General features: G+C 65.9%; 52 protein-coding genes (1 of these 52 cut by a window edge). 34 read left to right on the top strand and 18 right to left on the bottom strand.

The annotated features are described in order from the left end of the window. Positions 1-241 precede the first annotated feature (241 nt). A complete protein-coding gene (locus BLS75_RS02515) occupies positions 242-1,273 on the bottom strand; it encodes a lysozyme inhibitor LprI family protein (RefSeq protein WP_072450177.1) in 1,032 nt (343 codons plus the stop codon). A gap of 185 nt (positions 1,274-1,458) precedes the next feature. On the opposite strand from BLS75_RS02515, the gene BLS75_RS02510 reads away from it, so the two are divergent. The 4 genes from BLS75_RS02510 to BLS75_RS02495 all read left to right on the top strand — a co-directional run bounded on the left by BLS75_RS02510 (position 1,459) and on the right by BLS75_RS02495 (position 4,019). Then, positions 1,459-2,196 (top strand): substrate-binding periplasmic protein, encoded by a 738-nt coding sequence (locus BLS75_RS02510; RefSeq protein ID WP_072450176.1) that lies wholly within the window; start codon positions 1,459-1,461, stop codon positions 2,194-2,196. A 7-nt stretch (positions 2,197-2,203) separates the two neighbouring features. Continuing rightward, entirely contained in the window at positions 2,204-2,797 is a 594-nt protein-coding gene (locus BLS75_RS32540; protein ID WP_072450175.1) for a hypothetical protein, read from the top strand. 23 nt (positions 2,798-2,820) lie between these two features. Then, the gene (locus BLS75_RS02500) at positions 2,821-3,090 is read left to right on the top strand and encodes a hypothetical protein (protein ID WP_011061621.1); all 270 of its coding nucleotides are present in this window, start codon (positions 2,821-2,823) and stop codon (positions 3,088-3,090) included. 116 nt (positions 3,091-3,206) lie between these two features. Beyond that, positions 3,207-4,019 carry a DeoR/GlpR family DNA-binding transcription regulator gene (locus BLS75_RS02495; protein ID WP_015635853.1) on the top strand — a complete coding sequence of 271 codons (813 nt, stop codon included), beginning with the start codon at positions 3,207-3,209 and terminating at the stop codon, positions 4,017-4,019. Between the two features lie 76 nt (positions 4,020-4,095). On the opposite strand, the gene BLS75_RS02490 is transcribed toward BLS75_RS02495, so the two are convergent. The 6 genes from BLS75_RS02490 to ltnD all read right to left on the bottom strand — a co-directional run bounded on the left by BLS75_RS02490 (position 4,096) and on the right by ltnD (position 10,690). Then, entirely contained in the window at positions 4,096-5,163 is a 1,068-nt protein-coding gene (locus BLS75_RS02490) for an alpha/beta fold hydrolase (RefSeq protein ID WP_072450174.1), read from the bottom strand. A 229-nt stretch (positions 5,164-5,392) separates the two neighbouring features. Next, entirely contained in the window at positions 5,393-6,175 is a 783-nt protein-coding gene (gene otnI, locus BLS75_RS02485) for a 2-oxo-tetronate isomerase (protein WP_072450173.1), read from the bottom strand. Between the two features lie 21 nt (positions 6,176-6,196). Next, positions 6,197-7,660: a GntP family transporter gene (locus BLS75_RS02480; protein ID WP_011061625.1), complete on the bottom strand. Its 1,464-nt coding sequence runs from the start codon at positions 7,658-7,660 to the stop codon at positions 6,197-6,199. 186 nt (positions 7,661-7,846) lie between these two features. After that, positions 7,847-8,485, bottom strand: a complete 639-nt coding sequence (locus tag BLS75_RS02475; protein WP_011061626.1) for a 3-oxo-tetronate 4-phosphate decarboxylase — start codon at positions 8,483-8,485, stop codon at positions 7,847-7,849. After that, positions 8,482-9,774 carry a 3-oxo-tetronate kinase gene (gene otnK / locus BLS75_RS02470; protein ID WP_011061627.1) on the bottom strand — a complete coding sequence of 431 codons (1,293 nt, stop codon included), beginning with the start codon at positions 9,772-9,774 and terminating at the stop codon, positions 8,482-8,484. The genes BLS75_RS02475 and otnK overlap by 4 nt, the downstream gene beginning before the upstream one ends. Positions 9,775-9,784: 10 nt before the next feature. Continuing rightward, positions 9,785-10,690, bottom strand: coding sequence for an L-threonate dehydrogenase (ltnD, locus tag BLS75_RS02465; protein ID WP_072450172.1), 906 nt, complete (start codon positions 10,688-10,690; stop codon positions 9,785-9,787). A gap of 546 nt (positions 10,691-11,236) precedes the next feature. Between ltnD and BLS75_RS02460 the strand changes: the two genes are divergently transcribed. The 7 genes from BLS75_RS02460 to BLS75_RS02430 all read left to right on the top strand — a co-directional run bounded on the left by BLS75_RS02460 (position 11,237) and on the right by BLS75_RS02430 (position 18,540). Next, on the top strand, positions 11,237-11,587 hold the full coding sequence (locus BLS75_RS02460) for a hypothetical protein (RefSeq protein ID WP_011061629.1): 351 nt from the start codon (positions 11,237-11,239) through the stop codon (positions 11,585-11,587). A 410-nt stretch (positions 11,588-11,997) separates the two neighbouring features. Beyond that, entirely contained in the window at positions 11,998-12,288 is a 291-nt protein-coding gene (locus tag BLS75_RS02455; RefSeq protein WP_072450171.1) for a hypothetical protein, read from the top strand. Positions 12,289-12,571: 283 nt separating this feature from the next. Further along, positions 12,572-15,283, top strand: coding sequence for a magnesium-translocating P-type ATPase (gene mgtA, locus BLS75_RS02450; RefSeq protein ID WP_047287087.1), 2,712 nt, complete (start codon positions 12,572-12,574; stop codon positions 15,281-15,283). Positions 15,284-15,407: 124 nt separating this feature from the next. Next, positions 15,408-15,608, top strand: a complete 201-nt coding sequence (locus tag BLS75_RS02445) for a hypothetical protein (RefSeq protein ID WP_019095481.1) — start codon at positions 15,408-15,410, stop codon at positions 15,606-15,608. Positions 15,609-15,636: 28 nt separating this feature from the next. Continuing rightward, complete coding sequence (locus BLS75_RS02440) at positions 15,637-17,340, top strand: Na/Pi cotransporter family protein (RefSeq protein WP_011061633.1); 1,704 nt, start codon at positions 15,637-15,639, stop codon at positions 17,338-17,340. Next, positions 17,328-17,678, top strand: a complete 351-nt coding sequence (locus BLS75_RS02435; RefSeq protein ID WP_041752297.1) for a DUF2493 domain-containing protein — start codon at positions 17,328-17,330, stop codon at positions 17,676-17,678. Before BLS75_RS02440 ends, BLS75_RS02435 begins: the two co-directional genes overlap by 13 nt. Before the next feature lie 76 nt (positions 17,679-17,754). Beyond that, positions 17,755-18,540, top strand: a complete 786-nt coding sequence (locus tag BLS75_RS02430; protein WP_072450170.1) for a hypothetical protein — start codon at positions 17,755-17,757, stop codon at positions 18,538-18,540. 100 nt (positions 18,541-18,640) lie between these two features. On the opposite strand, the gene BLS75_RS02425 is transcribed toward BLS75_RS02430, so the two are convergent. Next, positions 18,641-19,819 (bottom strand): pyridoxal phosphate-dependent aminotransferase, encoded by a 1,179-nt coding sequence (locus BLS75_RS02425; protein ID WP_072450169.1) that lies wholly within the window; start codon positions 19,817-19,819, stop codon positions 18,641-18,643. An 84-nt stretch (positions 19,820-19,903) separates the two neighbouring features. Continuing rightward, positions 19,904-21,529: a methyl-accepting chemotaxis protein gene (locus BLS75_RS02420; RefSeq protein WP_072450168.1), complete on the bottom strand. Its 1,626-nt coding sequence runs from the start codon at positions 21,527-21,529 to the stop codon at positions 19,904-19,906. A gap of 380 nt (positions 21,530-21,909) precedes the next feature. Here BLS75_RS02420 and hpaB point away from each other — a divergent pair, with 380 nt between their 5' ends. From hpaB to BLS75_RS02390, 6 genes are all read left to right on the top strand, one after another. Next, positions 21,910-23,472 (top strand): 4-hydroxyphenylacetate 3-monooxygenase, oxygenase component, encoded by a 1,563-nt coding sequence (hpaB, locus tag BLS75_RS02415; protein ID WP_015635861.1) that lies wholly within the window; start codon positions 21,910-21,912, stop codon positions 23,470-23,472. A 141-nt stretch (positions 23,473-23,613) separates the two neighbouring features. After that, entirely contained in the window at positions 23,614-24,126 is a 513-nt protein-coding gene (gene hpaC, locus BLS75_RS02410; RefSeq protein WP_011061639.1) for a 4-hydroxyphenylacetate 3-monooxygenase, reductase component, read from the top strand. Between the two features lie 203 nt (positions 24,127-24,329). Continuing rightward, on the top strand, positions 24,330-25,307 hold the full coding sequence (locus BLS75_RS02405; RefSeq protein ID WP_011061640.1) for a helix-turn-helix transcriptional regulator: 978 nt from the start codon (positions 24,330-24,332) through the stop codon (positions 25,305-25,307). Positions 25,308-25,442: 135 nt separating this feature from the next. Beyond that, positions 25,443-26,315: a transporter gene (locus tag BLS75_RS02400; RefSeq protein WP_072450167.1), complete on the top strand. Its 873-nt coding sequence runs from the start codon at positions 25,443-25,445 to the stop codon at positions 26,313-26,315. A 24-nt stretch (positions 26,316-26,339) separates the two neighbouring features. Continuing rightward, complete coding sequence (locus BLS75_RS02395; protein ID WP_072450166.1) at positions 26,340-27,503, top strand: MFS transporter; 1,164 nt, start codon at positions 26,340-26,342, stop codon at positions 27,501-27,503. Positions 27,504-27,592: 89 nt separating this feature from the next. Then, positions 27,593-28,714, top strand: coding sequence for a class II histone deacetylase (locus tag BLS75_RS02390; RefSeq protein ID WP_026020252.1), 1,122 nt, complete (start codon positions 27,593-27,595; stop codon positions 28,712-28,714). Positions 28,715-28,882: 168 nt separating this feature from the next. On the opposite strand, the gene BLS75_RS02385 is transcribed toward BLS75_RS02390, so the two are convergent. After that, positions 28,883-29,929, bottom strand: coding sequence for a helix-turn-helix domain-containing protein (locus tag BLS75_RS02385; RefSeq protein WP_072450165.1), 1,047 nt, complete (start codon positions 29,927-29,929; stop codon positions 28,883-28,885). Between the two features lie 326 nt (positions 29,930-30,255). On the opposite strand from BLS75_RS02385, the gene BLS75_RS02380 reads away from it, so the two are divergent. Genes BLS75_RS02380 through BLS75_RS02360 form a run of 5 tightly spaced genes read left to right on the top strand, consistent with a single transcriptional unit; the run spans position 30,256 to position 36,223 of the window. Next, positions 30,256-30,789: a 2,4'-dihydroxyacetophenone dioxygenase family protein gene (locus BLS75_RS02380; RefSeq protein WP_011061645.1), complete on the top strand. Its 534-nt coding sequence runs from the start codon at positions 30,256-30,258 to the stop codon at positions 30,787-30,789. A gap of 34 nt (positions 30,790-30,823) precedes the next feature. Then, complete coding sequence (locus tag BLS75_RS02375) at positions 30,824-32,104, top strand: MFS transporter (RefSeq protein ID WP_015635866.1); 1,281 nt, start codon at positions 30,824-30,826, stop codon at positions 32,102-32,104. Next, positions 32,104-33,168 (top strand): 2,3-butanediol dehydrogenase, encoded by a 1,065-nt coding sequence (locus tag BLS75_RS02370; RefSeq protein ID WP_026020251.1) that lies wholly within the window; start codon positions 32,104-32,106, stop codon positions 33,166-33,168. Before BLS75_RS02375 ends, BLS75_RS02370 begins: the two co-directional genes overlap by 1 nt. Before the next feature lie 56 nt (positions 33,169-33,224). After that, complete coding sequence (locus BLS75_RS02365) at positions 33,225-34,526, top strand: carbohydrate porin (RefSeq protein WP_019095474.1); 1,302 nt, start codon at positions 33,225-33,227, stop codon at positions 34,524-34,526. A gap of 35 nt (positions 34,527-34,561) precedes the next feature. Next, positions 34,562-36,223, top strand: a complete 1,662-nt coding sequence (locus BLS75_RS02360; protein WP_072450164.1) for a GMC family oxidoreductase — start codon at positions 34,562-34,564, stop codon at positions 36,221-36,223. 9 nt (positions 36,224-36,232) lie between these two features. Here BLS75_RS02360 and BLS75_RS02355 read toward each other — a convergent pair whose 3' ends face one another. After that, a complete protein-coding gene (locus tag BLS75_RS02355) occupies positions 36,233-37,324 on the bottom strand; it encodes a DUF1176 domain-containing protein (protein WP_072450163.1) in 1,092 nt (363 codons plus the stop codon). A 114-nt stretch (positions 37,325-37,438) separates the two neighbouring features. Beyond that, positions 37,439-38,368: a 4-hydroxyphenylacetate catabolism regulatory protein HpaA gene (gene hpaA / locus BLS75_RS02350; RefSeq protein ID WP_072450162.1), complete on the bottom strand. Its 930-nt coding sequence runs from the start codon at positions 38,366-38,368 to the stop codon at positions 37,439-37,441. A 198-nt stretch (positions 38,369-38,566) separates the two neighbouring features. Here hpaA and BLS75_RS02345 point away from each other — a divergent pair, with 198 nt between their 5' ends. The 8 genes from BLS75_RS02345 to hpaI all read left to right on the top strand — a co-directional run bounded on the left by BLS75_RS02345 (position 38,567) and on the right by hpaI (position 45,924). Continuing rightward, positions 38,567-39,226, top strand: a complete 660-nt coding sequence (locus BLS75_RS02345) for a fumarylacetoacetate hydrolase family protein (RefSeq protein WP_072450161.1) — start codon at positions 38,567-38,569, stop codon at positions 39,224-39,226. Between the two features lie 9 nt (positions 39,227-39,235). Continuing rightward, positions 39,236-40,036 carry a fumarylacetoacetate hydrolase family protein gene (locus BLS75_RS02340; protein ID WP_019095470.1) on the top strand — a complete coding sequence of 267 codons (801 nt, stop codon included), beginning with the start codon at positions 39,236-39,238 and terminating at the stop codon, positions 40,034-40,036. After that, complete coding sequence (gene hpaE / locus BLS75_RS02335) at positions 40,037-41,497, top strand: 5-carboxymethyl-2-hydroxymuconate semialdehyde dehydrogenase (protein WP_015635872.1); 1,461 nt, start codon at positions 40,037-40,039, stop codon at positions 41,495-41,497. 54 nt (positions 41,498-41,551) lie between these two features. Continuing rightward, on the top strand, positions 41,552-42,409 hold the full coding sequence (hpaD, locus tag BLS75_RS02330; protein ID WP_072450160.1) for a 3,4-dihydroxyphenylacetate 2,3-dioxygenase: 858 nt from the start codon (positions 41,552-41,554) through the stop codon (positions 42,407-42,409). 65 nt (positions 42,410-42,474) lie between these two features. Then, entirely contained in the window at positions 42,475-42,864 is a 390-nt protein-coding gene (locus BLS75_RS02325; protein ID WP_072450159.1) for a 5-carboxymethyl-2-hydroxymuconate Delta-isomerase, read from the top strand. 135 nt (positions 42,865-42,999) lie between these two features. Then, complete coding sequence (locus BLS75_RS02320; RefSeq protein ID WP_011061657.1) at positions 43,000-44,307, top strand: MFS transporter; 1,308 nt, start codon at positions 43,000-43,002, stop codon at positions 44,305-44,307. A gap of 2 nt (positions 44,308-44,309) precedes the next feature. After that, positions 44,310-45,113 carry a 2-oxo-hept-4-ene-1,7-dioate hydratase gene (hpaH, locus tag BLS75_RS02315; protein ID WP_072450158.1) on the top strand — a complete coding sequence of 268 codons (804 nt, stop codon included), beginning with the start codon at positions 44,310-44,312 and terminating at the stop codon, positions 45,111-45,113. 10 nt (positions 45,114-45,123) lie between these two features. Beyond that, complete coding sequence (gene hpaI, locus BLS75_RS02310; protein ID WP_011061659.1) at positions 45,124-45,924, top strand: 4-hydroxy-2-oxoheptanedioate aldolase; 801 nt, start codon at positions 45,124-45,126, stop codon at positions 45,922-45,924. Positions 45,925-46,023: 99 nt separating this feature from the next. On the opposite strand, the gene BLS75_RS02305 is transcribed toward hpaI, so the two are convergent. Together BLS75_RS02305 and BLS75_RS02300 are read right to left on the bottom strand one after the other, a co-directional pair. Then, positions 46,024-47,163 carry a glycerate kinase gene (locus tag BLS75_RS02305; protein ID WP_041118529.1) on the bottom strand — a complete coding sequence of 380 codons (1,140 nt, stop codon included), beginning with the start codon at positions 47,161-47,163 and terminating at the stop codon, positions 46,024-46,026. 415 nt (positions 47,164-47,578) lie between these two features. Continuing rightward, complete coding sequence (locus BLS75_RS02300; protein ID WP_011061661.1) at positions 47,579-48,700, bottom strand: sugar diacid recognition domain-containing protein; 1,122 nt, start codon at positions 48,698-48,700, stop codon at positions 47,579-47,581. Positions 48,701-48,891: 191 nt separating this feature from the next. Here BLS75_RS02300 and BLS75_RS02295 point away from each other — a divergent pair, with 191 nt between their 5' ends. After that, on the top strand, positions 48,892-50,202 hold the full coding sequence (locus tag BLS75_RS02295; RefSeq protein WP_011061662.1) for an MFS transporter: 1,311 nt from the start codon (positions 48,892-48,894) through the stop codon (positions 50,200-50,202). A gap of 78 nt (positions 50,203-50,280) precedes the next feature. Here the strand turns inward: BLS75_RS02295 and BLS75_RS02290 are convergent, their stop codons facing one another. Both BLS75_RS02290 and BLS75_RS02285 read right to left on the bottom strand, forming a co-directional pair. Beyond that, a complete protein-coding gene (locus BLS75_RS02290; protein ID WP_072450157.1) occupies positions 50,281-50,691 on the bottom strand; it encodes a VOC family protein in 411 nt (136 codons plus the stop codon). Then, positions 50,688-51,419 carry an SDR family oxidoreductase gene (locus tag BLS75_RS02285; protein WP_072450156.1) on the bottom strand — a complete coding sequence of 244 codons (732 nt, stop codon included), beginning with the start codon at positions 51,417-51,419 and terminating at the stop codon, positions 50,688-50,690. The genes BLS75_RS02290 and BLS75_RS02285 overlap by 4 nt, the downstream gene beginning before the upstream one ends. Before the next feature lie 100 nt (positions 51,420-51,519). Here BLS75_RS02285 and BLS75_RS02280 point away from each other — a divergent pair, with 100 nt between their 5' ends. From BLS75_RS02280 to rarD, 3 genes are all read left to right on the top strand, one after another. Beyond that, positions 51,520-52,419: a LysR family transcriptional regulator gene (locus tag BLS75_RS02280; RefSeq protein ID WP_072450155.1), complete on the top strand. Its 900-nt coding sequence runs from the start codon at positions 51,520-51,522 to the stop codon at positions 52,417-52,419. 227 nt (positions 52,420-52,646) lie between these two features. Beyond that, positions 52,647-53,660 carry an aldo/keto reductase gene (locus tag BLS75_RS02275; RefSeq protein ID WP_072450154.1) on the top strand — a complete coding sequence of 338 codons (1,014 nt, stop codon included), beginning with the start codon at positions 52,647-52,649 and terminating at the stop codon, positions 53,658-53,660. 204 nt (positions 53,661-53,864) lie between these two features. After that, complete coding sequence (gene rarD / locus BLS75_RS02270; protein WP_015635880.1) at positions 53,865-54,746, top strand: EamA family transporter RarD; 882 nt, start codon at positions 53,865-53,867, stop codon at positions 54,744-54,746. Between the two features lie 48 nt (positions 54,747-54,794). Here rarD and hpaR read toward each other — a convergent pair whose 3' ends face one another. Together hpaR and hppD are read right to left on the bottom strand one after the other, a co-directional pair. Then, the gene (gene hpaR / locus BLS75_RS02265; RefSeq protein WP_011061668.1) at positions 54,795-55,217 is read right to left on the bottom strand and encodes a homoprotocatechuate degradation operon regulator HpaR; all 423 of its coding nucleotides are present in this window, start codon (positions 55,215-55,217) and stop codon (positions 54,795-54,797) included. 128 nt (positions 55,218-55,345) lie between these two features. Next, positions 55,346-55,896, bottom strand: the 3' portion of a protein-coding gene (gene hppD, locus BLS75_RS02260) for a 4-hydroxyphenylpyruvate dioxygenase (protein WP_011061669.1). Its footprint extends 526 nt past the window's final position; the window shows 551 of its 1,077 coding nt (coding positions 527-1,077); its start codon lies off the right edge, out of view — the gene reads right to left on this strand; its stop codon occupies positions 55,346-55,348.

The following is a 55,896-nucleotide window of genomic DNA, read 5'->3' as shown; positions in this document are numbered from 1 at the left end:
TGACGGCGGCGGCAGTGTCACTTGCACTAGTCGTAGACGCTCATATTCGCTTCGCGTCACCAACCTGAGGAATTTGCCCGTCAGGCCCCGGTTCCAGGGGGCACGGCGGTGGTGTTGCGCGCCCGCCAAGCGCGATAGCGCACAGCCCGGGGCGAGACTCTAGCAGGTGCGCCGATGCTGTCGCCTGTCCGTCCGGCGAAATCTCTTGCGCGCCCTGCCCCTGGCCGCTCGCCGCGCCAGCTCAGGGCATCATGTCCAGCGGCAGCTGCTTGTCCTTGCTGCGCGCTTCATACCAGCTCTGCACCACATCCGGCAGGCTGTGCTTCCACTCAGGCTCGGTGGTGTAGTAACGCACCCGTACTTCATCCTTGGGCCCTGCCACCACCAGCAGCGCGACCCACAACTGGCCCTGGGTACCGCGCACGAAAATCGCCGCATTGGTGGTGGCCAGGCCCGGCAGCCACATATCGGTGACCTCGGCGCCCTTGAGTTCGGCCGAAGTATCCGCGGAGAACGACGAGCCACTGTCGAGCAGGGTCTGATAGTCCTTCTTCAGCAGTTTCCGGGCGCGCCGGTCTTCTTCCTCGGTGCGCACCAGCGCCGTGGACAGCAGGTCGTAATGGCTCTCCAGGGCTTGCTTGGAGGCCACATAGAGCCCGTCGTAATACACCCCTGAACCGGCGCCGCAGGCAAAGGAGTCGCCCTCCTGGCTCACCTGCAACAGGCCGTTGCGCTGCGTGAAGCGCAGGTTGCAGCCCTCGACGCTGTAGCGGGCCTCACCGCCCTTGATCTGCGCCTTACCCGCGAGCGAGCCGGAGTTGGCGCCGCCCATGGCCGACAGATCGAAGCTCAAGCGATCCTCGCCAGTGCGCCGGATCACCAGATCACCGGCGTAGAACGGGCTGACCGAGACCCGCTGCCAGGTGCCCTGCCACTCGAACGGCACATTCACATAACGCAACGCGACCAGGCGGCTCAGGTACTTGCTGCGCAGGCAGCCCAGGTCGGCTGCGCACTGATCCCGCTCCTTGAGCCATTCACGCTGGTCCAGGCGCAGCGCCTTGGGGTCCTTGGCCTTGGCCAGGGTCGCCTTCCAGGCCTTGCCCAGCTGGCTGTCCAGCGAGGCGGTATAGGGGTCGGCACACAGGGCCTTTTCACTGCTGCTGGCGGCCTTGGCGCAGTCGAAACTGCTGGCCTGCACGCCCTGGGAACAGGCCAGGACCGCGAACAGCAAGCCAGTGGCTCGCAAGGGACGAACAAGGGGAGCGAACATGGGTCGATTCCATTCTGAAAAGGCGGCGCAAGAATAACTGCAGTGGAGTGTTTTCAGCGACATCCCGACGAAAAAAGCCCCCGGGCATCCCCCTTTGAAGCCTGGCACGGAGCCGGCAGCTTTTATCGCGACAGGCGGCAACCAGTCGTACTAAGCTCTGCGTTTTCAAACTCCAAGGGCACTGCATGAAATGGATGCTGCAGGCACTGTTGCCGCTATTGAGCCTTGCGGCCCACGCTGGCGAGTTGCGCATGCTGACCGACAACCACCCGCCGCTGCACTTCCAGCAGGGCGAGCGGATGGTGGGGTTTGGTGTCGATGTGGTGCAGGCCCTGGCGCAGCGCAGCGGCGACACGGTGAACGTGCAGCTGCGGCCGATGCTGCGGGCCCTGCGCGATGCCGGAAGCGATGACGACACGGCGGTGTTCACCATACTGCGCACCACCGAGCGCGAGTCGCGCTACCAGTGGGTAGGCCCATTGATGCGCACCGAAACCGCCCTCTATACCCGCAATGGCGACAGCACGCCGGTCACCGACCTGCACCAGACCCGGGGCCAGATTGCCGTGCCGCGCAAATGGCTGGTCTACAGCTACCTCAAACAGCAGGGGCTGGACAACCTGTGGGGCGTCGACAGTCCGGAAATCATGATGCGCCTGCTGCAGGTCGGCCGCGTGCAATACGTGGTGGCCGACACCATGAGCGTCGGCACCTTCGCCGCCGAAGAGGGCCTGGCCCTCGACCAGTTGCGCTACCAGATGCCACTGATGCACCAGGACGCCTACATCGCCTTTTCGCCCAAGGTCGATGCGGCCCAGGTGGCCCGCTGGCAGCAGGCCCTGGACGGCATGAAGCGCGATGGCAGCCTGCAGCAGCTCAAGCGACGCTGGCATATCGACCAGGCCACGCCACAGGTAGATTGATTCACCCATGACCAGCCTTGCCCCCTGGAGCCCCATGCCCCATCAGTTGGCGCTCAGTTGCCCGCAGTGCGCAGGCCAGGCCTGCTTCGACTTCGTCGTGGCCAGGCCCATCGAACGCAAGGCCGATGTGCCGTTCTTCCAGGCCCACCCGCTGCTGGAGTACTGGAAAGAGCAGGACAACTGCGGCCACTATCACCACTACGCCCTGTACTTTCCCGGCCTGCATGGCGACCCGATGCAGAGCCTGGGTCCGTTGCCCGATGGCTACAGCCCCAGCCACTGGCAGCGTTCAGCCTACTGGTACCGCGATCACGGCCTGGACCTGGGTTCGGTACGCTGCGAGCACTGCCACTACGCGGCGCGCCACCACCTGAACTGGCCAGGCGAAGCCTATTTTTCCGTATTCTACAAAGGCCAGATGCTCTGGGCCTTCAACCGCGAATCGGCCCTGGCCCTGCATGATTACCTGGGTTCCGCGGAGCGCAATCCCGGTGGCTACCCCTGGCGCAGTTTCCTGCTGCACATCCCGGGGCCGTTCAAGAGCCGCAAGGCACGCCAGCCGCTGACCCGCTCGCTCAAGCGCCTGTTGACCCCGGGCTGAGGCCCCTGACCTGGAGTTCCCCTATGCCGACCTTTACCCCTGCCCGCCCTTTGTATCGCCTCAATTGCACCGGCTGCGGCTGGGACCTGGCAATACTCGGCCAGAACGATGCAACCGTGCGCAAATGCCCCTGGTGCGGCTGCAATGAATTCAGCGAGCAACAGCCGAACCGCAGCGGCGCCGGGCAGATCCTGGAATGCAGGCACCATGGCCCGGTGGTGGTACAGGTGCTGGACGCCAACATCGACAGCCAGGACTTTCTCGACAATCTGTATTGCCCCTTCTGCCCCTGACCGATGGCCATGTTTTCCTGACTTGCACACGGCACTAAATCTCGTCCGCGGCGGCTACTTTCGCTACTATGGCCTGCCGATTCCTGCCTTTGCCGACCCGCCAGACCGGAGCTTCAATGCCTACCCCCAAGGACCTTGCCAGTGACAGCGGCGCACCGATGATTCCCGAGCAGCGCCGCGAGCAGATCCTGCGCCAGTTGCGCAAGCACCAGGTGCTCAGCGTGCATCAGTTGATGGAGATGTTCGACTGCTCGCACATGACCGTGCGCCGGGATATCGCCCTGCTGGAGCAGGAAGGCCGCGCCCACTCGGTAACCGGCGGGGTGCGCATCGCCAGCCAGTTGCACAGCGAGCCCAGCCATCAGTCCAAGGCCGTGGTGGAGCTGCCGCAGAAGCAGGCCATGGCCAAGCTGGCGGCGAGCCTGCTGCACGCGGACATGACCGTCTACCTGGACGCCGGCACCAGCACCCTGGAAATCGTGCCCTACATCAAGGCGCTGTCGGGGATGACCGTGGTGACCAACGATTTCGGCGTGGCCCAGGCCCTGATGGACGCGCCCCAGGTGACGGTGATCCATACCGGCGGGCAATTGGACCACTCCAACCATTCCTGTGTCGGCGGGCTGGCGGTGGCCACCCTGCGCCAGGTGGTGACCGACGTGGCCTTTATCTCCACCAGTTCCTGGGACCTGCGCCGGGGCATCACCACGCCATCGGCGCTGAAGGTCGAGGTCAAGCAGGTGGCGATGCAGTCGGCGACCCAGGTGGTGCTGGTGGCCAGCAGCTCCAAGTACGGCACCTTCAGCATGTACAAGATCGCCGGGCTGGAACAGTTCGACATCATCATCAGCGACGCCGCACTGGCCCCTGCGGCGGCGGACGGGATCCGCAAGCACGGTGTGGAACTGCTGCTGCCGGCACAATCCTGAGCCAGCGATAGCCCCGGCCCACAGCAGCCCGTGGCGCAGGACTTGCTCCCGGGCGACGAAGAGACCGCAGTAGCCACTAGCGGTTTTTTTCAGTCTCGGCCATGAACTGCCCCAGTTCGCGCGCGTAGAACCGGGCCATGCCGGTGGTGCCGTGGCCACGGGTTTCGGCGCTGGCGGGAATCAGCAGCAGGCGGGCATTTTTCACCTGTTTGAGCGCCGCTTGCAGGGTGCCGGTTTCCGGCGGGTTGCGCTCGTCGTCCGCGGCGTTGATCACCAGCACCGGCGCCTGGATCCTGCCCAGACCCGGCATGGCGTTGTAGTCCGCCGAGGACTGCCACTGGTAGATGAAATCATTGGCATCGGCACCCTGGCTGGCCTTGAGGCGCTCCTGCACCAGCTGGTCAGCCTGGGCCCGGGTCGGCGCCAGAGCCTGATAGGCCAGGGTGCCGCCGCTGGTGCCGGTGGCGAACAGCGCGTTGGCCAGGCGCAGCGACGGCGGCTGTTGCCGGTAGTTGCCCTGCTCCCAGGCCGGGTCCTGCTTGATCGACTCCACCAGCAGGCGGCGCATCATCCAGTTGCGCGAAGACATTTCCCCCGGCTGGGAGGCCATGGGCACCAGGGCGTCCATCATCTGCGGCCACTTCTGGCCCCAGATCCAGGCCTGCATGCCGCCCATGGAATTGCCGATGATCAGCCGCAGGTGCTTGACCCCCAGCCCTTCGGTCAGCAGCCGGTACTGGGCCTGGACCATGTCCTCGTAGTTGTACTGGGGGAACCGCGCCCGCAGGCCGTCCGAAGGCTTGCTCGACTGGCCGACGCCGATGCCGTCGGTGGCGATGATGTAGTACTTGCTGGCATCCAGGGGTTGCCCGGGGCCGAACAGTTCACCGCCAAAATCCTTGCTCAACAGGTCGCTGGCCGGCCGATAGGTGCCATGCAGATAGAGGATCGCCGGGTGTTTGGGGTCCCCCAGGGTGATGTAGTGCAGCTTCAGGTTGGCCAGCTGCTCACCGTTGTGGAAGGTGAATTGCGGGGCCACCCAATCCCCCTCGGTGGCCGGCGGCAAGCTCGCGGCCACGGCCAGGGACATACCGCCCAGGGACAAAATCAGGCCGAGCGCGGCCCGGCAGGCAAAACGCTGCATGGGAAAACTCCTGTGTTTATCGCTACGTATCATCTGTAGCCGCTGCCGCAGGCTGCGCAAGGCACCGCAGGGGCCTCGACGGCCGGGGAGTCGCTGCGAGCCTGCGGCTCGTTCGCAGCCTGCGGCAGCGGCTACATAAAGCGATGCGCGAAGGCCCCCAGGGCCTTGCACGACGCTCCCCAGATACCTTTTGCTTCGCAACCTGCAGTGGCGGCTACACCGCCGAGCCTTAGCGCGCCTGCCAGTCCCGCAGCCACTGCAGGCCGGCGGAGGTGTTGCCGCGCGGGCGGTATTCACAACCGACCCAGCCGTCGTAGCCAAGGTCGTCCATCAGCTGGAACAGGTAGGGATAGTTCAGTTCCCCCAGGTCCGGCTCGTGACGATCCGGCACCCCGGCGATCTGGATGTGGCCGATCCCGGCCAGGTCGCGGCGCAGTTTCACCGCCAGGTCGCCTTCGACGATCTGGCAGTGATAGCAGTCGAACTGCACCTTGAGGTTGGCCGCGCCGACTTCCTTGCAGATGGCCTGGGCCTGGTCCTGGCGGTTGAGGAAGAACCCCGGCATGTCCCGGGTGTTGATCGGCTCCAGCAGCACCGTGACCCCGACCTTGGCCGCCTGGGCCGTGGCGTGGGCCAGGTTCTCCAGGTAGACGCCGTGGTGCCGCGGGCGATCGTTCTCGGACGCCAGCAAGCCGGCCATCACGTGGACCCGCGAGTTGCCCAGCACCGCGGCGTATTCCAGGGCCTTGTCGAAACCCTGGCGGAACTCCTGCTCGCGCCCGGGCAGGGAAACGATGCCCCGCTCCCCCGCCGCCCAGTCGCCAGGCGGAGCGTTGAACAAGGCCTGTTGCAGGCCGTGGTCGTCCAGGCGCTGCTTCAGCTCCTGGGGGCTGTAGTCGTAGGGAAACAGATACTCCACGGCCGTGAAGCCGTCGGCCGCAGCGGCGGCGAAACGTTCGAGAAAGTCATGTTCCGGGTAGAGCATGCTGAGGTTGGCAGCAAAACGAGGCATGGGAACTCCTGGGACAAAGGGTCAGACAAATGGCCAGATCAGCAGGGTAATACAGAACCCCAAGGTGCCGAGCAAGGTGGTGATCACGGTCCAGGTACGCAGGCCGTCCGCGACGTTGAGGCCGGCCAGCTTGGTGAATATCCAGTACCCGGCGTCATTGATATGGGACATGGCCAGCCCGCCACCGCCCATGGCCAGGCACAGCAGGGCCATGTGGTTGGGGCTCAGGTTGAGGGTGGCGATCAGCGGCGCGATGATGCCCGCCGTAGTCACCAGGGCCACGGTGGTGGAGCCCTGCACGGCGCGCAGCAGCATGGTCAGCAGAAAACCCAGGGCCAGCACCGGCAGGCCGGTGGTGCGCAGCAGGTCGGAGACCACCGCGCCGATCCCGGTATCCACCAGCACCTTGCCGAACACCCCGCCGGCCCCGGCGATCAGGATCACCATGGCCACCCCGGGCAGCGCCGAGCCGATCACGTCGGACACCTGGCTGCGGCTCCAGCCGCGGCGCGAGCCCAGCAGCCAGGCACACAGCAAGGTGTCCAGCAGCAGCGCCACCAGCGGCGCGCCAAGTACGGTCAGCACCCCGCGCAGGGTGGATTCCAGGGGCAGCAAGGAGGTAGCCAGGGTGCCCAGCAGGATCAGCACGATGGGCAGCAGGATCAGGCTGACGATCAGGCCGAACCCCGGTGGCGGCGCCGGTGGCAGTTTCGCCGCCAGGCTGCCGGTGGATTCTTCCAGGCCCATGTGCGCCACAGCGGCCACCGCCTGGGGGCTGGCAGGCTGCTCGGAGCCGTTGTTCCAGGCGGCGAGGTCTTCATTGGTGACGTGCGGGCCGTAGACTTCGGCGCGGATGTCATCGGTCATCGGGTAGTTGCGCCGGGTCATGCGCCCCGCCACGCGGTAGCCCACGTAGCACAGCAGCGCGGTCAACGGCAGGCCGAACATCAGCACCCGGCCCAGGTCCGCGCCCAGCTGGCTGGCCGCGGCCACCGCTCCAGGGTGCGGCGGCAGGAAGGCGTGCACGGTGAGGAGCGCGGCGCACATCGGCAAGGCGAACACCAGCAGCGGCTTGCGCGCACTGCGGGCCACGCCATAGGCCAGGGGCATGAGGATGATCACCCCGACCTCGAAGAACACCGGCACGCCGATGATGAATCCGGCCATGGTCAGCGCCAGGGGCGTGCGCCGGTTGCCAAAGCGCTCGATCAGGGTCTTGGCCAGCGCCTCGGCGCCGCCGGAAAGCTCGATGATGCGGCCGATCATCGCGCCCAGGGCGATGATGATGGCGATGTGGCCGAGGGTCTTGCCCATGCCGCCCTCGATGGTGGCCACCAGCTCCGCCGGTTTCACCCCGGCCACCAGCGCCACCAGGATGCTTACCAGCATCAGCGCGACAAAGGGCTGGAACTTGTACTTGAGCACCAGGAACAGCAGCAGGGCGATACCGGCCCCGGCGGTGATCATCAGAATCAGCGGGCTCATTGCACAAGCCCTCCACCCAGTGGCTGGCAGGGGGTGCTGGTGGTGCGGGAACCCGTAAAGCAAATGCAGTCATTCATCTCGGGAAATCCTGTTGTTATTGTTTTTCAACGGCAAGCCGCTCCCCGCGAAAGCCTCATGAAGGCTTCCGTGGACTGGCGTGCATGAAACGCTGGCAGTGTCGCGGGCTTACCAGGTGGCGCCGAAAGCGTCCCGCAGCTCATCCAGGGCGGCCTGATCCAGAGGTGCCGGGCGCGGCTGGCTCATCAGCCACAGGCGCGCGGTTTCCTCCAGCTCTTCCAGGGCGTAGCTGGCCTTGGACACACTGCTTTCCCAGACCACCGGGCCCAGGCGTTCGAGCATCACCCCACGCACCTGGTTGGCCAGTTGCGCCACCTGCTCGGCGACCTTGGGCGAACCCGGGCGCTGGTAGCCGATCAGCGGGATATGCCCGACCTTCATCACCTGGTACGGGGTCAGCGGCGGCAGGATGTCGTCCTCGCGCCAGACCCCGGCCAGGGTCAAGGCCACCAGGTGGGTGGAATGGGTATGCACCACCCCGCCCACCCCGGGATTGCGGTCATACACCTGGCGATGCAGGGCCAGGGTCTTGGACGGTTTGTCGCCACTCACCCACTCCCCCGCCAGGTTGACCTTGGCGATGGCTGCAGGGTCGAGCCGGCCCAGGCAGATATCGGTGGGGGTGATCAGCCAGCCATCATCGAGCCGCGCACTGATGTTGCCGGCGCTGCCCACGGTGTAGCCGCGCTGATAGAGGCTGCGGCCGACATCACAGATTTCTTCGCGCAGAGCGTTTTCCCGGCTCATGCCTGACCTCCCGCCAGTTGACCCAGGGCCTTGCTGAAAAAGTCGCGACCACCGAAGTTGCCGGACTTCAGCGCCAGGGCCAGGGGCTCGCCGCCACTGCTGACGGTGGCCGGGACCCCGGGATCGATTTGCGCGCCGATCTGCAGCAGGCGCACGTCCAGGGCCTTGACCACGGCGCCGGAGGTTTCCCCGCCAGCCACCACAAAGCGCCGTACGCCGCTGTCGCGCAGGCCCCGGGCGATCTCGCCCAGGGCATTCTCCACCAGCGCTCCGGCACGTTCGGCACCGAGCTGACGCTGCACCGCCTTGACCTCTTCCGGCGTGCTGGTGGCGTAGATCAGCACCGTGCCCTGCTGCTCCCGGGCAAAGGCCAGGGCCTGTTCCACCACCGCCTCGCCGGCCGCCAGGGCCAGCGGGTCGATGCGCCAGGCCGGGCGCTCGGCTTCCAGCCAGGCATCGACCTGGGCATTGGTGGCCAGGGAGGCACTGCCGGCCAGCACCACTTCGCCACCGGCTACCTTGGGCAGGCTTGCAGCATCGAGGTCACGCAGCTTGCCGGCGCGACGGAAATTTTCCGGCAGGCCCAGGGCCAGCCCGGAACCGCCAGTGAGCAGCGGCAGGTCGGCGCAGGCGGCGCCGAGGGTATAGAGGTCGGCATCGGACAGCGCGTCGGCAATCGCCAGGGCAACACCCTGCCCGCGCAGTTCGGCGATCCTGCTGCGCACCGCCTCCACGCCCTGGGCGATGCTGTCGTAGCGCAGCAGGCCTACCGGCAGCCGGGTCTGGGATTGCAGGACCCGCACCAGGTTGGCATCGGTCATCGGCGTCAGCGGGTGATGCTGCATGCCCGATTCGCTGAGCAACTGGTCCTGGACGAACAGGTGGCCACGGAAAATGGTCCGGCCGTTCTCCGGGAACGCCGGGCAGGCCAGGGTGAAATCGCTGCCCAGGGCCTCGAGCAAGGCCTCGCTGACCTGACCGATGTTGCCCGCCGCGGTGGAATCGAAGGTCGAGCAGTATTTGAAGAAGATCTGCTCGCAGCCCTGGTCCCGCAGCCATTGCAGGGCGGCCAGGGATTCGGCCACCGCTTCGCTGGCCGCAGTGGTACGCGACTTCAGCGCGATCACCACGGCGTCGGCGTCCAGCCCGGCAGCCACTTCAGCGCTGGGAATGCCGATGCTCTGCACAGTGCGCATGCCACCGCGAACCAGCATGTTGGCCAGGTCCGTGGCCCCGGTGAAATCGTCGGCGATGCAGCCCAGCAACGGGCGTGGATTGGAAATCGTCATCACGGGTTCCTCACTCGGCATCGGGCTTGGCCACGGGCAGGTCGATGCCCGGGAAGATCTTGATCACCGCCGAGTCGTCCTCGCGGCCAAAACCGGCGCTGGAGGCCTGCATGAACATCTGGTGCGCGGTGGCCGACAGCGGCAGCGGGAATTTGCTGGCCCGGGCGGTATCCAGCACCAGCCCCAGGTCCTTGACGAAGATGTCCACCGCGGACAGCGGTGTGTAGTCGGCCTTGAGGATATGCGGAACGCGGTTCTCGAACATCCAGGAGTTGCCCGCGCTGTGGGTGATCACCTCATACAGGGCATCGGCGTCCACCCCTTCGCGCAGCCCCAGGGCCATGGCTTCGGCAGAGGCGGCAATGTGCACCCCGGCCAGCAACTGGTTGATGATCTTGACCTTGGAACCCAGGCCATGGGCATCCCCCAGGCGATAGACCTTGCCGGCCATGCCCCCAAGAATCGCCTCGGCCCTGGCGTAAGCGGTGGCCGGGCCGGAGGTCATCATGGTCATCTCGCCGGCGGCGGCCTTGGCCGCGCCCCCGGAAATCGGCGCGTCCAGGTACAAAAGGCCCAGGGCTTCCAGGCGCTGGCCCAGCTCCACGGCATAGGTCGGAGCCACGGTGGCGCAGCCGATCACCAGGCTGCCGGGACGCAGTGCCGCTGCCGCCCCGCCCTCACCGAACAGCACGCTTTCGGTCTGCTCGGCGTTGACCACCACGGTGACAATCACATCGCATTCGCCGGCCAGTTGCGCCGCCGAGGCGCAAGCCACGCCGCCTTCGCTGGCGAACTGCTCGGTGACCGCAGCACGGACGTCACAGGCATGCACCTTGAAACCGCTGCGCAGCAACGACCGGGCGATGCCCAGGCCCATGGCGCCAAGACCGATGACACCGACATTGTTGTTATTCATGGGGGACTCCAGAAATAGACCAGGACTGTGCCGCGCCAGACAGGCGCCGGGCAAGAATCGGGCAGGACAGGGAAATCCGGATTGCAGGTCCGGCAAATGCAACACAGGCAGCAACAGGCGCAGCGCCAGACGGCAAGCCCGGAAGGTGCATGGCACCGTGGGCAGGTGCCGAGAGAGGCAGGAGCGAATCGATCATCATGGCCATCCTGTTGCTGTTGTTATCAGGTTGAGCGTTGGCTGTGAACGATCATCCACCAATGAACAGATTATGTGAAGAGATTTTTCAATCTAACATTTTTTAACATCACCTTGAGCGCCCGGCCCCGGCCAGCCACTGGTCGGAAGCCGACGGCCGGTGCCCCGTGGGCTGCTACAACCCTTCACAGCCCTGATCTGGATCAGCATGGCCCGGGGTGACCTGGCCGAGGCTGAATGAACGAGGGCTGCTGACTGGCGGTAGCACCCTTCATCGCAACCCCGTTGACGCTCCCCCTGGCGGAGAGCTCAATGGCCTGTCTGGTTATGCTTGGATAAGGATGATTCAACATGGCAAAGATTGAGGTTTTATCAGGTGATTTCCTGCAAGGCGCCGGCGAGTACCGGCACGGCACCTTCAGGCTCAAGACGGTATTCAACAGCAACGGCGTCGAGGTCAAGGCATCGGCCTTCAAGACACTGGAGATCGCCAGCGAAAGCCCCATCACCAACAAGGACGCCCTGGGCTACGGCATTGCCGGCGCCATGCTGTTGGGCCCGGTGGGCGCCCTGGCCGGGTACCTGATGGCGGGTACGGAAAACGAAGTGACCTTCATCGGCACCCTCAAGGATGGCCGGCAGTTGATGGCGGCCACCGATAGCGCGACCTACAAGGATATCTCCCAGCACTTGCTGCACTGATAATCCTCGTCGCTATATTCAGTGCTCATGACATCCCTATCTGTCGTGGGCACTTTCTTTATATGAAACTTATATATATCCGCCTCTCGCATCAGCTAATTCCCACCCTTAGCTGAACCTCACCTGAAACTTCGTAACTGACCAATGATTCAGGGCAATTTAACCTTGACTCCAGCACCCCTCCTGAGTAAATTGCGCGGGCCGGTAATTACGGCCCTTTGTTTAACTCACTAAAGAAGCCAATGGACACAGTATCTAGACGCTGTCTGGTCACTGCCGCTGCGCAGAGCCAGGCACTTAACCCTGAAAATGACGGGACTCGACTCCGCGGTCGGGTAAGCTGCGCTAGGGCTTGACGCTCCAACGTAACTTGCCTCCCCCGGAACCAGTCCGGTCGCGAGGCAAATGTTATGCACTTCACTTCCTCTGTAATGCCAGGCGTTCGCGCCTTCGCCGCCACCATGCGAGTCAAGCTGTGCCGTGAGCCCAAGGTTCTGGCGCGCTCGCCGTTTTCTCGTGCCGCCCCCGCCCCCTCGACCGCCCTGCGAGCCAATTGGCGCGTCTGCCCGATGACCGGGCAGTTGCAGCAACGCTGGAGCTTCGACGATAGCCAGGACCCGCAGAGTCGGGGCGCTGCCCTGCTCCTGCAGCAGGCCGGACTGATCTTCGGCCTGTACCTCGGGGCACGCAGCTCAGCCTGAACCAGCGGTAACTTTCCGTTGTTTGCAAACGAACTTTAAAAGTTTAAGTTCGGCGGCGTGCTAGTGCCTGTCAGTTAATAAAGTTACTGGAGAAAGTTATGGAAGAGGCCAGTAGTAGGTTCGCTGCCCATACAACTTCATTGTTTGAGCAGCGAACGTTAAAACCTGAAAAACGCCAAGATCAAAATCGATCGCTAACCTGCGGCTCGACATGTTTTCGCTCGCCTTTAATTAGTTGAGTGTTGCTGTGTCGTGCCGCAAGCAGGCGGCAGGAGCACAGACCATGACTGTAAAAACCCCAACTTCCCGCAACACCAGCGCCACCAGTGACAGCAACAAGCTGTCGATGCGTGCCGCCCGCGAAGCCCAGAACGGCCTGGCCGTCACCCTGGCCAACGTCAACTCCACCACCGCCGGCCTCACTGAACTGGATGCCGAGGGCCGCCTGCAACGGGACGGCCACAACGAGGTCGCCCACGACCGTCCGCCACACGCTCTGGTGCAGCTGCTCCAGGCTTTCAACAACCCCTTCATCTATGTGCTGATGACCCTGACCGGTATCAGTTTCTTCACCGACTTCTGGCTGCCGCTGCAGGCCGGCGAAGAAACCGATCTCACCGGGGTCATCATCGTCCTGGTGATGGTGCTGGCCAGCGGCCTGATGCGTTTCTGGCAGGAACACCGCTCGGCCAAGGCCGCCGAAGCGCTCAAGGCCATGGTACGGACCACCGCCGCCGTACTGCGCCGCGAGCAGATGGGCATGCAGGCCCGGGTGCGTGAAGTGCCGATGCGCGACCTGGTGGTGGGCGACATCATCCAGCTGTCCGCCGGTGACATGATCCCTGCCGACATCCGCCTGATCGAATCCCGCGACCTGTTCATCAGCCAGGCGGTGCTCACCGGCGAAGCCTTGCCGGTTGAAAAGTACGACACCCTGGGCGCCGTCCAGGAAAAGTCCGCCACCGCCCAGGCCGCCGATCAGCAAGACCTGCTGGACCTGCCGAACATCTGCTTCATGGGCACCAACGTGGTCAGCGGCACGGCCACCGCGGTGGTCGTGGCCACCGGCTCGCGCACCTACTTCGGTTCCCTGGCCCGCTCCATCGTCGGCTCCCGCACCCAGACCGCCTTCGACCGCGGGGTCAACAGCGTCAGCTGGCTGCTGATCCGCTTCATGCTGGTGATGGTGCCCATCGTCCTGCTGATCAACGGATTCGCCAAGGGCGACTGGGCCGAAGCCTTCATGTTCGCCCTGGCAGTGGCCGTCGGCCTGACCCCGGAAATGCTGCCGATGATCGTCAGCGCCAACCTGGCCAAGGGCGCCTCGGCCATGGCCAAGCGCAAGGTGGTGGTCAAGCGCCTCAACGCGATCCAGAACTTCGGCGCCATGGACGTGCTCTGCACCGACAAGACCGGCACCCTGACCCAGGACCGGATCATCCTCGAACATCACGTCGACATCAGCGGCAGCCGCTGCGATGAAGTGCTGCAACTGGCCTGGCTCAACAGCTACCACCAGAGCGGCATGAAGAACCTGATGGACCGCGCAGTGGTCAGCTTCGCCGAGGAGAACCCGCACTTCACCCCTCCTGCCGCCTGGCGCAAGGTGGATGAGCTGCCGTTCGACTTCGTCCGGCGGCGCCTGTCGGTCATCCTCGCCGATGCCCGCGGCCACCACCTGCTGGTGTGCAAGGGCGCGGTGGAGGAAATGCTGGAAACCGCTACTCGGGTCCGCAAGAACGGTGTCACCCAGACCATCGACGCTGCCCTGCGTGCCGAGTTGCTACAACTGGCCGAAGACTACAACCGCGACGGTTTCCGCGTGCTGCTGGTGGGCACCCGTGACATTGCCCGGGACCAGATCAAGAACCAGTACAGCGCCAGCGACGAACGTGAGCTGGTGATCGAAGGCTTCCTGACCTTCCTCGATCCGCCGAAGGAAACCGCCGGCCCGGCGATTGCCGCCCTGCGCGACAACGGCGTCACCGTGAAGGTACTGACCGGTGACAACGCCATCGTCACCGCGAAGATCTGCCGCGAGGTCGGCCTGGAAGTCGGCGAGCCGCTGCTGGGTCGTGACATCGAGCGCATGGACGACGAAGTGCTGGGGCGCCTGGTGGAAGAGCGCACGGTATTTGCCAAGCTCACCCCGCTGCAGAAGTCCCGGGTGCTCAAGGCATTGCAGGCCAACGGCCACACCGTGGGCTTTCTCGGCGACGGCATCAACGACGCTCCGGCGCTGCGCGATGCCGACGTCGGCATCTCGGTGGACAGCGGCACCGACATCGCCAAGGAATCGGCGGACATCATCCTCCTGGAAAAGAGCCTGATGGTGCTGGAGGAAGGGGTGATCAAGGGTCGCGAGACCTTCGGCAACATCATGAAGTACCTGAACATGACCGCCAGTTCCAACTTCGGCAACGTGTTCTCGGTGCTGGTGGCCAGTGCCTTCATTCCGTTCCTGCCGATGCTGGCGATCCACCTGCTGCTGCAGAACCTGATGTACGACTTCTCCCAGCTGGCCCTGCCGTGGGACAAGATGGACAAGGAATACCTGAGCAAGCCACGCAAGTGGGACGCCAAGAACATTGGGCGCTTCATGCTGTGGATCGGGCCGACCTCGTCAATCTTCGACATCACCACCTTTGCCCTGATGTGGTACGTGTTCGCCGCCAACAGCGTGGAAATGGCCGCCCTGTTCCAGTCCGGCTGGTTCATCGAAGGCCTGCTCTCCCAGACCCTGGTGGTGCACATGCTGCGCACCCGCAAGATCCCGTTCATCCAGAGCACCGCGGCACTGCCGGTCATGCTCGCCACGGGCCTGGTGATGGCACTGGGTATCTATGTGCCCTTCTCGCCTCTGGGCAGCATGGTCGGCCTGGTGCCGCTGCCGTGGGAATACTTCCCTTGGCTGGTGGGTACCCTGCTCAGCTACTGCGTGGTCGCCCAGACCATGAAGACCCTGTACATCCGCCGCTTCAAGCAGTGGTTCTAAGGGCCTGAGCCCGGTGCGGCCGCCCCACGGCGGTCGCACCAGATACAGCAAACCAACGATGCCACCGTCGGCGCGGCCAGCGCCCTGTCGACGGCGACGCTGTTCGCCCGAAAGGAGCATCGCCATGTTTTTCAAACCTTTTTCGCTGTTGCAACGCGGCCTGAAGGCCTTGCTGGTCTGCGGCCTGTGCGCCTGCGCCAGGCTGCTCGCCCGCCTGAGCATCCGCCTCTATGTGCGGGGCCTGCTGAGCGCCGTTGAAATGCGTTTCCTGCTGGGGTTCAGCGCCGCCATCACCCGCGCCTCGCTGCGCCTGGCGATTGCCTGAAACCTGTCACAGTCCCGGGAGAATACTCATGTCGGGCACTACTCTTCTGATCAACCTGGCCGGCGCCATCGCGCTGTTGCTGTGGGGCTCGCAGATGATCTGCGGCTCACTCCTGCGGGGCTTCGGCAGCCCGCTGCGGCACTGGCTCGGGCAACACCTGAACAACCGCTGGCTGGCGCTGCTGTGCGGCGTCGGCATCACCGGCGTGGTGCAAAGCAGCACTGCGGTGAGCCTGATGGCCAGCTCCTTCACCGCCGCCGGTACCCTGGGCCTGGCCCCGGCGCTGGCGGTGATGCTGGGGGCCAATATCGGCTCGACCCTGGTGGTCCAGCTGCTCAGCCTCGACCTCTCGCTGGCGGCACCTGTGGCATTGCTGGCGGGCTTCCTGTGCTTTCGCCTGCGGGACGATTCGCGCTTTGAAAGCATCGGCTGCGCACTGATCGGCCTAGGCCTGATGCTGCTGGCCCTGGGCATGCTCGGCGCGACCCTGGGGGCGGTGGAAGGCACCCCGGTGTTCCAACTGGTGATGACCAGCCTCGACGGCGACCTGCTGCTGGCCCTGCTGGTGGCGCTGCTGCTGACCTGGATGTGCCACTCCAGCGTTGCCGTGGTGCTGCTGATCGCCTCGCTGGCCGGCACTGGGCTGCTGTCGCCGGCCACCAGCATGGCCCTGGTGCTGGGGGTCAACCTCGGCAGCACCCTGCCCTCGCTGCTCAGCGCCAGCGGCAACGTGGCCCGGCGCCTGCCCCTGGGCAACCTGCTGGTGCGCCTGTCGGGAGCGGCGCTGCTGATGCCCTGGATCGCCACCCTGGGCCAGTGGCACGTCATCGAGCAACTGCCTCCGGCACTGCTGGTGGTGGCCCTGCACACCGCCTTCAGCCTGGTGCTGGCGCTGCTGTTCATCGGTTTCACCGGGCCAATGGCCAAGCTGCTGACCCGGCTGCTGCCGGCCCCGGCCGCGGTGACCGACCCGGGCATGCCGCTGTACCTGGACGAAGCCGGCCTGGAAGTGGCCAATATCGGCCTGTCCAACGCCGCCCGCGAAGCCTTGCGCATGGCCGACATGCTCTCGGGCATGCTCGACCGGGTGCTGCAGCTGTTTCGCACCGCCAACCAGGCCAATGCCGATCAGGTGCGCCATATCGATCAGTCCCTGGACCTGCTCAGCGCGGCGATCCGCGCCTACCTGGCGGATATCGGCAAGGAAGGCATCAGCGACCAGGATGCCGACCGCTCCCAGGAAATCCTGCTGCTGGTGATCAACCTGGAACATGCCGGGGACATTCTTGCCACCAGCCTGGCGCACCTGGCCGCGCGGCGCTTGCGCCGTGGCGAGCCGTTTTCCGAGTTCGAGCTGAGCACCCTGTACCCGCTGCACCAGGAACTGCTGGACAGCCTGAGCCTGGCCATCACCGTGTTCCTGCGCGAAGACCTGCCCACCGCCCACCAACTGGTGGCGCGCAAGGAAAACGTGCGGCGCCTGGAAGCCGCCGCCAGCCGCGAGCACTTTCGCAAGTTGCGCGAAGACCGTGGCGCCTGGGCCGAATCCGGGGACATTTTCCAGCGCTTGCTGCGCGACTACCGGCGGGTTCACCACCACATCGCCGCCCTGGCCTACCCAGCCCTGGAGCGCGCCGGTGAACGGGACATCGAGCACGCTTACCTCAACGAACCGCTGCCCGGCGAGACCAGCATCAGCCCGGTAAAGGAGAACAGCCCATGCGCGTCCTGATCTGCGCCGGCCGCTACTACGCCGACGACCGCCGGTGCCGCCAGGTCCTCGACGCCTTTCAGCGCCTGCATGAAACCCGCGTGGTGATTCATGGCGGCAGCCAGTTCCTCGGCGCCCATATCGAGGACTGGGCCCGGGACATCGGCGCCGACATCGTCCGCTACCCGCCCAACTGGCAACGCCATGGCAAGCACGCCGAACGCCTGCGCAACGCCTTCATGCTGGCCGACAGCCGCCCCGACATCGTCCTCGCCCTGCCCGGTGGGGAAGACACCGAAGAACTGCTGGCCCAGGCCCGGGCCCGGCAGATCCAGGTTCTGTCGATGGCCGACCAGTAAGCCTCCCAAGCCGCCACCCTCTGCACCGGCCCGCACGCCAGATGCACCGGTGCCCCAACCCAGAACGAGATCCGCCATGTCCAAGCACACCCCACATCGCCCCTCGCGTTCCAGCGCCTTTGGCCACCCTCTGCCTGCCGCGAAAAGCCGCATGCTCAAGCGCAACCTGCTGTTCCTCGCCCTCACCGCCAGCGCGACCGCCACCCTGGCCCTGTGCTCCAAGGCCCAGGCCGCCGGCGGCGCCTACGTGGTGGATGACGGCGCCATCAACGCTCCCGGGGAATGCAATGTCGATGTCTGGTACCAGAGCACCCGCCACCAGGGCTCCAGCCACACCAGCGTGGTGGCCCCGGCCTGCACCTTCAGCCAACTGCCCTGGGTGCAACTGGGGGCCGCGGTGCAGCGCCAGCAGGCCGACGGCCAGGGCGAGACCCAGCTCAGCCCCCAGGTCAAGCTGGCCCTGCTGGACCGTGAAGACCTGGGCCTGCAACTGGCCCTGGCCGGCTCCGCCCACTGGGCCCTGAACCGCAGCCACAGCTTCGACGGTGGCGACCTCGCCCTGCCACTGACCTTCAGCCCTGTTGCCAGCCTGCGCCTGAACCTGAATGCCGGCTGGACCCACGCCTATGACGACGGCGACCAGAGCCACCGCTGGGCCTGGGGCAGCGGGCTGGAGTACGACCTGGCCCAGAGCCTGACCCTGATTGCCGAGCGCTACGGCCAACGCGGCGGCGAACAGGGCTGGCAGGCCGGCCCGCGCCTGCACCTGGGCCAGCACCTGGACCTGGACCTGATCGTTGGCCAGCACCTGACCGAAGACCGCGATCGCTGGCTGACCACCGGCGCGACCCTGCGCTTCTAACCCCCGAAAGCGCCCCACCTCTGTAGGAGCTGACTTGCCAGAGAAGGCATCGGCAAGGGCGATGGAAGACTCAAGGGCCTCTTCGCCGGCAAGCCGGCTCCTACAGGGCCAGGAGTTGCGCGGTGCACTGGGCGATGCGGCGGCAGGCTTCGGCCAGCCGTTCGCGGTCCAGCACCAGGGCAATGCGGATGTGCCCGACCACGCTGGGGCCGAAGGCTTCGCCCGCCAGCACCGAAACCCCATAACCCTCCAGCAGTCGCTCGGCGAACACCTGGGCGCCCAGCCCGGTGCGACGTACGTCGACCATGACGAACATGCCGCCATCGGGCAGCACTGGCCGCAAGCCCGGGCACTGCCCGAGCAGTGTGCACACCAGGTCGCGGCGCTGGCGGTACTCCTCGCGCATCCGTGGCAGTTCCGGCAGTTCGCGGGTCAGCGCCACCACTGCCGCATTCTGGATGAAGTCCGGCAGGCCATAGAGCATGCACAGGGCCAGATTGCTCAGGTGCCCGGCCAGCACCGGCGGAGCGATCACCCAGCCCACCCGCCAGCCGCTCATGGCATGGGACTTGGACAGGCTGTTGATGGTGGCGGTGCGCCCGCCCATTCGCGGCAGACCGCCCGGGCTCAGGTGCTGGCCTTCGTACAGCAGGTCGCCGTAGACCTCGTCGGAAACCAGCCACAGGTCATGCTCCATGCACAACCGCGCCAGGACCTGCCAGTCATCCAGGGACAGGCTGGCCCCGGAGGGGTTGTTGGGGCTGTTGATGAGCATGGCCCGGGTCCGCGGGCTGATGCGCGCCGCCACTTCCTGCGGGTTCAGGCGAAAGCCCTGCTCGGCCCGTACCGGCACCGGCACCACGGTGGCGCCACAGGCACCGAACACCCCTTCGTAGGTGACGTACATGGGCTCGGCCACCAGCACCTCGTCCCCAGGGCCCAGCAGGCACTGGGCCACGGAGAACACCGCACACTGCGCCCCCGGCAGCACCACCACGTGCTCGGCATCGACGATCTGCCCGGTGCGCTGGTGGTGGCAACGGGCGATGCAACTGCGCAACGCCAGGTTGCCGCGCACATCCGAATAGTGGGTGTCACCGGCCAGCAGGCTGTCGATGGCCGCCTGGACCACCGGCCGGGGGGTGTCGAAATCCGGATCGCCGATGGTCAGCAACAGCACATCGCGCCCCTGCTCGCGCAAGGCCAAAGCTCGGTAATGGATATCCCAGGCGGCGGAACCTTCTCCGGCAATCCGTTGGGTCAGGGCTGAATAGCGCATCGCTTTCTCCATGAAAGATGCTTCAGCCAGAACCCTAGGTGCTGGCGCGGCACTCGTCGAGCGAGCGCCAGCGCCGTTGGACGCTTAGATCACAAAACGCGCCACCAGAGCGTTCAGGTCCACCGCCAGGCGCGACAGCTCATGGCTGGCGGCGCTGGTCTGGTTGGCCCCGGCCGCCGACTGGGTGGCCAGGTCGCGGATGTTCACCAGGTTGCGGTCCACCTCGCGGGACACCTGCGCCTGCTCTTCCGAGGCGCTGGCGATCACCAGGTTGCGCTCGTTGATCTGGTTGATGGATTCGGCAATCTGCTCCAGGGCCACGCCCGCGGCACGGGCCAGTTCCAGGGTGCTCTGGGTACGCTGGTTGCTCTGCTGCATCGACTCCACGGCGTTGCCCGTGCCGTTCTGGATGCCAGCCACCATCTTCTCGATTTCCTGGGTCGACTGGGCGGTGCGATGGGCCAGGGCCCGCACCTCGTCGGCCACCACCGCAAAGCCGCGCCCGGCCTCACCGGCACGAGCCGCCTCGATGGCCGCGTTGAGGGCCAGCAGGTTGGTCTGCTCGGCGATGGCACGGATCACGTCCAGCACCTTGCCGATATCCCGGCCCTGGGTCGCCAGGCCTTCGATCATCACCGAGGTGCTCTGCACGTCGTGGGTCATGGTCTGGATCGCGTCCACGGTTTCCACCACCCGGTCGCGACCTTCGCGAGCGGCCTGGGTCGACTGCCGGGAAGCCTCGGAAGTGGACACCGCGTTGCGCGCCACCTCCTCCACCGCGGCGGTCATTTCGTTGACCGCGGTGGCCGCCTGTTCGATCTCGTTGTTCTGCTGCTGCAAGCCGCGGGAAGCCTCTTCAGTGACCGCGCTGAGTTCTTCCGAGGCCGAGGCCAGCTGGGTCGCCGAGCCGGCGATCTGCTCGATGGTGCGGCGCAGGCTGGCCTGCATCTCGGCCAGGGCCTGCAGCAGCCGCGCCGGCTCGTCCTTGCCATCGACCTCGATGGCCTGGCGCAGGTTGCCGCCGGCGATCACCTGCGCGGCATTGAGGGCCTTGTTCAGGGGAGTGACGATGCTGCGGGTGAGCAACAGCGCCAGAACAATGGTCAGCAGCGCGGCAAGCACAGCTACCGCCACAATCCCGGCGATGGCGCTGCTGTAGTGCTCGCCGGCAGCCTTGGAAGCGCTCCTGGCGTCGGCGGCATTGATCGCGATCAGTTGGTTCAACTGCTCGCCCATCTGGTCTGTGCCTTCCTTGATCCGCGAATTGATCAGGCTGCGCATTTCATCCAGCTTGTTCTGGCGCGACAGTTCGAGCATCTCGTTCTGCGCCTGCAGGTAGTTGTCCAGGGTCGTAGCGAAGGTCTTGTACAGCGCCGCCTCCTGCGGCCCCGCCGGCAAGGCCGCATAGCTGGCCTGGGCCTTCCTGGCGTTGTCCACCAGCACGCCGATGCGCGTCTGGGCTTCGGCCAGGCCTGCCGGCTCGCGGTTTACCAGCACACGGAAGGAAAGAATCCGCAGGCGCAGCACGTTCTCGGTGAGGTTGCCGAGAAAGCCGACACTGGGCAGCTGGTTGCTTTCCATGTCCACCGAGGCTTCGCGGATCACCGCCATGCGATTGACCGCAAACACCCCCAGCACCACGACCAGCAAGGCAATGAAGGCAAAACCGAGGAAAGCACGAGGGGCGATATTCAGGTTACGCAAGGACATAGGACGACTCTCGAGGGAGAACGGGCGACAGGCATCCATGCCGTTGAGCCGTCGGCGCATCAGGGGCTGTGCCGACGTGGGGCGCCGCGCTGTTGGAAGTCCGCGGGCCTGTCAGAGATATCGGCCGAACTTGAGCTTTCATATGGCTGATTGTTAAAAATATTTCTGAATGTGACCGGTGTATCACTGCTGATACAACACAACGCGAAGTGAATCGATAAAGCGCTACAGCATCGCCCCTAAGCCACCGTTTTCGACTCTGGCTCCGGCCACCCGCCTCCCTATGAAAAGTGCAATTCATTCGCCGGAAAAGCCATTTAGTCCATTCCCGCGGCTGCCCATCATGGCCCCAGTCAATAAAAACAACGCTGAGACTGGATATGAAACCTGAAGACTTTCGTGCCGCAACCGACCGCCCGCTGACCGGTGCCGAATACCTGGCCAGCCTGCGCGACGACCGTGAAATCTACATCTATGGCGACCGGGTCAAGGACGTCACCACCCACCCGGCCTTCCGCAACTCCGCGGCCTCCATGGCCCGCCTGTACGACGCCCTGCACGACCCGGCCACCAAGGAGCAACTGTGCTGGGACACCGACACCGGCAACGGCGGCTACACCCACAAGTTCTTCCGTTCGGCGAAAAGCCCCGATGAACTGCGCCAGCAGCGCGACGCCATCGCCGACTGGTCGCGCCTGACCTATGGCTGGATGGGCCGCAGCCCCGACTACAAGGCCGCCTTCGGCAGCGCCCTGGGGGCCAACCCGGAGTTCTACGGGCGCTTCGCAGACAACGCCCGCACCTGGTACAAGCGCATCCAGGAAGCCTGCCTCTACCTCAACCACGCCATCGTCAACCCACCCATCGACCGCGACAAACCGGTGGATCAGGTCAAGGACGTGTTCATCTCGGTGGACGAGGAAGTCGAGGGCGGGATCATCGTCAGCGGCGCCAAGGTGGTGGCCACCAACTCGGCCCTGACCCACTACAACTTCGTCGGCCAGGGCTCGGCCCAGTTGCTGGGGGACAACACCGACTTCGCCCTGATGTTCATCGCACCGATGAACACCCGGGGCATGAAGCTGATCTGCCGCCCCTCCTATGAACTGCAGGCCGGCATGACCGGCTCGCCCTTCGACTACCCGCTGTCCAGCCGCTTCGACGAGAACGACGCGATCCTGATCATGGACAAGGTGTTCATCCCCTGGGAAAACGTGCTGATCTACCGCGACTTCGAGCGCTGCCGCCAGTGGTTCCCCCAGGGCGGTTTTGGCCGGCTGTTCCCGATGCAGGGCTGCACCCGGCTGGCGGTCAAGCTCGATTTCATCACTGGCCTGCTGGTCAAGGCCCTGCAATGCACCGGCTCCCTGGAGTTTCGCGGGGTCCAAGCGCAAGTTGGCGAAGTGGTGGCCTGGCGCAACCTGTTCTGGTCCCTGACCGACGCCATGCATGGCAACGCCAGTGAATGGATGAACGGCGTCTACCTGCCCAGTACCCAGGCGCTGCAGGCTTACCGGGTGCTGGCGCCCCAGGCCTACACCGACATCAAGAAGATCATCGAGCAGGTGGTGGCCAGCGGCCTGATCTACCTGCCCTCCGGCTCCCGCGACCTCAAGGACCCGGTGCTCAACCAGTACCTCGGCACCTACTGCCGGGGCTCCGGGGGCATGGGCCACGAGGAGCGGATCAAGATCCTCAAGCTGCTGTGGGACGCCATCGGCACCGAATTCGGCGGCCGCCACGAGTTGTACGAGATCAACTACGCCGGCAGCCAGGACGAGATCCGCATGCAGTGCCTGCGCCACGCCCAGGCCAGCGGCTCGATGAAAGCCATGACCGACCTGGTGGACAAGTGCCTGGGGGACTACGACCTCGACGGCTGGACCGTGCCGCACCTGAGCAACCCGGATGACATCAACATGCTGGACCGCATCCGCCAATAGCCCACGCCACATGCAGGAGCGGGCTTGTGCAGGCGCTGGCTTGCCAGCGAAAACGCCCGCCAGAGCGCCACAAGGCCCAGGCCCCTTCGTCGGCAAGCCGGCTCCTGCAGCGCAATGCCCTGCGTCCACGAGGAATTCGTCATGTCTGTACTCGATCCCAAGCAGCTCGCCTTTCGCAACGCCATGGCGCACATGACCGCAGCGGTCAACGTCATCACCAGCAACGGCCCCGCCGGCCGCTGCGGCATCACCGCCACGGCGGTCTGCTCGGTCACCGACAGCCCGCCGACCCTGATGGTCTGTGTCAACCGCAACAGCGCCCTGAATCCGGTGTTCAAGGGCAATGGGCGGTTGTGCGTCAACGTCCTCAGCGGCGAACACGAAGAAGTGGCCCGGCACTTTGCCGGCATGACCGGCGTGGCCATGGACCAGCGCTTCGGCCTGCACCCCTGGCGCGACGGCCTGCAGGCCCTGCCGGTGCTGGAGGGCGCCCTGGCCAGCCTGCAGGGGCGCATCACCGAGGTCCAGGAAATCGGCACACACTCGGTAATGCTGGTGGAACTGGATGAAATCGGCGTGCTGGAGCACGGCGACTCACTGGTGTACTTCAGCCGTTGCTTCCATCGCCTGGCCCACCCTTGCCGGGCGGCCTGACCCCTTCCCTCCTGGCCGTCATTTCCCGCGCCTGGATGCCCGCCGGCATCCGGGCCAAGGGCCACCTCCTGCATCTGTAGGATGGCGCGGCTCTTCCAAGCCATCGATACTCGAACCAGGCCCTGCCCACGTCCCCTGACGTACCGGTCCCAAACCCCTTCCGTGACGAAAACAATAACAACGTCGCACAGAGGTACAGACCCATGAACCACCCCGAGCGTGCCCCGGCCAGCCTGTTGCAGGCCTTCAGCGAACTGACCCTTGAACTGCAGCAACTGGCGCAGAACAGGGACATCGAAAACCTGCACCAGCATGCACTGGCGCGCATCAGCAGGCTCCTGCCCTTCGACAGCGCCTGGTGGGGCCGTGCCGCGCTGGTGGATGGCCTGCCGGATGAACACAGCTGCTACCTGTACCGCCTGCCACCGAGCTACCTGCCGGACTGGCAATCGATCCGCCACATCGATGTCACGGTGAGCCGGGTCCACGAGGTGCCCGGCCGTGCGGTGATCGTCGACATGGCCGATCCGGACAACGGCCCCGGCCTCAACTGGCTGGGCCGCCAGTACAACATCGGCGAACTGCTGTGCGTGGTGCACATCGACCCCCACACCCACCTGAACAATCACCTGGCGCTGTACCGCGCCCCGGGAGCGCCGCGCTTCAACCAGGGCGACTGCCACCTGCTGAACAACCTGATGCTGCACCTGGTGGCCGCAGTGTCGGCCAACCAGATCCGCACCCTGGTGGCCATGCGCGAGAAGCTCACCGGCCCGCGCAACCTGGCCCTGGCCGTGTGCGACCAGCGTGGCGTGCTGCAATGCGCCGAACGCGGCTTCGTCGACCTGCTGCTGCATGAATGGCCGCAGTGGAGCGGCCCGCAACTGCCCATGGCGCTGGACCCCGGCGGCTTCGAAGGCAAGTCCCTGCAGGTGGAATCCTCGGCGGTAGGCGACCTCTGCCTCCTGGCGGCCCGCAGCCGCAACCTGCTGCCCCGGCTCAGCCCACGGGAAAATGCCGTCGCCCAGTGCTTCGGCGAAGGCAAGACCTACAAGGAAGTGGCCCGGGACCTGGGCATGTCGCCCAACACCGTGCGCCATCACATTCGGGCCATCTACAGCAAGCTCGGGGTCAAGGACAAGGCCCGCATCGCCCAGTTGCTGCATGCCCCTCCCGGCTGATTCCGCCCCCTGACCACCCTTGATCAGTGCCGTCGAATGTGACGGCCACGGGCAGCCTTTGCCCTTTTTCCAGCCCCTGCCGTGTGCCGGCGAGCCGTTCGCCGAACAACAACTCCAACAAGAGACGCACCGCCCATGACCACGCCCGTGCCCCGCATCACCCTGGCCCTGACGGCTACCCTGGCCAGCCTTTCACTGAACGCCGCCGACCTCAATGCCCGGGACTTCTTCGCCGCCCCAGCGGGCACCAGCCTGGGCGTGCTGTACCTGCCCGCCACCCGCGCCGGTGATTTCCACGGCCCGGCCGACAGCACGGGCAAGGCCGAGCTGCGAGTCAATGCCATGGCCTACCGCCAAGTGTTCTTCAGCGACCTGTGCGGCACCCTCTGTACCCCGCAGTTCATCGTGCCCTTCGCCGATATCGACGCGCGCCTGCCCGGCGCCGAACGCCACACCGGCGAAAGCGGCTTTGGCGACCCCCAGGTGGGCGGCACGCTGTTCTTCATCAACCAGCCGCAAACCCGCACCTACAGCGGCCTGCTGACCCTGATCACGCTGCCCGTGGGCGAGTACCACGGGCGCAACCCCGACGTCTCCCCCGGGGCCAACCGCTGGGGCGCGACCTTTGTCTACAACTACACCCAGGGCCTGGGGGAAAAGTGGGTGCTGGAGGCCAACCTGGAAGCCCAGCTCTATGGCACCAACGACGACTACTTCGGCAGCGACCTCAAGCAGGACCCACTCTACCGCCTGCAGGCCTTCGCCTCTTACGACTTCACCCCCGACACCTATGGTGCCCTGCGCCTGATCCACGCCGATGGCGGCGAACTGCGGATCAACGACCGGCGCATCGACGACACCCACAAGCGCTACACCCAGGTCGGGTTCGAGCTCGGCCACTGGCTGGACAAGCAGAACCAGCTGATGTTCGGCCTGTCGCAGAACGTCGCCACCCAGAACGGCTTTGCCGGCACCGACGCCCTGCTGCGCCTGGTCCATGTGTTCTGACCCCCTTGCCTTAGGAGCCTGTCCATGAACACCCAGAACCCCGCCTTGAGCCAGAACCCGCCGATCACCCGCCAGCCCCTCGGGCTCCAGGCGGCCATCGTGCTGTTCGCCGCCATCACCCCCGCGGTGCTGCTGACGGCCCCGGCCATTGCCGCGCAACTGGCCAGCCAGTGGCAACTGAGCCCGACCCAGATCGGCGACCTGTTTTCCGCCGAGCTGGGGGCCATGAGCCTGGCCACGCTGCCCGCCATCTGGTGGCTGAAACACATCGACTGGCGCCGCGCGGCGCTGTGCAGCGCCCTGCTGTTCATCCTCGCCAACCTGCTGTCGATGCTCGCCAACGACTATTCCCTGCTGCTGATCGCACGCTCGTGCAGTGCCCTGGCCGGCGGCTCGCTGATGATCATCTGCCTGGCCAGCGCCGCCGCCAGCCCCAACCCCAGTCGCGCCTACGGCTTCTGGGTGATGGGCCAGCTGGTGCTGGGGGCCATCGGCCTGAGCCTGCTGCCCATGCTCTTCGAGCGCTTCGGCCTGGGTGCCTGTTACCTGATCATGGCGCTGCTGATGCTGCTGTGCCTGCCCCTGGCTCGCAGCTTTCCAGCGGGCGCGGCGAAGGCCGCCAGCCATGAAGCCAAGGCCCCGCCGGTTTCCAGGGCCAAGGCCACCCTGGGGATTCTCGGCATCCTGACCTTCTACATCAGCCTCAGCGGGGTCTGGACCTTCATCGGCGCCATCGGTGGCCAGTCCGGCCTTTCGGCACAGACCAGCGGCGACGTGCTGGCCATCGCCACCCTGATGGGCATTGCCGGCGCCCTGTGCGCCACCCTGTTCGGCGATCGCCTGCCCCGTAGCGCCCTGCTCCTGCTGGGCTACGGCCTGATGGCCGGCTCGGTGCTGCTGCTTCTGGGCCAGCCGCAACTGGCGCGCTTTGCCCTGGCGGCGCTGGTGTTCAAGTTCACCTGGACCTTCATCCTGCCGCTGATCCTCGCGCGCATGGCCGAAATGGACCGCAGCGGCCGCCTGATGAACGCCTCCAACCTGGTGATCAGCGCCGGCCTGGCCATAGGCCCGACCATCGCCGGGCGGCTGATCGAAGGCAGCGGCGGCTTCCGCGGGCTGCTGCTGGCGGGCGCCGCAATCACCCTGCTGTCCATGGCCCTGGTACTCAGTTGCCGGCCTGCACGCTAACGCTCTCGGTGCCCTGGTGCCCCTGGCACCGAGGGCCTGGGCCAGCCGCTGTCGCGTTGTAAATTCCACCCTGAAAAATGGATATCACCATGACCTGTAAAAGCGCGTTTTTCTTCGACGAACTCAGCCTGTGGCACAGCGGCGGCCCCCACGTCCTGACCCTGCCGGTGGGTGGCTGGGTACAGCCGCCAGCCGCCGCCGGGCACGCCGAATCACCGGAAACCAAACGCCGTTTGAAAAGCCTGATGGATGTCTCCGGCCTGACCCGACAGTTGCACCTGCGCAGCGCCGCAGCGGCCACCGAAGACGACCTGCTGCGGGTCCACAGTGCTGCCTACCTGCAGCGTTTCAAGGCCTTGAGCGACGCCGGTGGCGGTCACCTCGGCGACGAGGCGCCGGTGGGCCCGGGCAGCTATGAAATCGCCCAGCTGTCCGCCGGGCTGGCCATGGCCGCCGTGGACGCCGTACTCAGCGGCGAAGCCGATAACGCCTATTCCCTGTCCCGTCCACCGGGACACCACTGCACCCGCGACCAGGCCATGGGCTTCTGTTTCCTGGCCAACATCGCCATCGCCATCGAGGCCGCCAAGGCCCGTCATGGACTGGGCAAGGTAGCGGTCATCGACTGGGACGTGCACCACGGCAACGGCACCCAGTCGATCTTCGAGGAGCGGGCCGACGTGCTAACCCTGTCCCTGCACCAGGACGGTTGCTTCCCTCCGGGCTATGGCGGTGAACAGGACCGCGGGCGCGGCGCCGGCCTGGGCTGCAACATCAATATCCCGCTGCTGCCGGGCAGTGGCCACGACGCCTACCTGTACGCCATGCAGCGCATCGTGATACCGGCCCTGGAGCGCTTCGAGCCGGAACTGATCATTGTCGCCTGTGGCTATGACGCCAACGCCGTGGACCCCCTGGCGCGGATGCTGCTGCACAGTGACTCGTTCCGCGAGATGACCCAGTGCCTGAAGGATGCTGCCGAGCGCCTGTGCCGAGGGCGCCTGGTGCTGGTGCATGAAGGCGGCTACTCCGAGGCCTACGTACCGTTTTGCGGCCTGGCCACCCTGGAGGCGCTGTCGGGAATCCGCACCGCCGTCGCCGACCCGATGCTGGAGTTCGTACGCCTGCAACAGCCCAAGGAGCCATTCGTGACCTTTCAACGCCAGTTGCTCGACCTTCAAGCCCAAGCCATGGAGGCTGCCGGGCGCTGACCCCCGCTCTGGCGCCGGAACGGGCAAGCCCCGCCACCCGAGCGGCGGCATCCACCAACGGCGTTCCCCGGAGCCCGGGCTCCAGCCAGCGGAACGCCGCCCTGCCCAACCGGCCATTCTTCCCCCGCTCCCCTGGGCTACTTGCTGCAACAGTGTGGCCCGGGCGGGTCAGTTGCCTTGCTCCAGGCCCCGGAGATTGTCGCCACAGGCTTGACCGACGCTTTCGGCTGCCGGGCTTGCCAGGGTTGCGGCTACCCCAAGGGCGCGTGCCTCACTGGGGGTTTGCTGGAAGCGGCTCTTGAAGGCCCGGGCAAAATGCGCCTGGCTGGCAAAGCCGTGCCGGTAGGCGATCTCGCTGATATCCAGGCCCGCTCCCTGGCTGCTGCACAGCAGTTGACGGGCCTGTTGCAGGCGTTTTTCCAGAATGAAGCGGCTGGGTAGCGTTTCTTCCAGGGCGAACAACCGGGCCAGGTGCCGGGTGGAAATGCCGGTCTGGGCCGCCACCCGCTCGCAGCTCAGGGTCGGGTCGGCCAGCTGTTCATGGATGCATTGCTTGGCCGCCAGCAGGTAGGAGGCGCTCAGGGCGTTGATTGGCCGTTCCCCCACATGCCCGGCAATGATGCTGGCCAGAAGCTCGAAGGCCTGCTCCTGATAAGCCTCGGCCTCGGCGCACAGGGGCTGCTGGAAAAAGCCCCGGGTACGTTCGCCCAGGGTGCGCAGCAACAGGCGCTGGACCCCGCTTTCGACGCTGATCCGCAAAGGCCGGTCGAAGCGTTTCAGGCAGCGTTCGGCGAACTGCTGCTGGGGAATGTCGAAGATGAACTGGCGCATGGCCCCGGAAAAGCCGAACAGATAGGGCTTGTCGGTGCGGTAGACCACCAGCTCCCCCGGCTCCAGCACCTGGCAGGCGCCATCCTGGTAGAAGAACGAACCGCTGCCGGTGACCAGGGACACGAAGATCGACTCCTTGGGCACGCCGCGGATCATCGAGGTGTCGCGCTCCACCACGTGTTCGTTGCCGACGATGCGGGCCAGGCGCATGGCGCTCAATTGCAGGTTGTCCTGGCTGGCGGCGAAACCGCCCTCGGCGTAGGAGTTGCACTTGAGCCCCACCAGGGTGCTGGCGTTGTAGTCCTCCCAGAAGGCCAGGCGTTGATCCAGGTCGACGGCCTGGGTGCTGGCATGCCGGGTTTCGAGCAAGGCGCATGGAGACATTGTTGTTCTTCTCATGGCGGCGGGATGTTCCCCGGACGGCAAGGCAGTGTCCGGACACCTGGGGCCGCAGGCACTGCGGGCTGCGGCCATTCATTAACATCTGAACTATATAGCCTGTCAACTTGAAACGCAGTGGGACCCGGTCGCTTTGAGCGCGTCATCGGCTCTCTATCGGCCGTAGGAAAAAAGCCGTCCGAAACAGACAAACAACCAGTCCGATCCGTGCAAACCCTTGCCCCGCTCCCGACCTAAAGTCTGCGCCGTACCCCCATGGCCGCCCTGCCCGGCTGCCCAGGCTCCTCCCATAACAACAACCGAGGCCCACCATGCCCGAAGCCGCCCACCGTGAATTCTGGAAAGACCTGCAACCGATCGCCAACTGCTTCAAGCCCGACGCCAAGCCGGAGGTCTACCTGCCCGACGCCGCCAGCGACGACCTGAGCCTGTACGTGCCCTTCACCGAGACCGTGTCCTCACGGCCACTGTGGATCTCCCCCAGCGAAAACCGCTGGTGCGACATTCTCCTGGCCCGCAGCGCCGGGCTGGTGAACCGCCACTACCACCCCCACGAAGTCTTCGCCTACACCCTGTCCGGCAAATGGGGCTACCTGGAGCACGAGTGGACCGCCACCGCCGGGGACTTCGTCTACGAGACCCCGGGCGAAGGCCACACCCTGGTGGCCTATGAGCATGAGCAGCCGATGCGGGTGTTCTTCATCGTCAAGGGCCCGCTGATCTGGCTCGACGAACAGGGCGAGCCCGACGGCTACTTCGACGTGCACTCCTACATCGCCATGTGCCGCGCCCACTACGAAAAGATCGGCCTGGGCGCCGCCCATATCGACACCCTGTTCCGCTGACCGGCGCTGCCCACGCCTCCTTCGGAGAACCACCATGGCTTATAAAAACAACAAGGCCGGTTACGAGAACACCTTGCTGGGGGTGCTGTTCCTGACCTTCGGTTTCGTCTTTTTCGATCGTCTGGCGCTGTCCTTCCTGTTCCCCTTCATGGCTGACGAGTTGCAACTGAGCAACAGCCACCTGGGCATGCTGTCGTCGATCCTGGCCCTGGCCTGGGCGGTGTCCGGGGCCCTGGTGGGTGCCTGGTCGGACCGCCGGGGCGTGCGCAAGCCGTTGCTGATCGTCGCGGTGATCCTGTTTTCCCTGTGCTCGGCGCTGTCCGGGCTGGTCACCGGCTTTCTCAGCCTTTTGCTGTTCCGCGCCATCATGGGGCTGGCCGAGGGGCCGATCCTGCCGCTCTCCCAATCGCTGATGGTGGAAGCCTCCTCGCCCCATCGCCGGGGCCTGAACATGGGCCTGCTGCAAGGGTCGGCGGCGGGCCTGTTGGGCGCGGTGATCGGCCCGCCGGTGCTGATCGCCCTGGCCGAAGCCTACGGCTGGCGCCACGCCTTCATCATTTCGCTGATTCCCGGGTTACTGATCGCCCTGCTGATCTGGCGCTACGTGCAGCCCGACCCACCGCGACACGAACCGCGAGCGCACACCCCGTCCAGCCCGGGTGGCAGCCATCGCCTGGCCCTGCTCAAGAGCCGCAACATCGTGCTCTGCACCCTCATCAGCTGCGTGTTCCTGACCTGGTTCATCATCCTGATTTCCTTCACCCCGACCTTCCTGGTCAAGGTTCGCGACTACAGCCCGGCCAGCATGGGCACGGTGATGAGCTGCCTGGGAGGCGCCTGGGTGCTCTGGGGCTTCGGCGTGCCGGCAATCTCCGATCGCCTCGGCCGGCGCCCGACCCTGGTGCTGTTCTCGCTGATTGCCGCTTGCTGTCCCATCGCCCTGCTCTACGCCTCGTCGCCCTGGATGCTCGGGGTGCTGATGCTGCTGACCTACACCGGCCTGGGCTGCTTCACCCTGTTCATGGCCACCATCCCCGCGGAAACCGTGCCCCGCGAAGTCATGGCCACGGCCCTGGGCATGATCATGGGCATCGGCGAGCTGGTGGGCGGCTTCATCGCTCCGACCATTGCCGGCTTCGCCGCCGACCGCTTCGGCCTGTCGATCGTCATGTGGATGTCCTGCGGCGGCGCATTGCTGGCCGCCGTGCTGGCCCTGTTCCTCAAGGAAACCGCCCCCGCGGTACTGGCCCGCCAACAACGCCGGCACCCCGGCCCCAACCCTGCACCCAGCCCGAGCCTGGGAGGAAACCCATGATCAAAGCACTGCAATGGCATGCCGCCCGCGACCTGCGCCTGACTCAGCTGGAACCGCGCCAGCCCGGCCCCGGCGAGGTGCTGCTGCAAGTCGCCTACTGCGGCATCTGCGGCAGCGACCTGCATGAGTACGCCGACGGCCCTCACTCCATACCTCAGCAGGTGGCTCACCCGCTGTCCGGTTGCCGGGCGCCGCTGACCCTGGGCCACGAGTTCTGCGGCCAGGTAGTAGCCCTGGGCCAGGGCGTGGATGCACGGCTATTGGGCCAGCGGGTGGCGGTGGAACCCGAATACCGCTGCGGCGAGTGCTCGTACTGCCAGATGGGCCAGTACAACCTCTGTGAATCCATGGGCTTTATCGGCCTGATGGGCGACGGCGGCTTTGCCGAACAGGCGGTGGTACCGGCCTACATGCTGCACCTGCTGCCGGACAGCGTCAGCTTCAAGCAGGCCGCCGTGCTGGAGCCGGCAGCGGTGGCCTACCACGCCTTGAACCAGAGCAGCCTGATGGCCGGCGACAGTTGCGCGGTGTTCGGCCTGGGGCCCATCGGCCTGCTGCTGGTGCTACTGGCACGATTGCGGGGGGTGGAACGGATCTACGCCGTGGACCTGGACCCCGAGCGCCGGCGCCTGGCCCTGGAGTTCGGCGCCTCTGAGGCCCTGGACGGCGCCGACCCGCAACTGCAGGCACGCCTGCGGCAACTGAGCGCCGGTGGTATCGACAGCGCCTTTGAGGCCGCCGGCAGCCAGCAGACCCTGAGCCATGCCCTGCACTGCCTGCGCAAGGGCGGCGAAGCGGTGCTGGTGGGCTTGATGGGCGACGTGCAGTTCGATGCCTTCCACCTGGTGAACAACGAGTTGCGCCTGCTCGGCAGCGTCGGCTACCGCCACGTCTACCCCGAACTGATCCAGCTGCTGGCCAGCGGGCGCCTGGACCTGAGCCGGGCGGTCACCCGCTGCCTGGCCCTGGAACAGGCGGTGGAGCAAGGCTTCCAGGCGCTGTTGCAAGACAAGAGCCAGATCAAGGTGCTGGTCAACCCGACCCCGGCCCTGGCCGATGCCTGAACAAACGATGTGCAACCGACACTCAAGACAAAAACAACAAGAATCGAGTACCCGACATGAATGCAACCTATGCGCTGTGCCCGCTGCTGGCCGCCTTGCTGCTGCCCCTTGATTGCCTTGCCCAGACGCCGCCCACGCCGCGTACCGGCCCGCTGTCCGGCCTGGGGGACTACCTGGCCGACCGTGGCATCACGCCCCATGTGCAGTTCCTCAGCCTGGCCATGAAGAACCTGGACACGGGCCCCCGGCCCCACAGCTTCGGCAACAGCGGCGACCTGTTCGTCGGCGCCGATATCGATCTGGGGACCTTCGCCGGCCTCGACGGCGCGGCCCTGCACTTCGAGCAGACGCTGTTCATCCTCGACCACGAGACCGGCGTGCCCACCTCGCGCAACTGGCAGGGCGCCGCCGGCAGCTACTTCGGCGGCGCGCCGATCCACAACGACCTCACCAGCAACCAGTTGAGCCTGCTGACCTACCAGCAGACCTGGCTCGACGGCCGGGTCGACCTGAGCCTGGGGCGGACCAACGCCCGGCGCTACTTCTATATCTACAACTGCGAAAGCACGGTGACCTGCAACGACCCGATCATCGACTCTTCCACCGGCATCCTGCCGCCGCCCTACGGCAGTTGGGGCGGCTACCTGAAATACCAGCTGACGCCCCAGTGGTACGTACATGGCGGCGCCTTCGAGTCCAACCCGGTGGACTACCTGAAGGAGCGCAAGGGCCTGGATTTCAGTACCGACGACGCCAGCGGCACCAGCCTGCTGCTGGGAATCGGCAGCCAGAACCGCGATGCCTACAGCTCCCACTACGAGCTCAACGGCTACTACAACACCTCCAAGCAGGTGGACCCGCTGACCGGGGCCATGGACTTCGGCACCGGCGGTGCCTTCTTCAAGTTCCAGCAGGCACTGTGGCGTGCCGACGCCGGTACCGGCAGTGCGCCCCAGGCCCTGCTGCTGTTCGGTTCGCTGTCGGCGGCGGCCGATGACAAGCAGCCCTTCAGCCAGTTCGCCGAGGCCGGGCTGACCTACCTCGCACCCTTCGACCGGCCCCAGGACAAGCTCAACCTCAAGGCCAGCTACCTGCGCCTCAACGACCACCAGCTGCGCTTCCAGCAGCAGGCCCGCATCGCCAACGGCGGCGACCCGCGCCTGGGCGAACGCAATGTCTACGCACTGGAAGCCAACGCCCATATCGCCCTGACCCGGCAACTGGCCCTGGAGCCCAGCGTCCAGTACCTGGTCAACCCGGACAACTTCTACAACCCCGAAGCCCGCGAGCTGAGCGGCAACGGCTTTGTCGTCGGCCTGCAAGTGACCCTCGACGTCGGCTCGCTGCTGGGGCTCTGAGATGGATTTCTGTGACTGCCAACGAGGTACCTCCGATGAGTGAAACAACCACGCAGACCTTCGACTACATCGTGGTGGGCGCCGGTTCCGCCGGTTGCGTGCTGGCCAACCGGCTGTCCGCCGATCCCAAGGTCCAGGTGTGCCTGATCGAAGCCGGGCCCAGCGACCGCACCCTGCTGCCCGCTGCCTATGTGCGTACCCCGGCAGGGATCATCCGCCTGATCGCCAACCCGCGCTGGAACTGGATGCACCAGTTCAGCCCACAGACCAGCAGTGGCGACGTGCCGATCCCCTGCCCCCGGGGCCGGGTCTGGGGCGGCTCCAGCGCGATCAACGGCATGATCTATATCCGCGGCCATCGCCTGGACTTCGACCGCTGGGCCGCCGCCGGCAACCAGGGCTGGAGCCATGACGAACTGCTGCCCTACTTCAAGCGCTCGGAGCATTTCGAACCCGGCACCTCGCCGTGGCACGGCCAGCACGGCGAGCTCAACGTCGCCGAGCAGCGCAGCCCGAGCCCGGTCAATCAGGTGTTCTACCAGGCCGCCACCGAGCTGGGCTGGAGCTACAACCCGGACTTCAATGGCCCGGAGCAGGAAGGCTTCGGGCCCTTCCATGTCACCCAGATCAACGGCGAGCGCTGCAGCGCGGCACGGGCCTTCCTGCACCCGATCCTGCACCGGCAGAACCTGACGGTACTGAGCAGCACCCTGACCCACCGGGTGTTGCTGCAAGGCACTCGTGCCAGCGGTGTGGAAATCAGCCAGGACGGCCGGGTCTGGCAACTGCAGGCACGCCGGGAAGTGATCCTGTGCGCCGGGGCGATCAACTCACCGCAACTGCTGTTGCTCTCCGGCATCGGCCCGGCCGAGGAGCTTGCGCGCCACGGGATCGTTTCCCGCCACCCGCTGCCAGGGGTCGGGCTCAACCTGCAGGATCACCAGGACATCGTGCTGATGTACCGCAGCGACCCCGAGCTGGGCTACGGCATTTCCGCCAAGGGCCTGCTGCCCCTGGCCCGCTCACCCTGGCAGTACCTGACCCGGCGCCAGGGTCCGCTGACCTCCAACACCGTCGAGTCCGGAGCCTTCCTGCGCCTTGCGCCCGAGGACCCGGTGCCGGAACTGGGGCTGATCGTCGCCCCGGCCCTGAAGAACCAGCCCCAGCGCCTGATCCCCGTGGGCCATGGCATCAGCCTGCATGTGGCGGTGATGCACCCGCAGAGCCGCGGCCGGGTGCGCCTGAACTCCGCCGACCCGCACGACAAGCCGCTGATCGACGCCAACTTCCTCAGCCACCCCGAGGACCTGCGCAAGCTGGTGGCCGGCTTGCGCCTGGTGCGCCAGCTGGCAGCGACCCGGGCCTTCTCCCAACGCCTCAAGGGCGAGCTGGTACCCGGCCCGCAGGTGCAGAGCCAGGAGCAGATCGAGCAATGGATCCGCCAGCACCTGGGCACGGTGTTTCACCCGGTGGGCAGCTGCAAGATGGGCCACGACGAACTGGCGGTGGTGGACGACCAGTTGCGGGTCCACGGCCTCCAGGGGCTGCGGGTGGCGGACGCCTCGATCATGCCGAGCCTGATCACCGGCAACACCAATGCGGCGGCAATCATGATCGGCGAAAAGGCCGCAGACCTGTTGCTGGGCACGGCACCGGCGCAACCGAGCAACGTGCTTCAAGGCGAAGCTTGCACCTGATGCCGGGGCTCAGGGGCGCTTGGGTGCCTCGGCACTCCAGAGCACCGGCCAGTCTTCGTAGCCCAGGCCGCTGCAGGTGGGCATGCGCCGATAATCGGTGAGCTGGAAGGCCTGGCCATCGAAGTGCCAACTGGCCATTTCACCGCAGTCGCCTATCCCGCGGCCCATGAGGAAACTGCTGAGCTCGCCGGTCTCGGGGTAATAGTTGAGGCCCCCGGCATGGTCGACGCTGCCGGCCGGCAACGCCTGCATCTGCAGGGGCTGCAGCGCATAGGGCGCCGTGCGCGAGCGGCTGCTGATATCGAACAGGCAGATGTAGGCACCGCAATCGGAGAACTCGAAGACCAGCGCCTGCTGCGCGGTCAGGGGATAGACCTCGATCCTCGGTGGCATGACGTAGTCGTCGGCATCTTCGGTCTTTGCCGGCGGCAAGGTTTTGCGCACCGCCGCCAGCAGCCCGGTGCGCTCTCGGGCGCCGAGGGGCTTCACCCCGGGATAGGGGCGCAATGCCGCGGCCGGCTGCAACCCGGGCACCGCGCTGGCCGGCTGTTCGCCGAGCGCCGCCAGGGCGCTGACCGTGCCCTGGCGCTGCTGCACCTGGTCCACCCGTTGCAGCAAGTCCGGCAACCCCTCGAGCAGCACCTGGGCCGGCTCCTCTCCCGGCAGTTCCAGCACCTGCGCGGTGCGCAGGCGCGCCAGCCATTGCCGGGCCAGGGGCTGGTCATCAACCCGGTAGTACTGTTGTTCACGGGTGCTGTCCGGGGCTTCCACTTCCTGGACCAGCGCCGCCAGCAAGCCGGGCTCCAGCGGCTGGCCATCCAGGCGCAATGCACCGAGTTCCAATGGCGCGCCCTGGTGCTCCAGTTGCAGTTGCAACAGGCCTTCGGGGCCGGCCTGGCTGCGGATTTTCAGGGTCAGGTGGTTGACCCGTTCGGCAAAATCGATGTTCGGCGCGTAGAGCAGTTGGCAGTCGCGGCGGTTGTCGCACGCGCCGATCCAGCCCTCCTGTTGCAACCACAGCGGCGTCAGCTCCGGCAGCTCCCGGGCCAGGCACGGCAAGGCGCCAAACACCAGCAGGGGCAACACAACGGTACGCAGCATGACGACGCTCCTTGTCGGGCAAAGGCGCGGATTCTGCCACGCCCGCCAGACGGCGAATACCGCCAGGGTCAGTTGCCTGGGCGCGGCTCCATGGCATCAGCCCTGCCCCAGGGATCAGACACCCGGCGCATTTGCGCCAGGGGCAGGCGCCTGCCCCTGGCGCAAGCGGTATTCCCCCGGCGCGGTCTTGGCGTAACGCTGGAAAAACCGGCTGAAATAGGCCGGGTCCTTGAAGCCCAGCTGGTAGCAGATTTCGTTGATCGAGCTGCCGGTGAACAGCAGCAGGCGCTTGGACTCCTGCATCACCCGTTCATGCACCAGGCGCTTGGACGGCAGGTCGGCGATGCGCCGGCAGACATCATTGAGGCGCGCCTCGGTCACTCCCAGGCTGCTGGCGTAGCGGCCCAGGGGCCAGTGCTCCAGGTAGCGGGCCTCGATCAGCTCGTTGAAGCGGTGGAAGATCTGCAGGTCTTCATGGCGTGCCGGGCGCGCCGTCAGGGAGTTGGCCGACAACCGCAGCAGGCTGATCATCAGCAGCCGGGTCAGGGCTTCCAGCGCCGGCTCGCGCCCCGGGCCCTGCCCGGCAATCTCCCGCTGCAACTCATGGAACAGGCCCTCCAGGCGTCGTACTTCGCCGGCGAACTGCGGCCCCAGGCGCGCCAGGGCCACGCACACCGGCGGCACCTGGGGCGCCGGGGCCAGTGCCGGGTCGGCGCCGATCAACTCCCACACCAGTTGCTGGCGCACGGTCAGCACATGGCCTTCGCTGTCGGCCTCGGTGACGAAGGCGTGGGGAATGGTCGGCGGGGTCAGGAAGAACATCGGCCCCGACTCCAGATACTGCTGATCGTCGAGGTAGACCCGCACCGCGCCGCTCTGCACGTAATGCACCTGGAAGAAACGGTCGTGGCGATGCACCGGCATGTTGCGACCGAAGAAGCCGGCCAGGTTGCTGAGCTTGTCGTAGTGCACCTGGGCATCGGCGTAACGCTGGTCGTAGACCTGGCCGATGTTGATGTTGGGAATCGGTTGGCGTGGGTTCATGGCGCCCTTCTGTTTTTTATTTTGATCCACGCGGACCCTGCGCATCCTGCGTGATTCGCGGCTTGCCCGCCACTGCGGGATGGAAGCGGGCAGTCCATCGCTTGACGATCGTTAACATATTAAATATAACGTTAACACATTAACGAAATCGACCCGCCAGCGGCAAGCCGCTACGGGTACGGACACCAGGAGAGCCCGATGAGCCGTGCACTGAACGATCACGCCGGCGGCACCCTGTTCGGCGTTGCGCTGAACTACCAGGGGTTGCTGCAGAGCCATCTGCAGAGCTTCACCCAGCCGCCCTACCAGAAGCCGCCGGTGAAGCCGGTGCTGTTCATCAAGACCCCCAACACCCGCAACAGCCATGAGGCGCCGGTGGTGTTTCCCCAGGGTGTGGAGCGCCTGCAGCCCGGCCCGGCCCTGGGCGTGGTGATCGGCAAGCGCGCCAGCCGGGTGCGCCTGGAAGACGCCCTGGAACACGTGGCCGGCTACACCATCGTCAACGAATTCAGCCTGCCGGAAGACAGCTACTACCGCCCCGCGGTCAAGGCCAAGTGCCGGGACGGCTTCTGCGCCCTGGGCCCGGAGCTGGTACCGGCCGCCGAGGTGCCCGCCCCCCATGCCCTGAGCCTGGAGCTGTGGGTCAACGGCGAGCGGGTGCAGCACAACAGCACCGCCAACCTGGTGCGCAGCATTCCCCAGCTGATTGCCGAGATCAGCGAGTTCATGACCCTGCACCCCGGTGACGTGCTGATCACCGGCACTCCGGAAGGCCGGGTCGATGTACGCCCCGGCGATCGGGTCGAAGTGCAGATCAGCGGCCTGGGCCGCCTCGCCAACACCATCGTGGCCGAATAAGGAACCGACATGAAACATGCACGCATTCGTTATCAGGGCCAGGTCCACCAGGCCCTGGTCACCGGCCCCAACACCCTGCAACTGGAAGACGGCCGGGTCCTGGCCGAAGACCAGGTGCAGTGGCTGCCGCCGGCCACCGGGACCATGTTCGCCCTGGGCCTGAACTATGCCGACCACGCCGCCGAGCTGGCCTTCAAGCCGCCCACCGAACCGCTGGTGTTCATCAAGTCTCCCGGCACCTACACCGGCCACAAACAGGTGACCTGGCGCCCGGACAACGTCGCCTACATGCACTACGAGTGCGAGCTGGTGGCGGTGATCGGCAAGACCGCGCGCAACGTCAAGCGCGAGGATGCCCTGGACTACCTGGCCGGCTACACCCTGTGCAACGACTATGCGATCCGCGACTACCTGGAGAACTACTACCGGCCCAACCTGCGGGTGAAGAACCGCGATGCCACCACCCCGGTAGGCCCGTGGATCATCGACGCGGCCCAGGTACCCGAACCCAACAACCTGACCCTGCGCACCTGGGTCAACGGCGAGTTGCGCCAGCAAGGCAGCACCGCCGACATGATCTTCGACATCCCCTACCTGATCGAATACCTGTCCGGCTTCATGACCCTGCAACCGGGGGACATGATCGCCACCGGCACCCCCGAAGGCCTGTCCGACGTGGTGCCCGGCGATGAGGTGGTGGTGGAAATCGAAGGCATCGGCCGGCTGGTCAACCGCATCGTCAGCGAAAGCGAATTCTTCACCCATCACGCCCACCCGGAGCCCACTGCCGTGGCCAAGGAGCACGCATAAATGATCAAGCACTGGATCAACGGCCGCGAAGTCGAAAGCCGCGAAGTGTTCACCAACTACAACCCCGCCACCGGTGAAGCCATTGGCGAGGTGGCCAGCGGCGGCGCCGAGGAAATCGCCCAGGCGGTAGCGGCGGCCAAGGACGCCTTTCCGAAATGGGCCAATACCCCGGCATCGGTGCGCGCCCGGCTGATGCGCCGCCTGGGTGCGCTGATCGAAGAGAACGTGCCGCACCTGGCGGAGCTGGAAACCCTGGACACCGGCCTGCCGATCCACCAGACCCGCAACGTGCTGATTCCCCGGGCCTCCCACAACTTCGATTTCTTCGCCGAGGTCTGCACCCGCATGGATGGCCACAGCTATCCGGTGGACGACCAGATGCTCAACTACACCCTGTACCAGCCGGTGGGCGTCTGCGCCCTGGTGTCGCCATGGAACGTGCCGTTCATGACCGCCACCTGGAAGACCGCGCCGTGCCTGGCCCTGGGCAATACCGCGGTGCTGAAGATGAGCGAACTGTCGCCGCTGACCGCCAATGAGCTGGGCCGGCTGGCGGTGGAAGCCGGGATTCCCGCCGGGGTGCTGAACATCGTCCAGGGCTATGGCGCCACCGCCGGCGATGCCCTGGTGCGCCACCCGGACGTGCGGGCGATTTCCTTCACCGGCGGCACCGCCACCGGCAAGAAGATCATGCAGACCGCGGGCCTGAAGAAGTACTCCATGGAACTGGGCGGCAAGTCGCCGGTGCTGATCTTCGAAGACGCCGACCTGGAACGGGCCCTGGACGCCGCGCTGTTCACCATCTTTTCCCTGAACGGCGAGCGCTGCACCGCCGGCAGCCGGATCTTCATCCAGGAAAGCGTCTACCCGCAGTTCGTCAAGGAGTTCGCCGCCAGGGCCAGGCGCCTGATCGTCGGTGACCCGCAGGACCCCAAGACCCAGGTCGGCTCGATGATCACCCAGGCCCACTACGACAAGGTCACCGGCTATATCCGCATCGGCCTGGAAGAAGGCGCGACCCTGCTGGCCGGCGGCCTGGAACGCCCGGCCAACCTGCCGGCGCACCTGGCCCGCGGGCAGTTCATCCAGCCCACGGTGTTCGCCGACGTGGACAACAAGATGCGCATCGCCCAGGAAGAGATCTTCGGCCCGGTGGTGTGCCTGATCCCGTTCAAGGACGAGGCCCAGGCCCTGCAACTGGCCAACGACACCGAGTACGGCCTGGCCTCCTACATCTGGACCCAGGACATCGGCAAGGCCCATCGCCTGGCCCGTGGCATCGAGGCCGGCATGGTGTTCATCAACAGCCAGAACGTGCGCGACCTGCGCCAGCCCTTCGGCGGTATCAAGGGTTCGGGCACCGGTCGCGAAGGCGGCGAATACAGCTTCGAGGTCTTTGCCGAGATCAAGAACGTCTGCCTCTCCATGGGCAGCCACCACATACCGCGCTGGGGCGTGTAAGGTTCAGAACCGTCCCGGATCACCCCAACAAGAAGATGTTTCAGGAGAAGCACCATGGGCGAAGTCGTCATGGCCGCCAAGGTCTGCCACGTACCATCGATGTACCTGTCCGAACTGCCGGGCAAACACCACGGCTGCCGTGAGGCGGCCATTGCCGGGCACAAGGAGATCGCCCGCCGGGCCCGGGAGCTGGGGGCCGACACCGCGGTGGTGTTCGATGTGCACTGGCTGGTCAACAGCGGGTACCACATCAACTGCGGCGAGGCGTTCAACGGCACCTACACCAGCAACGAGCTGCCGCACTTCATCAAGAACATGACCTACGACTACCAGGGCTGCCCGGAGCTGGGTGAGCTGATCGCCGCCGAGGCCAATGCCGCCGACGTGCGTACCCTGGCCCACAACATCCCGAGCCTGGAACTGGAGTACGGCACCCTGGTGCCCATGCGCTACATGCACATGGACGTGCCCGCTGCCAAGCACTTGAAGGTGGTGTCCATCGCCGCCTGGTGCGCCTGGCACCGCCTCGAAGACAGCTTCACCTTTGGCGCCGCGGTGCGCCGGGCCATCGAGAAGAGCGATCGCAAGGTCCTGGTGCTGGCGTCGGGCTCCCTCTCCCACCGTTTCTCCAACGACCGCGAGGCCGAGGCCAACATCCACAACTGGACCCGGGAGTTCGACAAGCAGGTGGACCAGCGGGTGGTGGAGCTGTGGCAGCAGGGCCGCTTCCGCGAGTTCTGCGCCATGCTCCCGGACTACGCCAGCAGCTGTCATGGCGAGGGTGGAATGCACGATACGGCCATGCTCCTGGGGCTGTTGGGCGGGCCAGAATACAACCGCCCAGCGGAGATCGTCACTCCGCTGTTCGGCAGCTCCGGCACCGGCCAGATCAACGCCATCTTCCCTGTCTAGGCCCAGCTGTCACCCTGACTCGCAAGCGGCCGGGTTCCCGCCGGCCACTTGCGAAGGAGTTCCCCATGCCGCATTTCATCGCTGAATACACCGACAACATCGAACAGGCCGCCGACCTGCCGGGGCTGTTCGAAAAGGTCCATGACTACCTGGGCGCCACTGGGGTGTTCCCCCTGGGCGGTATCCGCAGCCGCGGAGTGCGCCTGGACACCTGGCGCATGGCCGACGGCAAGCACGACTACGCCTTCGTCCACATGCGCCTGCAAGTGGGAGCCGGCCGCGACCTGGCCACACGGCGCCAGGTCGCCGAGGGCCTGTTCGAGATCATCAAGGCGCACTTCGACAAGCTTCAGGGCCAGCGCCTCTTGGCCCTGTCGTTCGAAATGAGCGAGCTGGATGCCGAGCTGAACTTCAAGCACAACAACGTGCACGAGTTCCTGCGCGGACAAGCCTGAGGGTAGCCGCCGGTAGGAACCGGCTCGCCAGCGAAGCGGCCCTCAGGCCTTGTGCCAGCCCCGGATCCGCCTTCGCCGGCAAGCCGGCTCCTGCAGGCCGGCCACCCACACAAGAACAATAACGAGATCATTGCCATGCCCCACTCAACCCTTGCCACGGCGCCGGTCGCCGAGGTCGATGACTGCTATCGCAAGATCACCTGGCGGCTGATGCCGCTGTTGTTCGTCTGCTACATCTTTGCTCACCTGGACCGCATCAACATCGGTTTCGCCAAGCTGCAGATGACCCAGGACCTGGGCTTCAGCGACAGCGTCTATGGCCTGGGTGCCGGGCTGTTCTTCGTCGCCTACGCGCTGTTCGGGGTGCCCAGCAACCTGGCCCTGGACCGGGTCGGCCCACGGCGCTGGATCGCCTTCCTGATGCTGGTCTGGGGCCTGCTGTCCAGCGCCCTGATGCTGGTGGACAGCGCCTGGGGCTTCTATGTTTTGCGCTTTCTGCTGGGGGTCGCCGAGGCCGGCTTCTTCCCCGGCATCCTGGTGCTGCTCAACCGCTGGTTCCCGGCCAGCCGCCGCGGCCAGGTCACCGCCCTGTTCGCCATCGCCGTGCCCATGGCCGGAGTCATTGGCGGCCCCCTCTCCGGGTGGATCCTGGAAAGCTTCCACGACTTCGGCGGCCTGCGCGGCTGGCAGTGGATGTTCCTCATCGAAGGCCTGCCGGTGGTGCTGCTGGGCCTGGTGGTGCTCAAGGCCCTGCCGGAAAGCATCGAACAGGTGGGCTGGCTGACCCCGGCGCAGAAGACCTGGCTGCTGCAGGCCCTGCAACAGGAAGAACAGCACAAGTCCATCACCCGTTTCAGCGGCATCCTCAGGGACCGCCACGTCTGGCTGCTGGTGTGCATCTACTTCGCGGTGATGCTGGCGGTGAACACCATCGCCTTCTGGATGCCGACCCTGATCCACCACGCCGGCATCGCCCGGGACAGCAATGTCGGCCTGCTCAGTGCCCTGCCCTACCTGGCAGGCTGCCTGTTCATGCTCGGCGTCGGCCGCTCCTCGGACCGCCTGCGCGAACGTCGCTGGCACCTGGGGGTGCCGCTGCTGATGTCCAGCCTGGGGCTGATCCTCACCGGGCTGGCCCCGGACAACCCCTGGCTGGTGATGTTCGGCCTGCTGGTGGCGGGCATGGGCGCCAGCGCCGCCTTGCCGATGTTCTGGCAACTGCCGCCGGCCTTTCTCGCCAGCAGCACCCAGGCCGCGGGTATCGCCCTGATCAGTTCCTTCGGCAGCGTCGCCGCGTTCCTTGCCCCTTACCTGATCGGCGTGGTGCGCGACGCCACCCAAAGCGCCAGCCTGGCCCTCTACGCCCTGGCCCTGCTGATTGCCTGCGGCGCCTGGCTGGTGCTCCAGGTGCCGGCTCATATCGTCAACCCTCGGGAGAAATAACCATGCTCAGCCCCTCGGATATCCAGGACGCCGCCGCGCGCCTCAACGCCGCCGAGCGCAGCCGTGAACAGATCGGCCAGCTGTCCCTGCAATACCCCGCTATCAGCATCGAAGATGCCTACGCCATCCAGCGCAGCTGGGTGGAACAGAAAATCCGCGACGGGCGCAAGCTGGTGGGCCACAAGATTGGCCTGACCTCACGGGCCATGCAGGTTTCCTCGAACATCACCGAGCCGGATTTCGGCGCCCTGCTGGACGACATGCTGTTCGACGAAGGCAGCGACATTCCCTTCCAGCGCTTCATCGTGCCCCGGGTCGAGGTGGAACTGGCGTTCATCCTCGGCAAGCCGCTCAAGGGGCCCCACTGCACCCTGTTCGATGTGCTGGACGCCACCGACTGGGTGATCCCGGCGCTGGAGATCATCGATGCGCGCATCCAGCAGGTGGACCCGCAGACCCAGGCCACCCGCAAGGTCTTCGACACCATCTCGGACAATGCCGCCAACGCCGGGGTGGTGATGGGTGGCCGCGCCGTGCGTCCAGGGGATGTGGATTTGCGCAAGGTGCCGGCGGTGCTCTACCGCAATGGCGTGATCGAGGAGTCCGGGGTCTCTGCCGCGGTGCTCAACCACCCGGCCAAGGGCGTGGCCTGGCTGGCCAACAAGCTCGCGGCCTATGACGTCGGCCTGGAGGCCGGGCAGATCATTCTTGGCGGCTCCTTCACTCGCCCGGTGGCCGCCCGTCCCGGAGATGTATTCCACGTGGACTACGATCAGTTGGGCAGCATTGCCTGCCGTTTCGTCTGAGGAGACTGCCATGGACATGCCACTGAACCTGTTCAAGCAACGCCTGCAACAGCGCGAACCGCAGATTGGCCTGTGGCTGGGCCTGGCGGACGGCTACTGTGCCGAGCTGGCGGCCAACGCCGGTTTCGACTGGCTGCTGCTGGACGGCGAACACGCGCCCAACGATCTGCGCAGCCTGCTGGCGCAGTTGCAGGCCATTGCCCCTTACCCAGCCCAAGGCATTATCCGCCCGCCCATTGGCGATACCGCGCTGATCAAGCAATTGCTGGACATCGGCGCCCAGACCCTGTTGATCCCCATGGTGGAAAGCGCCGAGCAGGCACGCCAGCTGGTGCGCGCCATGCGCTATCCGCCACTGGGGGTTCGTGGCGTAGGCAGCGCCCTGGCCCGGGCGTCGCGCTGGAACAGCATCGCCGGCTACCTGGATCAGGCGGACGAGCAGATGTGCCTGCTGGTGCAGATCGAGAACCTCGAAGGCCTGCGCAACCTGGATGAGATTCTCGCGGTGGACGGGGTCGACGGGGTGTTTATCGGCCCGGCGGACCTGTCGGCGGCCATGGGCCAGCGGGGCAACCCCGGGCACCCGGACGTGGTGGCCGCGATTGAAGACGCCATCGTGCGGATTCGTCGGGCGGGCAAGGCCGCAGGGATTCTCAGTGCCGATCAGCGACTGGCGCGGCGCTGCATCGAGTTGGGGGCGAATTTTGTCGCGGTGGGCGTGGATACCACCGTCCTGATGAAGGGCCTGCAGAGCCTGGCCGGCCAGTACAAGACCCTGGACGCCCCCACCAGCGAGGGTGGGGTTTACTGACGGGCGATGGCTGTAGGAGCCGGCTTGCCGGCGAAGGCGTTCTTGCGCGCGGCAAGGCTTGAGGGCCTATTCGCTGGCAAGCCAGCTCCTACGGGGTGCCTAGTGGTTGCTGGCCAGGCGCCAGAGGCGGGCGATGTCGGCGGCGCGTTCGCGCAGCAGACGCGGGGCTTCGCGGCAGGCCTGTTCCAGGCTCATGGGGCCTGAGGTCAGGGCGAAGGCCGCATCCACGCCGTGGGCGTACATCTGCTGGTAGCCCTCGCCCAGGGTGCCGGCAATGACAATCACCGGAACCCCCTGCTCACGGGCGATGCGCGCCACGCCGAACGGGGTCTTGCCGCGCAAGGTCTGGGCGTCGAAGCGACCTTCACCGGTGATCACCAGATCGGCACCGCGCACGGCCTGTTCCAGGCCCACCAGTTCCGCCACCACTTCCACCCCGGGACGAAATTGCGCGCCGAGAAACGCCTTGGCGGCAAACCCCAGGCCACCGGCCGCGCCGCTGCCGGGTTCATCACGCACATCCTTGGGCAGTACCTGGGCGCACAGGTCGGCAAAGTGTCCCAGGGCCTGGTCCAGTTGCTGCACCTGCTGCGCCGAGGCGCCTTTCTGCGGGCCGAAGATGGCTGAAGCGCCGTGCTCGCCGCACAGGGGGTTGTTGACGTCGGCGGCGATGTCGAAGCGCACCTGGGCCAGGCGCGGGTCCATGGCATCCAGCTCGATGTGGGCGAGGTCGGCCAGGGCCAGGCCGCCGCGAGGCAGTATCCGGCCCTGGCGGTCCAGCAGCTTGACCCCCAGCGCCTGCAGGGCCCCCGCGCCGCCGTCGTTGGTGGCGCTGCCGCCGATGGCCAGGATGATGCGCCGGGCACCGGCCTCCAGAGCGGCCTGGATCAGCTCCCCGGTGCCGAAGGTGCTGCTGTTGCACGCATCGCGCTGCTCCAGCGCCAGCAGTTGCAGGCCACTGGCCTCGGCCATTTCGATGATTGCCGTGTGGCTCTGGGGCAGCCAGCCCCAGCGCGCCTCCACGATCGCTCCCAGCGGCCCCTGGACCCGGTTGCTGCGCAGTTGCCCGTCACAGGCGGCGAGAATCGATTCCACCGTCCCTTCGCCACCGTCGGCCATGGGGCATTGGCACAGCTCGGCGTCGGGCCACACATCCGCCAGCCCCTGGGCAATGGCCTGGGCCACGCCTTCGGCACTCAGGCTGTCCTTGAACGAGTCGGGGGCGATGATGATCTTCATGGGTTTTCTCCGGTTCTTGTGCCGCCATGCTGCCATCTGGCGCAGGCCCTGACCCCGGGCCACCGCACAAGTCCGAGGGCGCTTTATTGTTCATTGCTACAACCGCGCAACCTCGCCTAGCGTTGAAACCGCTGCCGCAGACTGCGAACGGGCGCGTAGCGCTCGCGAAGGTCTTGGAAGCGATACAGGTTTAGCTGGAGATTGCCAGGCAAGGCCCTGCGGGCCTTTGCGCAGCCTCGCTGCCGCAGGCTGCGAACGGGCGCGTAGCCCTCGCGAAGGCCTTGGAAGCGATACAGGTTTGGCTGGAGATTGCCAAGCAAGGCCCTGCGGGCCTTTTCGCAGCCTCGCCAAGGCTCGGCAGCGGCTACCCCCCTGTTGGATCGGGATAGGCGATGGTGGAGATCGGCGCGATAAATCAGGCCGGCTCGCTGCGGTGGGGCAGCAGCTGGACGCCAAGATAAAGAGCCAGCATGCCGTCCAGGCGCAAGGGGTCGACGCCGCTGAGTTCGGCTATCCGTTCCATGCGGTAGCGCAGGCTGTTGCGGTGGATGCCCAGGGCATCGGCGCAGGCCTGGCTCTGGCCGTCGTGGTCGCACCAGCTGCGCAGGGTCGCCAGCAACTGGCCGTTGCTGTCCTTGGCCAGGACCTTGCGCAACGGCGTCAGCAGTTCGTCCAGGGCGTCATCGTTGCGGTGGCGCCAGAGCATCACCGGCAGGCGGTAGCGGTTGAGGGTGAGCAATCGCGCGTCCGGCAGGATATCCCGGCCGTAGGCCAGCAGGTCGCCGACCCGGCGGTAGCAGCGGCGCAATCCGGCCAGGCCCTCGGCCTGCCCGCCCACCGCCACCCGCAGGATGTTCCAGCCCTGACCGTCGAGCTTTTCCAGCAGCCGCGGGTTGTCCAGACTCAGGCTCGCCGGGCGGCACCAGAGCAGGGAACTCTTCGACGAGCTGACGCACCAGCTGTCCGGATAGCGGCTCAGCAACCAACTGCTGAGGCTATCCACGCCCTGCCCCGAGGCCGGTTCCTGGGCCAGTTCGAACAGATAGGGCGTACGCGCCAGCTGTGGCTTGAGGCCCATCTGCTGGGCTTCATCCACCAGCCGCGGTGAGTCGCCGCCGTCGCTCAGCAGCAGGGCCAGCAGGTCGTCGCAGCGCTGGCGCCGCCATTGCTGCTCGGCCTGCTGGTGGCGCTGGCCCACCAGCATCTCGGCGGTCATGCGCACCAGTTCGGCATAGGTGCGCAACTGCGCCGGGTCGCCGGTAATGCCCAGCACCCCGATCAGCCGCTGGTCATGCAGCAACGGCAGGTTGATGCCCGGCTGCACGCCCTTGAGCTGGCGCGCGGTGGGTTCGTCGATCTCCACCACCCGGCCGTTGGCCAGCACCAGTTGCGCGCCTTCGTGCCGGGTGTTGATACGCTCCGGCTCGCCGCTGCCAAGGATCAGGCCCTGGCTGTCCATGACGTTGACGTTGTAGGGCAGGATCGCCATCGTGCGGTCGACGATATCCTGCGCCAGGTCATGATCCAGTTCGAACATGGGGGGATGATCCTTGACGGCTACAGCTGCGGGGACGGGCCGCGGGGTACGCGGCGTTGTTCAGTGGCACAGGGCCCGGGGCCAATCGCTGTGCGCCGGCACAAAGACAGGCCCGCGCCGGTGACCGAGACTCTCAGGGCGGTCAACGTTACCCTTGCACCGCGAAAAATCATAATAAAGAGAGACACACCATGTCACAGAGCGCCGCTGCCCCACTGGCCCAGGCTGACGACAAGAACGCCGTCTACAAGCGCATCACCCTGCGCCTGATCCCCTTCATCTTCGTCTGCTACCTGTTCAACTACCTCGACCGGGTCAACGTTGGCTTCGCCAAGTTGCAGATGCTCGATGCCCTGAAATTCAGCGAAACGGTCTACGGCCTGGGCGCCGGGATTTTCTTCATCGGCTACGTGCTGTGCGGCGTGCCGAGCAACCTGGCACTGAACCGGTTCGGCCCGCGGCGCTGGATCGCGCTGATGATGATCACCTGGGGCACCTTGTCCACCTGCCTGCTGTTCGTCACCACGCCGACCCAGTTCTACACCCTGCGCCTGTTCACCGGGGCCGCCGAAGCCGGCTTCTTCCCCGGCGTGGTGCTGTACCTCTCGCAGTGGTTCCCGACCTTCCGCCGTGGCCGGATCATGGCCCTGTTCATGTCAGCGATCCCGGTGTCCGGCCTGCTGGGCAGCCCGTTTTCCGGCTGGATCCTCAACCACTTCGCCGCCGGCCAGGGCGGCCTCGCCGGCTGGCAGTGGATGTTCCTGCTGCAGGGCATTCCTACCGTGATCCTCGGCGCCCTGGCGTTCTTCCTGCTCAGCGACAGCTTCGCCCATGCCAAGTGGCTGACCCCGACTGAACGCGCGGTGCTGGAGGCCGACCAGGCCAGCGACCTCGCCAACCAGCCCAAGACCGCCAGCGACTCCCTGGCCGCGGTGTTCAAGAACCCGGCGATCTGGGCCTTCGGCCTGATCTACTTCTGCATCCAGAGCGGGGTCTACGCGATCAACTTCTGGCTGCCGTCGATCATCAAGAACCTGGGGTTTGCCGACAACCTGGTGATCGGCTGGCTGAGCGCCATTCCCTATCTGCTGGCGGCGGTGTTCATGCTGCTGGTGGGGCGTTCGGCGGACCTGCGCAAGGAGCGCCGCTGGCACCTTGTAGTGCCGATGTTGATGGGCGCCGTGGGGCTGCTGATCGCGGTTAACTTCGCCGCCAACCCGGCCATCGCCATTCTCGGCCTGACCCTCGCCACCATGGGTGCCCTCACCGGCCTGCCGATGTTCTGGCCGGTGCCCACTGCCCTGCTCAGCGCCGGTGCAGCTGCCGGTGGCCTGGCGCTGATCAACTCCATGGGCCAGATGGCCGGTTTCCTCAGCCCCTATATCGTCGGCTGGGTCAAGGACAGCACCGGTTCCACCGACGCCGCGCTGTACCTGCTGGCCGGGGTGATTGTTGCCGGCAGCCTGCTGGCGCTGCGCATGACCCGCACCCTGAACCGCTAAGCCGCGGCACTACACGGCCCCGGCCACGACAAAAGCCCGTTCGAGCCTCGGCTCCAACGGGCTTTTTCATGGCTGGGCTCAGGCCGGTGCCCCACCTTGTCCGGCGTAGTCGTGGCTGATGCTCAACGCCCCCATCGCCGGAGCATCCAACTCCAGCACCAGGTCGCCGGGCAAGCGGACGAAGATCTGCCAGATGCCGTCTTCCGGCACCTGCGCCACTTGATGCTCCAGGCCACTGGCCTGCACCCGGCGCAACACGGCTTCGGCTGCCTCCTGGGTACTGAAGGCGATGTGGCTCAGTTGCGGCTCAGGGCAATGGGCCTGTTCGATGACGTGCACCAGCGCCGCCTCGCCCTGGTACAACCAGCGCCCGGGAAAGGGAAACGGCGGCCGCCGGCCCGTTTGCAGGCCCAGCAGATCGGCGAAGGCCTGCTGCAACGCCTCGCCCTCGGCGCAGTTGAACGCCAGGTGATCGAAGCGCCAGTTCATAGCAGGCCTCCACCATCGACATCGATCAGGCTCCCGCTGATAAAGCCGTTCTCCATGGCCAGGATAAAGGCCGCCGCCACCTCATCCGGCTGGCCGACGCGGCCCACCGGCAGGTTGGCACCGGTGCGGGCGAACATGGCTTCGCGGGCGTCCTCGGGCATCCCGGCATAGGCTTCGGTGGCGGTGACCCCGGGGCTGATGACATTCACCCGGCGTGGCGCCAGCTCCTTGGCCAGGTGCTTGCCCAGGGCTTCGAGGGCGGCGTTGAGGGTGGTCTTGAGCACTTGCCCGGGGACCATTTTGCGCGACAGCAGGCCCGAAGTCAGGCTGATGCTGCCTTGCGGCGCGAGTGTCGGCAGCGCCGCCTGGACCGCGCGCCACACGCCCCAGAACTTCACCTCGAAAGCCCGCTGGGCATCCAGCAGATCGGTGTCGGCCAGGGGCTTGGCGGCAATGGCCGGACCGGCGCTGATCACCAGGTGATCGAAGGCCCCCACTCTGGCGAACAAGGCCTTGAGACTGGCGGCATCGGTAATGTCCACGGCGATGCTGCAGGCCGATTCCGGCAGCTGTGCCTGCTGGCGCTGCAAGGCCTCGAGGCTGCGCCCCGCCAGTACCACCCGAGCGCCACGGGCCGCGGCCTGGCGCGCCACTGCGGCGCCAATGCCGCTGCCGGCGCCAATCACCACCAAGGTTTGCTGGGCCAGGTTTGAGTTGGAAAGAGTCATTGCGATCACCTGCTGCGATTGAAAGTGATTACATCTTCCCAGCTTGCCAATCGAGGAAAAATCCAGCTAAAACGCAAAGATCTTTAAAGGATTTTTATTAATGAGCTCGATACTGGACCTGGAAATCTTCGTACGCACTGCCGATGCCGGGAGCATTTCCGCCGCGGCCCGCTCCCTGGGCCTGACCGCCGCAGCCGCCAGCATCGCCCTCAAGCGCCTGGAAACCCGCCTCGGCAGCCGTCTGCTGGCGCGTTCCACCCGCAGCATGCGGCTCACCGAGGAAGGCCGCCGCTACCTGGAAAGCGTGCGCCTGGCCCTGGCCACCCTGGAGGACGGCGAGCTGGCGCTCAAGCAGCAGAGCCAGGGCCTGGCCGGGGTGCTGCAACTGTCGGCGCCCTCGGACTTCGGGCGCAATGCCCTGCTGCCCTGGCTCGATGAATTCAAGGCCGAGCACCCGCAACTGCGCCTGCAACTGCGGCTCGATGATCGCCACGCCGACCTGTTCCGCGACGCTGTGGATGTGGCCCTGCGCTTTGGCGTGCCCGAGGATTCCAGCCTGGTGGCCTTGCCGATTCTCCCCGGGCACCGACGCATCGCCTGCGCCAGCCCGGCCTACCTGGCCCGTTGCGGGGTGCCGCAAAACCCCGAGGCGCTGGCCGGGCACAGCGCCCTGCTGTACCTGCGCAATGGCCAGCCCTATGACCGCTGGCGTTTCAGCCGCGACAGCGAAACCCGCGAAGTCCTGGTGCGGGGCGATTACCTGTGCGACGACGGTGAGGTGGCCCGGCGCTGGGCCCTGGCCGGCCACGGCATTGTCTACAAGGCCCGGCTGGATGTGGCCGAGGACATCCGCGCCGGGCGCCTGGTGCCGCTGCTCGGCGACTGGCAAGGGGAACCGGCCCCCTTCAACTTGCTGTGCCCCCATCGCCTGCAGGTTTCCCAGCGAGTGCGCCTGCTGCACAGCTTTGTATCGCAGCGCTGCCGGGCGCTGTGCCCCTGACCCGCAGCGGCTCCGGGACGGCTGGCCGCTGCACGGTTCGCCGGCAAGCCGGCTCCTACGGAACCTCCTTGCAGGAGCTGGCTTGCCAGTGATAGCGATCTCACGGGCACCTGTGCCGGCAAGGGAGCGCCATTCAGGCATTGCAGAGGCCCGGGGTTGTGGTATTTGATGGTCGCCCCAATGGCCGGAAATGCCCTGGCCAGCCCTCTAGCACAAGGATTCCGCCCATGAGCTATCGCACCCTCGGCCATTCCGGCCTCAAGGTTTCCAGCCTGACCCTGGGCACCATGATGTTCGGCGAGCAGACCAGTACCGAAGACTCGCTGCGTATCATCGACAAGGCCTGGGACCAGGGGATCAACTTCATCGACACCGCCGACGTCTATACCCAGGGCCGCTCCGAGGAGATCGTCGGCGAAGCCATTGCCAGCCACCGCCATGAGTGGGTGCTGGCGTCCAAGGTCGGCTTCGGTCCGGTGGACGGCGTGCCCAACCGCAGCGGCCTGAGCCGCAAGCACATCTTCAACGGCATCGAGGCCAGCCTGACCCGCCTGGGCACCGATTACCTGGACATCTACTACCTGCACCGCGAAGACCACAACACGCCTCTGGAAGTGAGCATCTCGGCCATCGGCGACCTGTTGCGCCAGGGCAAGATCCGCTACTGGGGCCTGTCCAATTATCGGGGCTGGCGGATTGCCGAGGCGATTCGAGTCGCCGACCAGCTGGGGGTGGACCGCCCGGTGATCAGCCAGCCGCTGTACAACATCGTCAACCGCCAGGCCGAGGGCGAGCAGATCACCGCCGCCCGCGCCTATGGCCTGGGCGTGGTGCCCTACAGCCCCCTGGCTCGTGGTGTGCTCAGCGGCAAGTATGCGCCGGACGTCGCCCCGGACGCCGCCAGCCGCGCCGGGCGCCAGGACAAACGCATCCTGGAGACCGAATGGCGGGTCGAATCCCTGCGCATCGCCCAGCAGATCCAGGAATACGCCCAAGGGCGCGGGGCCGGAATCGTCGAGTTCGCCATTGCCTGGGTACTGAACAACCAGGCGGTGAGCTCGGCCATTGTCGGCCCGCGCACCGAGGCCCAGTGGGACGCCTACACCCGGGCCCTGGAGGTGAAGATCAGCCCTGAGGACGAAGCCTTCATCGACGCGCTGGTGACCCCGGGGCACGCCTCGACACCCGGTTTCAATGATGTCGGCCATTTTGTCTCCGGACGTTTTGCGCACCTGGGCTAAACACGGACCCTGGCCGCGCAAACCCAGCGGCCATCGCAGTCCGACCTTTCCCTGGAAGGCCGGGCCGCGCCACAAACGAGAAATTTTCCCGCCGGGGTGTCGCAAACAGAGCAAAAATCCCGGGGCAAACCCTCTATATTCCCCCTCGCTCCACTCTCCCCTTCTTTTTGTGCATCCCGAGCGTTCGGGTTCTACGAGGACTGCGTGTCTAAAGGTATTGCGTTATCGGTTCTGGCGTCGGTGCTGTTTGCCGTCATGTATTTCTACACCTCGCTGCTGGCGCCCCTGACCGGGGTGGAGATCTTCGGCTGGCGGATGTTGCTGACCCTGCCCTGCATGACCCTGTTCATGCTGCTGGCCGGTGAATGGCATCGGGTCGACGAAGTGCTGCGACGGGTGCGCAGCAAGCCCGTGCTGGGCCCGGCGCTGCTGCTGTCGTCGGCGCTGGTCGGGGTGCAGCTCTGGCTGTTCATGTGGGCACCGCTCAATGGCCATAGCCTGGATGTATCCCAGGGCTATTTCCTGCTGCCGCTGACCATGGTCCTGACCGGGCGCATCGTCTATGGCGAACGTCTGTCACGGCTGCAGAAGCTGGCAGCGGTGCTGGCCTGCATCGGCGTGCTCAACGAGCTGTACCAGGTGGGCAGCTTTTCCTGGGCGACCCTGGTGGTGGCCCTGGGCTACCCGCTGTATTTCGTCTTGCGCAAGCGCCTGGGCACCGACCACCTGGGCGGCCTGTGGGTGGACATGGCCCTGCTGATGCCGGTGGCACTGTGGGTGGTGCAGAGCGGCGAACAGGGCATTGCCGTGGTCGCGGCCCAACCCTGGCTGTACCTGCTGATTCCCGTGCTGGGGGTGATCAGTGCCTCGGCGCTGGTGTGCTACATCATTGCCAGCCGCTTGCTGGCCTTCAGCCTGTTCGGCCTGCTCAGCTATGTGGAACCGGTACTGCTGCTGTTGGTGGCGCTGCTGCTGGGGGAAAGCATCAAGGCCGGGGAATGGCTGACCTACGTGCCGATCTGGCTGGCGGTGCTGGTCCTGGTGCTCGAAGGCGTACGCCATCTGCTGCGCCAGCGCCGGGGCTGAGCCCGGCTGCGGGGATATCTCGCGTGCATCAAGGCCTGCGGTACGGGCTCAGGGCTTGATCTGCTTCAGTTCGTTGAGCAGGGCCAGCAAGGCCTGCATCTTGTCTTCGCCGAACTGCTGCTGGATCTTCTGGTAGTTGATTTCCATGTCGCCGCTCATGGATTCGAAACAGGCCTGGCCCTTGTCGGTCAGGGTGATGAACAGGCGGCGCTGGTCTTCCGGAGACTTGCGCCGGCTGACGTACTGGTCGCGCTCCAGGCGGGTCAGCACGCCGGTCATGCTCGGCGGCAGGATGCAGGCCATCTTCGCCAGCTGATGGCTCTCCAGCTCGCCGTTCTGGCGCAGGATGCGGATCACCCGCCATTGCTGCTCGGTCAGGTCGTGCTGGTTCAGCGAGGGACGGAAAAACGCCATGGCGGCCTCACGGGCCTGCAACAGGGTCAAGGTCAGGGAAGGTCTGGGTGTGTTCATCGAGGCATCGGTCAGGGGCTGGGAATCGGGGGCGAAACATTAACACATTCACAATCGCCAACCGACAGGCAAAATAAAGCCCGACCAGAAACCTCCTGATCGGGCCTTGGACTCAAGCGTGCCGGGGCTTACTCGGTGGCGAGTACGCCACGACGCACCTGGTCGCGTTCGATCGATTCGAACAGCGCCTTGAAGTTGCCCTCGCCGAAGCCATCGTCGCCCTTGCGCTGGATGAATTCGAAGAACACCGGGCCCATCAGGGTTTCCGAGAAGATCTGCAGCAGCAGGCGCTTGTCGCCGGCTTCCGAAGAACCGTCCAGCAGGATGCCCCGCGATTGCAGCTCGTTGACCGGCTCGCCGTGGTTCGGCAGGCGCCCTTCGAGCATTTCGTAGTAGGTGTCCGGTGGCGCGGTCATGAAGCGCATGCCGATCTTCTTCAGAGCGTCCCAGGTCTTGACCAGGTCGTCGGTGAGGAAGGCCACGTGCTGGATGCCCTCGCCATTGAACTGCATCAGGAACTCCTCGATCTGCCCGGCGCCCTTGGACGATTCCTCGTTCAGCGGGATGCGGATCATGCCATCCGGAGCGGTCATGGCCTTGGAAGTCAGGCCGGTGTACTCGCCCTTGATGTCGAAGTAGCGGATCTCGCGGAAGTTGAACAGCTTCTCGTAGAAGCCGG

The sequence above is a fragment of the Pseudomonas sp. NFPP12 genome (genome assembly GCF_900103205.1).
GTDB classification, from domain to species: Bacteria; Pseudomonadota; Gammaproteobacteria; order Pseudomonadales; family Pseudomonadaceae; genus Aquipseudomonas; species Aquipseudomonas protegens.
Note: the sequence above shows the minus strand (reverse complement) of the source record. Positions and strands in the feature narration are given on the sequence as shown.

Bases quoted from the DNA above. Each gene is read 5' to 3' on its own strand.
- BLS75_RS02420 (WP_072450168.1), bottom strand. From the start codon at position 21,529: ATGTCCTTGCGTAACCTGAATATCGCCCCTCGTGCTTTCCTCGGTTTT.
- BLS75_RS02405 (WP_011061640.1), top strand. From the start codon at position 24,330: ATGAACCACCCCGAGCGTGCCCCGGCCAGCCTGTTGCAGGCCTTCAGC.
- BLS75_RS02325 (WP_072450159.1), top strand. From the start codon at position 42,475: ATGCCGCATTTCATCGCTGAATACACCGACAACATCGAACAGGCCGCC.
- BLS75_RS02500 (WP_011061621.1), top strand. From the start codon at position 2,821: ATGCCGACCTTTACCCCTGCCCGCCCTTTGTATCGCCTCAATTGCACC.
- BLS75_RS02395 (WP_072450166.1), top strand. From the start codon at position 26,340: ATGAACACCCAGAACCCCGCCTTGAGCCAGAACCCGCCGATCACCCGC.
- hpaC (WP_011061639.1), top strand. From the start codon at position 23,614: ATGTCTGTACTCGATCCCAAGCAGCTCGCCTTTCGCAACGCCATGGCG.
- otnI (WP_072450173.1), bottom strand. From the start codon at position 6,175: ATGCCTCGTTTTGCTGCCAACCTCAGCATGCTCTACCCGGAACATGAC.
- BLS75_RS02305 (WP_041118529.1), bottom strand. From the start codon at position 47,163: ATGAAGATCATCATCGCCCCCGACTCGTTCAAGGACAGCCTGAGTGCC.
- BLS75_RS02460 (WP_011061629.1), top strand. From the start codon at position 11,237: ATGGCAAAGATTGAGGTTTTATCAGGTGATTTCCTGCAAGGCGCCGGC.
- BLS75_RS02300 (WP_011061661.1), bottom strand. From the start codon at position 48,700: ATGTTCGAACTGGATCATGACCTGGCGCAGGATATCGTCGACCGCACG.
- hpaI (WP_011061659.1), top strand. From the start codon at position 45,124: ATGGACATGCCACTGAACCTGTTCAAGCAACGCCTGCAACAGCGCGAA.
- hpaE (WP_015635872.1), top strand. From the start codon at position 40,037: ATGATCAAGCACTGGATCAACGGCCGCGAAGTCGAAAGCCGCGAAGTG.
- BLS75_RS02435 (WP_041752297.1), top strand. From the start codon at position 17,328: ATGCGCGTCCTGATCTGCGCCGGCCGCTACTACGCCGACGACCGCCGG.
- BLS75_RS02280 (WP_072450155.1), top strand. From the start codon at position 51,520: ATGAGCTCGATACTGGACCTGGAAATCTTCGTACGCACTGCCGATGCC.
- mgtA (WP_047287087.1), top strand. From the start codon at position 12,572: ATGACTGTAAAAACCCCAACTTCCCGCAACACCAGCGCCACCAGTGAC.
- BLS75_RS02490 (WP_072450174.1), bottom strand. From the start codon at position 5,163: ATGCAGCGTTTTGCCTGCCGGGCCGCGCTCGGCCTGATTTTGTCCCTG.
- BLS75_RS02515 (WP_072450177.1), bottom strand. From the start codon at position 1,273: ATGTTCGCTCCCCTTGTTCGTCCCTTGCGAGCCACTGGCTTGCTGTTC.
- hpaR (WP_011061668.1), bottom strand. From the start codon at position 55,217: ATGAACACACCCAGACCTTCCCTGACCTTGACCCTGTTGCAGGCCCGT.
- BLS75_RS02285 (WP_072450156.1), bottom strand. From the start codon at position 51,419: ATGACTCTTTCCAACTCAAACCTGGCCCAGCAAACCTTGGTGGTGATT.
- BLS75_RS02290 (WP_072450157.1), bottom strand. From the start codon at position 50,691: ATGAACTGGCGCTTCGATCACCTGGCGTTCAACTGCGCCGAGGGCGAG.
- hpaA (WP_072450162.1), bottom strand. From the start codon at position 38,368: ATGAACCCACGCCAACCGATTCCCAACATCAACATCGGCCAGGTCTAC.
- hpaD (WP_072450160.1), top strand. From the start codon at position 41,552: ATGGGCGAAGTCGTCATGGCCGCCAAGGTCTGCCACGTACCATCGATG.
- BLS75_RS02375 (WP_015635866.1), top strand. From the start codon at position 30,824: ATGGCTTATAAAAACAACAAGGCCGGTTACGAGAACACCTTGCTGGGG.
- BLS75_RS02340 (WP_019095470.1), top strand. From the start codon at position 39,236: ATGAAACATGCACGCATTCGTTATCAGGGCCAGGTCCACCAGGCCCTG.
- BLS75_RS02510 (WP_072450176.1), top strand. From the start codon at position 1,459: ATGAAATGGATGCTGCAGGCACTGTTGCCGCTATTGAGCCTTGCGGCC.
- BLS75_RS02445 (WP_019095481.1), top strand. From the start codon at position 15,408: ATGTTTTTCAAACCTTTTTCGCTGTTGCAACGCGGCCTGAAGGCCTTG.
- BLS75_RS02400 (WP_072450167.1), top strand. From the start codon at position 25,443: ATGACCACGCCCGTGCCCCGCATCACCCTGGCCCTGACGGCTACCCTG.
- BLS75_RS02360 (WP_072450164.1), top strand. From the start codon at position 34,562: ATGAGTGAAACAACCACGCAGACCTTCGACTACATCGTGGTGGGCGCC.
- BLS75_RS02355 (WP_072450163.1), bottom strand. From the start codon at position 37,324: ATGCTGCGTACCGTTGTGTTGCCCCTGCTGGTGTTTGGCGCCTTGCCG.
- BLS75_RS02345 (WP_072450161.1), top strand. From the start codon at position 38,567: ATGAGCCGTGCACTGAACGATCACGCCGGCGGCACCCTGTTCGGCGTT.
- BLS75_RS02440 (WP_011061633.1), top strand. From the start codon at position 15,637: ATGTCGGGCACTACTCTTCTGATCAACCTGGCCGGCGCCATCGCGCTG.
- otnK (WP_011061627.1), bottom strand. From the start codon at position 9,774: ATGACGATTTCCAATCCACGCCCGTTGCTGGGCTGCATCGCCGACGAT.
- BLS75_RS02365 (WP_019095474.1), top strand. From the start codon at position 33,225: ATGAATGCAACCTATGCGCTGTGCCCGCTGCTGGCCGCCTTGCTGCTG.
- hpaB (WP_015635861.1), top strand. From the start codon at position 21,910: ATGAAACCTGAAGACTTTCGTGCCGCAACCGACCGCCCGCTGACCGGT.
- BLS75_RS02380 (WP_011061645.1), top strand. From the start codon at position 30,256: ATGCCCGAAGCCGCCCACCGTGAATTCTGGAAAGACCTGCAACCGATC.
- BLS75_RS02430 (WP_072450170.1), top strand. From the start codon at position 17,755: ATGTCCAAGCACACCCCACATCGCCCCTCGCGTTCCAGCGCCTTTGGC.
- BLS75_RS02495 (WP_015635853.1), top strand. From the start codon at position 3,207: ATGCCTACCCCCAAGGACCTTGCCAGTGACAGCGGCGCACCGATGATT.
- BLS75_RS02390 (WP_026020252.1), top strand. From the start codon at position 27,593: ATGACCTGTAAAAGCGCGTTTTTCTTCGACGAACTCAGCCTGTGGCAC.
- BLS75_RS32540 (WP_072450175.1), top strand. From the start codon at position 2,204: ATGACCAGCCTTGCCCCCTGGAGCCCCATGCCCCATCAGTTGGCGCTC.
- BLS75_RS02275 (WP_072450154.1), top strand. From the start codon at position 52,647: ATGAGCTATCGCACCCTCGGCCATTCCGGCCTCAAGGTTTCCAGCCTG.
- BLS75_RS02320 (WP_011061657.1), top strand. From the start codon at position 43,000: ATGCCCCACTCAACCCTTGCCACGGCGCCGGTCGCCGAGGTCGATGAC.
- BLS75_RS02480 (WP_011061625.1), bottom strand. From the start codon at position 7,660: ATGAGCCCGCTGATTCTGATGATCACCGCCGGGGCCGGTATCGCCCTG.
- BLS75_RS02385 (WP_072450165.1), bottom strand. From the start codon at position 29,929: ATGTCTCCATGCGCCTTGCTCGAAACCCGGCATGCCAGCACCCAGGCC.
- hpaH (WP_072450158.1), top strand. From the start codon at position 44,310: ATGCTCAGCCCCTCGGATATCCAGGACGCCGCCGCGCGCCTCAACGCC.
- BLS75_RS02475 (WP_011061626.1), bottom strand. From the start codon at position 8,485: ATGAGCCGGGAAAACGCTCTGCGCGAAGAAATCTGTGATGTCGGCCGC.
- BLS75_RS02425 (WP_072450169.1), bottom strand. From the start codon at position 19,819: ATGCGCTATTCAGCCCTGACCCAACGGATTGCCGGAGAAGGTTCCGCC.
- ltnD (WP_072450172.1), bottom strand. From the start codon at position 10,690: ATGAATAACAACAATGTCGGTGTCATCGGTCTTGGCGCCATGGGCCTG.
- BLS75_RS02295 (WP_011061662.1), top strand. From the start codon at position 48,892: ATGTCACAGAGCGCCGCTGCCCCACTGGCCCAGGCTGACGACAAGAAC.
- BLS75_RS02455 (WP_072450171.1), top strand. From the start codon at position 11,998: ATGCACTTCACTTCCTCTGTAATGCCAGGCGTTCGCGCCTTCGCCGCC.